This is a genomic window from Microbacterium sp. NPDC055521 (assembly GCF_053619695.1).
This window is the reverse complement of record NZ_JBSHJX010000003.1, coordinates 114350-170986: the sequence shown is the minus strand read 5'-3', so window position 1 is coordinate 170986 and position 56637 is coordinate 114350. Positions and strand designations below refer to the sequence as shown.

At 69.7% G+C, this 56637-nt stretch carries 54 protein-coding genes (2 of these 54 only partly in view); 29 read left to right on the top strand and 25 right to left on the bottom strand.

Features of this window, described 5'->3' with window-relative positions:
- From ACWGSM_RS04340 to mnhG, 8 genes are all read left to right on the top strand, one after another.
- Positions 1 to 652: the 3' portion of a Gfo/Idh/MocA family protein gene (locus tag ACWGSM_RS04340; RefSeq protein WP_452321744.1), read on the top strand. The gene continues 410 nt to the left of window position 1, outside the view; 652 of the gene's 1062 nt are visible here — the last part of the coding sequence; the start codon falls outside the window, past its left edge; its stop codon occupies positions 650 to 652.
- Positions 649 to 1722 carry a Gfo/Idh/MocA family protein gene (locus tag ACWGSM_RS04335; RefSeq protein WP_452321743.1) on the top strand — a complete coding sequence of 358 codons (1074 nt, stop codon included), beginning with the start codon at positions 649 to 651 and terminating at the stop codon, positions 1720 to 1722. The genes ACWGSM_RS04340 and ACWGSM_RS04335 overlap by 4 nt, the downstream gene beginning before the upstream one ends.
- Positions 1723 to 1890: 168 nt before the next feature.
- On the top strand, positions 1891 to 4809 hold the full coding sequence (locus ACWGSM_RS04330) for a Na+/H+ antiporter subunit A (protein ID WP_452321742.1): 2919 nt from the start codon (positions 1891 to 1893) through the stop codon (positions 4807 to 4809).
- Positions 4809 to 5375, top strand: a complete 567-nt coding sequence (locus tag ACWGSM_RS04325; RefSeq protein WP_452321741.1) for a Na(+)/H(+) antiporter subunit C — start codon at positions 4809 to 4811, stop codon at positions 5373 to 5375. The genes ACWGSM_RS04330 and ACWGSM_RS04325 overlap by 1 nt, the downstream gene beginning before the upstream one ends.
- Positions 5372 to 6925, top strand: coding sequence for a Na+/H+ antiporter subunit D (locus tag ACWGSM_RS04320; protein WP_452321740.1), 1554 nt, complete (start codon positions 5372 to 5374; stop codon positions 6923 to 6925). The genes ACWGSM_RS04325 and ACWGSM_RS04320 overlap by 4 nt, the downstream gene beginning before the upstream one ends.
- A complete protein-coding gene (locus ACWGSM_RS04315; protein WP_452321739.1) occupies positions 6925 to 7494 on the top strand; it encodes a Na+/H+ antiporter subunit E in 570 nt (189 codons plus the stop codon). The genes ACWGSM_RS04320 and ACWGSM_RS04315 overlap by 1 nt, the downstream gene beginning before the upstream one ends.
- Entirely contained in the window at positions 7491 to 7760 is a 270-nt protein-coding gene (locus ACWGSM_RS04310; RefSeq protein ID WP_313355514.1) for a monovalent cation/H+ antiporter complex subunit F, read from the top strand. The genes ACWGSM_RS04315 and ACWGSM_RS04310 overlap by 4 nt, the downstream gene beginning before the upstream one ends.
- On the top strand, positions 7757 to 8155 hold the full coding sequence (mnhG, locus tag ACWGSM_RS04305; protein ID WP_452321738.1) for a monovalent cation/H(+) antiporter subunit G: 399 nt from the start codon (positions 7757 to 7759) through the stop codon (positions 8153 to 8155). Before ACWGSM_RS04310 ends, mnhG begins: the two co-directional genes overlap by 4 nt.
- A 208-nt stretch (positions 8156 to 8363) precedes the next feature.
- Here the strand turns inward: mnhG and ACWGSM_RS04300 are convergent, their stop codons facing one another.
- From ACWGSM_RS04300 to argG, 6 genes are all read right to left on the bottom strand, one after another.
- Positions 8364 to 9125 carry an alpha/beta fold hydrolase gene (locus ACWGSM_RS04300; RefSeq protein ID WP_452321737.1) on the bottom strand — a complete coding sequence of 254 codons (762 nt, stop codon included), beginning with the start codon at positions 9123 to 9125 and terminating at the stop codon, positions 8364 to 8366.
- Positions 9126 to 9172: 47 nt separating this feature from the next.
- Entirely contained in the window at positions 9173 to 11815 is a 2643-nt protein-coding gene (locus ACWGSM_RS04295) for a penicillin acylase family protein (RefSeq protein ID WP_452321736.1), read from the bottom strand.
- A gap of 103 nt (positions 11816 to 11918) precedes the next feature.
- Positions 11919 to 14102 carry a YhgE/Pip family protein gene (locus ACWGSM_RS04290; RefSeq protein ID WP_452321735.1) on the bottom strand — a complete coding sequence of 728 codons (2184 nt, stop codon included), beginning with the start codon at positions 14100 to 14102 and terminating at the stop codon, positions 11919 to 11921.
- Positions 14099 to 17023: a YhgE/Pip family protein gene (locus ACWGSM_RS04285; protein ID WP_452321734.1), complete on the bottom strand. Its 2925-nt coding sequence runs from the start codon at positions 17021 to 17023 to the stop codon at positions 14099 to 14101. The genes ACWGSM_RS04290 and ACWGSM_RS04285 overlap by 4 nt, the downstream gene beginning before the upstream one ends.
- Positions 17020 to 17667 (bottom strand): TetR/AcrR family transcriptional regulator, encoded by a 648-nt coding sequence (locus ACWGSM_RS04280; protein ID WP_452321733.1) that lies wholly within the window; start codon positions 17665 to 17667, stop codon positions 17020 to 17022. Before ACWGSM_RS04280 ends, ACWGSM_RS04285 begins: the two co-directional genes overlap by 4 nt.
- Before the next feature lie 195 nt (positions 17668 to 17862).
- Positions 17863 to 19293: an argininosuccinate synthase gene (gene argG / locus ACWGSM_RS04275; RefSeq protein WP_452321732.1), complete on the bottom strand. Its 1431-nt coding sequence runs from the start codon at positions 19291 to 19293 to the stop codon at positions 17863 to 17865.
- Between the two features lie 174 nt (positions 19294 to 19467).
- On the opposite strand from argG, the gene ACWGSM_RS04270 reads away from it, so the two are divergent.
- Entirely contained in the window at positions 19468 to 20175 is a 708-nt protein-coding gene (locus tag ACWGSM_RS04270; RefSeq protein ID WP_452321731.1) for a ZIP family metal transporter, read from the top strand.
- 113 nt (positions 20176 to 20288) lie between these two features.
- Here ACWGSM_RS04270 and ACWGSM_RS04265 read toward each other — a convergent pair whose 3' ends face one another.
- From ACWGSM_RS04265 to ACWGSM_RS04255, 3 genes are read right to left on the bottom strand one after another with little or no spacing between them, the layout of a single operon-like run.
- A complete protein-coding gene (locus tag ACWGSM_RS04265) occupies positions 20289 to 21257 on the bottom strand; it encodes an acetylxylan esterase (RefSeq protein WP_452321730.1) in 969 nt (322 codons plus the stop codon).
- A 5-nt stretch (positions 21258 to 21262) separates the two neighbouring features.
- On the bottom strand, positions 21263 to 22423 hold the full coding sequence (gene manA, locus ACWGSM_RS04260) for a mannose-6-phosphate isomerase, class I (protein ID WP_452321729.1): 1161 nt from the start codon (positions 22421 to 22423) through the stop codon (positions 21263 to 21265).
- A 33-nt stretch (positions 22424 to 22456) separates the two neighbouring features.
- Entirely contained in the window at positions 22457 to 23380 is a 924-nt protein-coding gene (locus ACWGSM_RS04255) for an N-acetylglucosamine kinase (protein ID WP_452321728.1), read from the bottom strand.
- A 155-nt stretch (positions 23381 to 23535) separates the two neighbouring features.
- Here ACWGSM_RS04255 and ACWGSM_RS04250 point away from each other — a divergent pair, with 155 nt between their 5' ends.
- Positions 23536 to 25074 (top strand): FAD-dependent oxidoreductase, encoded by a 1539-nt coding sequence (locus tag ACWGSM_RS04250; protein ID WP_452321727.1) that lies wholly within the window; start codon positions 23536 to 23538, stop codon positions 25072 to 25074.
- 8 nt (positions 25075 to 25082) lie between these two features.
- Here the strand turns inward: ACWGSM_RS04250 and ACWGSM_RS04245 are convergent, their stop codons facing one another.
- The 10 genes from ACWGSM_RS04245 to ACWGSM_RS04200 all read right to left on the bottom strand — a co-directional run bounded on the left by ACWGSM_RS04245 (position 25083) and on the right by ACWGSM_RS04200 (position 33010).
- Positions 25083 to 25706 carry a TetR/AcrR family transcriptional regulator gene (locus ACWGSM_RS04245; protein ID WP_452321726.1) on the bottom strand — a complete coding sequence of 208 codons (624 nt, stop codon included), beginning with the start codon at positions 25704 to 25706 and terminating at the stop codon, positions 25083 to 25085.
- Positions 25707 to 25708: 2 nt separating this feature from the next.
- Positions 25709 to 26266 (bottom strand): hypothetical protein, encoded by a 558-nt coding sequence (locus tag ACWGSM_RS04240; RefSeq protein WP_452321725.1) that lies wholly within the window; start codon positions 26264 to 26266, stop codon positions 25709 to 25711.
- A gap of 63 nt (positions 26267 to 26329) precedes the next feature.
- On the bottom strand, positions 26330 to 27439 hold the full coding sequence (locus ACWGSM_RS04235) for a hypothetical protein (RefSeq protein ID WP_452321724.1): 1110 nt from the start codon (positions 27437 to 27439) through the stop codon (positions 26330 to 26332).
- On the bottom strand, positions 27433 to 28209 hold the full coding sequence (locus ACWGSM_RS04230) for a hypothetical protein (RefSeq protein ID WP_452321723.1): 777 nt from the start codon (positions 28207 to 28209) through the stop codon (positions 27433 to 27435). Before ACWGSM_RS04230 ends, ACWGSM_RS04235 begins: the two co-directional genes overlap by 7 nt.
- Positions 28206 to 29198: a vWA domain-containing protein gene (locus tag ACWGSM_RS04225; RefSeq protein WP_452321722.1), complete on the bottom strand. Its 993-nt coding sequence runs from the start codon at positions 29196 to 29198 to the stop codon at positions 28206 to 28208. The genes ACWGSM_RS04230 and ACWGSM_RS04225 overlap by 4 nt, the downstream gene beginning before the upstream one ends.
- Positions 29195 to 30199, bottom strand: a complete 1005-nt coding sequence (locus ACWGSM_RS04220) for a VWA domain-containing protein (RefSeq protein WP_452321721.1) — start codon at positions 30197 to 30199, stop codon at positions 29195 to 29197. Before ACWGSM_RS04220 ends, ACWGSM_RS04225 begins: the two co-directional genes overlap by 4 nt.
- An 11-nt stretch (positions 30200 to 30210) precedes the next feature.
- Positions 30211 to 30699, bottom strand: a complete 489-nt coding sequence (locus ACWGSM_RS04215) for a hypothetical protein (protein WP_452321720.1) — start codon at positions 30697 to 30699, stop codon at positions 30211 to 30213.
- Positions 30686 to 31576, bottom strand: a complete 891-nt coding sequence (locus tag ACWGSM_RS04210; protein ID WP_452321719.1) for a DUF58 domain-containing protein — start codon at positions 31574 to 31576, stop codon at positions 30686 to 30688. The genes ACWGSM_RS04215 and ACWGSM_RS04210 overlap by 14 nt, the downstream gene beginning before the upstream one ends.
- 5 nt (positions 31577 to 31581) lie before the next feature.
- Positions 31582 to 32607: an AAA family ATPase gene (locus tag ACWGSM_RS04205; RefSeq protein WP_452321718.1), complete on the bottom strand. Its 1026-nt coding sequence runs from the start codon at positions 32605 to 32607 to the stop codon at positions 31582 to 31584.
- Positions 32600 to 33010 (bottom strand): Pr6Pr family membrane protein, encoded by a 411-nt coding sequence (locus ACWGSM_RS04200; protein WP_452321717.1) that lies wholly within the window; start codon positions 33008 to 33010, stop codon positions 32600 to 32602. The genes ACWGSM_RS04205 and ACWGSM_RS04200 overlap by 8 nt, the downstream gene beginning before the upstream one ends.
- A 120-nt stretch (positions 33011 to 33130) precedes the next feature.
- On the opposite strand from ACWGSM_RS04200, the gene ACWGSM_RS04195 reads away from it, so the two are divergent.
- The 7 genes from ACWGSM_RS04195 (at position 33131) to ACWGSM_RS04165 (ending at position 40390) form a co-directional block, all read left to right on the top strand.
- Entirely contained in the window at positions 33131 to 34417 is a 1287-nt protein-coding gene (locus tag ACWGSM_RS04195; RefSeq protein WP_452321716.1) for an adenylosuccinate synthase, read from the top strand.
- Positions 34418 to 34452: 35 nt separating this feature from the next.
- Positions 34453 to 35571, top strand: a complete 1119-nt coding sequence (locus ACWGSM_RS04190) for a lactonase family protein (protein ID WP_452321715.1) — start codon at positions 34453 to 34455, stop codon at positions 35569 to 35571.
- Positions 35572 to 35645: 74 nt separating this feature from the next.
- Positions 35646 to 37055 carry a dihydrolipoyl dehydrogenase family protein gene (locus tag ACWGSM_RS04185; protein WP_452321714.1) on the top strand — a complete coding sequence of 470 codons (1410 nt, stop codon included), beginning with the start codon at positions 35646 to 35648 and terminating at the stop codon, positions 37053 to 37055.
- A 169-nt stretch (positions 37056 to 37224) separates the two neighbouring features.
- Positions 37225 to 38055, top strand: a complete 831-nt coding sequence (locus ACWGSM_RS04180) for an ABC transporter ATP-binding protein (RefSeq protein WP_452321713.1) — start codon at positions 37225 to 37227, stop codon at positions 38053 to 38055.
- Positions 38052 to 38723 carry an ABC transporter permease gene (locus tag ACWGSM_RS04175; RefSeq protein WP_452321712.1) on the top strand — a complete coding sequence of 224 codons (672 nt, stop codon included), beginning with the start codon at positions 38052 to 38054 and terminating at the stop codon, positions 38721 to 38723. The genes ACWGSM_RS04180 and ACWGSM_RS04175 overlap by 4 nt, the downstream gene beginning before the upstream one ends.
- Positions 38720 to 39448, top strand: coding sequence for an ABC transporter permease (locus tag ACWGSM_RS04170; RefSeq protein ID WP_452321711.1), 729 nt, complete (start codon positions 38720 to 38722; stop codon positions 39446 to 39448). The genes ACWGSM_RS04175 and ACWGSM_RS04170 overlap by 4 nt, the downstream gene beginning before the upstream one ends.
- Before the next feature lie 21 nt (positions 39449 to 39469).
- The gene (locus tag ACWGSM_RS04165; RefSeq protein WP_452321710.1) at positions 39470 to 40390 is read left to right on the top strand and encodes an ABC transporter substrate-binding protein; all 921 of its coding nucleotides are present in this window, start codon (positions 39470 to 39472) and stop codon (positions 40388 to 40390) included.
- 66 nt (positions 40391 to 40456) lie between these two features.
- Here the strand turns inward: ACWGSM_RS04165 and ACWGSM_RS04160 are convergent, their stop codons facing one another.
- Entirely contained in the window at positions 40457 to 41752 is a 1296-nt protein-coding gene (locus ACWGSM_RS04160; protein WP_452321709.1) for an AI-2E family transporter, read from the bottom strand.
- Between the two features lie 93 nt (positions 41753 to 41845).
- Between ACWGSM_RS04160 and ACWGSM_RS04155 the strand changes: the two genes are divergently transcribed.
- The 10 genes from ACWGSM_RS04155 (at position 41846) to ACWGSM_RS04110 (ending at position 51058) form a co-directional block, all read left to right on the top strand.
- Positions 41846 to 42175: a hypothetical protein gene (locus ACWGSM_RS04155; protein ID WP_452321708.1), complete on the top strand. Its 330-nt coding sequence runs from the start codon at positions 41846 to 41848 to the stop codon at positions 42173 to 42175.
- Positions 42176 to 42179: 4 nt separating this feature from the next.
- The gene (locus ACWGSM_RS04150; RefSeq protein WP_452321707.1) at positions 42180 to 42476 is read left to right on the top strand and encodes a chorismate mutase; all 297 of its coding nucleotides are present in this window, start codon (positions 42180 to 42182) and stop codon (positions 42474 to 42476) included.
- Between the two features lie 119 nt (positions 42477 to 42595).
- Positions 42596 to 43489, top strand: coding sequence for an SIS domain-containing protein (locus ACWGSM_RS04145; RefSeq protein ID WP_452321706.1), 894 nt, complete (start codon positions 42596 to 42598; stop codon positions 43487 to 43489).
- A 33-nt stretch (positions 43490 to 43522) separates the two neighbouring features.
- The gene (locus ACWGSM_RS04140) at positions 43523 to 44509 is read left to right on the top strand and encodes an ROK family protein (RefSeq protein ID WP_452321705.1); all 987 of its coding nucleotides are present in this window, start codon (positions 43523 to 43525) and stop codon (positions 44507 to 44509) included.
- Positions 44510 to 44511: 2 nt separating this feature from the next.
- Complete coding sequence (locus ACWGSM_RS04135) at positions 44512 to 45732, top strand: 1-phosphofructokinase family hexose kinase (protein WP_452321704.1); 1221 nt, start codon at positions 44512 to 44514, stop codon at positions 45730 to 45732.
- On the top strand, positions 45729 to 46595 hold the full coding sequence (locus tag ACWGSM_RS04130; RefSeq protein WP_452321703.1) for a class II fructose-bisphosphate aldolase: 867 nt from the start codon (positions 45729 to 45731) through the stop codon (positions 46593 to 46595). The genes ACWGSM_RS04135 and ACWGSM_RS04130 overlap by 4 nt, the downstream gene beginning before the upstream one ends.
- Before the next feature lie 30 nt (positions 46596 to 46625).
- Entirely contained in the window at positions 46626 to 47399 is a 774-nt protein-coding gene (locus ACWGSM_RS04125; RefSeq protein ID WP_452321702.1) for a DeoR/GlpR family DNA-binding transcription regulator, read from the top strand.
- 246 nt (positions 47400 to 47645) lie between these two features.
- Complete coding sequence (locus ACWGSM_RS04120) at positions 47646 to 48638, top strand: carbohydrate ABC transporter permease (RefSeq protein WP_452321701.1); 993 nt, start codon at positions 47646 to 47648, stop codon at positions 48636 to 48638.
- Complete coding sequence (locus ACWGSM_RS04115) at positions 48638 to 49594, top strand: carbohydrate ABC transporter permease (protein WP_452321700.1); 957 nt, start codon at positions 48638 to 48640, stop codon at positions 49592 to 49594. The genes ACWGSM_RS04120 and ACWGSM_RS04115 overlap by 1 nt, the downstream gene beginning before the upstream one ends.
- 96 nt (positions 49595 to 49690) lie before the next feature.
- Complete coding sequence (locus tag ACWGSM_RS04110) at positions 49691 to 51058, top strand: extracellular solute-binding protein (protein WP_452321699.1); 1368 nt, start codon at positions 49691 to 49693, stop codon at positions 51056 to 51058.
- A gap of 36 nt (positions 51059 to 51094) precedes the next feature.
- Here the strand turns inward: ACWGSM_RS04110 and ACWGSM_RS04105 are convergent, their stop codons facing one another.
- Positions 51095 to 51577: an Lrp/AsnC family transcriptional regulator gene (locus ACWGSM_RS04105; RefSeq protein WP_452321698.1), complete on the bottom strand. Its 483-nt coding sequence runs from the start codon at positions 51575 to 51577 to the stop codon at positions 51095 to 51097.
- 159 nt (positions 51578 to 51736) lie between these two features.
- Here ACWGSM_RS04105 and ACWGSM_RS04100 point away from each other — a divergent pair, with 159 nt between their 5' ends.
- A complete protein-coding gene (locus ACWGSM_RS04100) occupies positions 51737 to 52960 on the top strand; it encodes an NAD(P)/FAD-dependent oxidoreductase (protein WP_452321697.1) in 1224 nt (407 codons plus the stop codon).
- A gap of 146 nt (positions 52961 to 53106) precedes the next feature.
- On the opposite strand, the gene ACWGSM_RS04095 is transcribed toward ACWGSM_RS04100, so the two are convergent.
- The 4 genes from ACWGSM_RS04095 to ACWGSM_RS04080 all read right to left on the bottom strand — a co-directional run bounded on the left by ACWGSM_RS04095 (position 53107) and on the right by ACWGSM_RS04080 (position 56432).
- On the bottom strand, positions 53107 to 53910 hold the full coding sequence (locus ACWGSM_RS04095; RefSeq protein WP_452321696.1) for a MerR family transcriptional regulator: 804 nt from the start codon (positions 53908 to 53910) through the stop codon (positions 53107 to 53109).
- Between the two features lie 76 nt (positions 53911 to 53986).
- Positions 53987 to 54787: an ABC transporter permease subunit gene (locus ACWGSM_RS04090; protein ID WP_452321695.1), complete on the bottom strand. Its 801-nt coding sequence runs from the start codon at positions 54785 to 54787 to the stop codon at positions 53987 to 53989.
- Complete coding sequence (locus ACWGSM_RS04085; RefSeq protein WP_452321694.1) at positions 54784 to 55734, bottom strand: ABC transporter ATP-binding protein; 951 nt, start codon at positions 55732 to 55734, stop codon at positions 54784 to 54786. The genes ACWGSM_RS04090 and ACWGSM_RS04085 overlap by 4 nt, the downstream gene beginning before the upstream one ends.
- Positions 55731 to 56432, bottom strand: coding sequence for a TetR/AcrR family transcriptional regulator (locus ACWGSM_RS04080; RefSeq protein ID WP_452321693.1), 702 nt, complete (start codon positions 56430 to 56432; stop codon positions 55731 to 55733). Before ACWGSM_RS04080 ends, ACWGSM_RS04085 begins: the two co-directional genes overlap by 4 nt.
- A gap of 69 nt (positions 56433 to 56501) precedes the next feature.
- Between ACWGSM_RS04080 and ACWGSM_RS04075 the strand changes: the two genes are divergently transcribed.
- Positions 56502 to 56637: the 5' portion of a class I SAM-dependent methyltransferase gene (locus ACWGSM_RS04075; RefSeq protein ID WP_452321692.1), read on the top strand. Its footprint extends 983 nt past the window's final position; the window shows 136 of its 1119 coding nt (coding positions 1-136); it begins with the start codon at positions 56502 to 56504; its stop codon lies beyond the right edge, outside the window.

Below are 56637 nucleotides of genomic sequence, written 5' to 3'. Positions count from 1 at the left end.
GGATGCCGGGCGCATTGGCACGGTCGCGGTGGCGCGCTTCTTCCGGGAAGGATCATCGCCCGCAGACGGCACCTGGTTCCAGAACGAGGCGGAATCCGGCGGCGTGATCATGGACCTGATGCTGCACGACCTCGATCAGGCGCGGTGGATCTGCGGCGAGGTCGAGACGGTGTACGCGGTGCAGAATCCGCCGAGCGTCGACGGCATCAGTCCGCCGTTCGTCTCAGCGCACGTGTCGTTGACGCATGTCGGCGGCGCGATCTCGCACATCCACGCCACGTGGGGCGCGATCGGCACGGTGTTCAAGACCGGGTTCTCGCTCGCGGGCGATCGCGGCGTGCTGGAGTACTCGTCGCTGGAGAACACCGGGCTGGTGCTGGAGGCTCAGGGGCACGAGCAGGGCGACCTGACCATCCCCGAGGCGGCTGTGCGGGAGAGTCCGTACCTGACCGAGCTCCGTGACTTCGCCGAGTCGTTCCGCAGCGGGCGCCCCGCGCGGGTGAGCGCGGAGGACGGTGCGATGGCTGTCTATCTCGCTCAGGCGGCGCAGCGCTCACTGAGCACCGGACAGGTGGTGACGATGGCGGAGCTCGCGCAGCAGCGGACCTCCGACCCGGACAGCGCTCATCAGGCGCAGGAGGAGACAGCATGAGCACGGACAGGCCACTGCGCATCGCGATCGCGTCCTTCGCGCACCTGCATGCGACGTCCTACATCGCCGCCCTGCAGGCCAGGCCGGGGATCGAGCTGCTGGCGAGCGATCCGGACGGGGCCCATGCCCCGGATGACCAGCCGCGCGGCGCCGCCCTGGCAGCCGAGCTGGGCGTCGACTACGTCGACGACTACGACGCGCTCTTCTCGTGGGGGCCGGACGCGGTGATCGTCACGAGCGAGAACGCCGGGCACCGCGCTCTTGTCGAGCGGGCGGCGGCAGCAGGGGCGCACGTGCTGTGCGAGAAGCCTCTCGCCACCGAGGTCGACGATGCGCGTGCCATGGTCGACGCATGCGAGCGAGCCGGCGTCATCCTCATGGTCGCCTTCCCCGTCCGCTTCGCCCCGCAGTTCGCCGCGATGCGTGCGCATGTGCAGGCAGGCAGCATCGGCCACCCGTTCGCGATCGTGGGCACCAACAACGGCAAGATCCCCATCGACGCCCGCCGCTGGTTCACCGATCCGGATCTGTCGGGCGGGGGCGCGCTCGTCGACCACGTCGTGCACTGCGCCGATCTCATCGACGCGCTCACCGGCGGGGAACCCGCGGTGACGGTGTACGCGGCGGCGAACCGCATCCTGCATGCCGAGAAGGACGTCGAGGTCGAGACAGCCGGACTCGTGACCATCACCTACCGCAGCGGCCTCATCGCCACGATCGACTGCTCGTGGAGTCAGCCCGATTCCGCTCCGACCTGGGGCGGGCTCACCCTGAAGGTCACCGGCTCGGCGGGCTCGGTAGAGATCGCCCCGTTCGCCGAGCGCGTCGACGGGCAGGGCGCGGACGGTCCCATCCATCTCGGTTACGCAACCGACACAGATGCGGCCCTGCTTCAGGAGTTCCTCGACGCAGTCCGGACGACCGGAAGGGCCAGCGCCGGAGTGGCCCCGACCGTTCGCCCGCAACCGGATGGCGGTGTCGGCATTCGCACGGTGCAGATCGTGGATGCCGCTCGGCGATCCGCGCTGAGCGGCGCGCCTGTGGCCGTCGAGGCGCTTCCCGAGGAGTGAACGACGCGGCATACGAGAGCCGCTCAGGCGAAGCAGTGCGGGTGCCCGTTCGGGCATCCGCACTGCGGGATGTGAGACGAGGTGACCGCAGGGGCGAAACGCGCCCGTAGAATAGAGTCACATCGCCCGCCCGTGCCGGAAGGCCTCGACGAGCTTGAGGAGCCGCTTATGCTGTTGCTCCTCGCCGTGTTCCTGGCCGGGTCTCTTCTTCTTCCCGTTCTGGTGCGCTGGCTCGGAGCACAGGCGTTCATGTTCGGGGCGCTCATCCCCGGCGCGGCTTTCGTGCACGCCCTTGTGCAGACACCGCGGGTGCTGGACGGGCAGGATGCCCCCTTCGAGCTCTACCGATGGATACCGCAGCTCGGACTGAACCTGTCGATGCACATGGACGTGCTCGGCTGGGTGCTCACGCTGATCGTCACCGGGGTGGGCGCGCTCGTGCTGCTGTACTGCCGCTGGTACTTCTACGACGACGGGCGCGAGGTCGGCCAGTTCGCCGGCGTCCTGCTCGGCTTCGCCGGTGCGATGTACGGGCTGGTGCTCACCGATGATGTGGTGATGCTCGTGATGTTCTGGGAGATCACCAGCATCCTGTCGTACCTGCTCATCGGCCACTATCGGCGACGCGCGGCCAGCCGTCGAGCCGCGCTCCAGGCGCTACTGGTGACCACGCTCGGCGGACTCGTCATGTTCGTCGGGGTCATCCTGCTCGCCGTCGACGCCGACACGACCAGCATCCGGGAGCTGCTCGCGCTCGCCCCGACCGGACCTGTCGTCGATGCCGCGATCGTGATGCTGCTCATCGGGGCGATCTCGAAGTCGGCGCTGTTCCCGTTCCACTTCTGGCTGCCCGGCGCCATGGCGGCACCCACACCGGTCAGCGCGTATCTGCATGCCGCCGCGATGGTGAAGGCCGGTATCTACCTCATCGCGCGCTTCGCGCCGATCTTCGCCCTGTCGGCTCCGTGGCGCCCGATCGTCATCACGCTCGGCGTGTTCACGATGCTGCTCGGCGGCATCCAGGCGCTGCGTGAGACCGACCTCAAGCGCATCCTCGCCTTCGGCACCGTCAGCCAGCTCGGCTTCTTCTCGGTCGTGGTCGGCTACGGCACGCCGGCCGCGGCACTGGCGGGCCTCGCTCTCGTCATCGGGCACGCGCTGTTCAAGTCTGCGCTGTTCCTCATCGTCGGCGTGATCGACCGCCAGCTCTCCACGCGCGACATCGACGAGCTGTCGGGCGTCGGCCGCCAGGCGCCGGTGATGGCGACGGCCGCGTTCATCTCGGTGGCCTCGATGATGGGCGTCGCCCCGACGATCGGGTACGTCGGCAAGGAGTCGGCCTTCACCGCCCTGCTCGATGACGCCCTGCGAGGCTCGGCGTGGGGGTGGGTGGCCCTGGTCGGCGTGACCATCGGTGCGATCCTCACCGTCGCCTACGGCTGCCGGTTCCTCTGGGGCGCGTTCTGGCGCAAGAAGGATGCCGACGGCGCCTCCATGCCGGAAACAGCATGGCCCGATCCGCCGGTGGGCTTCCTGTCGGCTCCGATCATGCTGGCCGGTCTCTCGATCGCCGCCGGCATCGGCGCGCCCGCCGTCGATGTCGCCCTGCAGGGATATGCGAAGACGCTGGGCTCCGAGGAGCCGGGGCACCTGGCCCTCTGGCACGGGGTGGAGCCTGCGCTACTGCTCTCGCTCGGCGCGATCGCCCTGGGCATCGGGGCGTTCGTGATCAGCATCCGGACCCGATGGGATCGTCGTCGCCGCCTGCTGCGCTTCACCGCCGCCGACGCGTACTACCTCGTCATGCGCGGCGTCGACCGCCTCTCGGTGCTGACCACGAGCGTCACGCAGCGCGGTTCGCTGCCGCTGTACGTCGGCACGATCTTCGTCGTGCTGCTCGCCGCGGAGGCCACCGCGCTCGTCGCCGCGATGCCCGATCGACTCGCCCTCTCGGCGTGGCACACGCCGGTGCAGATCGTCGTCGCGCCGGTGATGGCCATCGCGGGCATCATCGCCGTGCGCGCCCGCAAGCGCTACACGGGAGTGGTGCTCGTCTCGGTGACGGGGCTCGGCATGGTCGTGCTGTTCGCGACCAGCGGCGCTCCCGACCTCGCGCTCACGCAGATCCTCGTCGAGACCGTCACCATGGTCACCTTCGCCCTGGTGCTGCGTCGGCTGCCTTCGCGCATGGGCGAGCACAACGCGTCGGTGGGGCGGATCCCGCGTGCCGTGCTGGCTGTCGGTGTCGGCGTGGTGATGGCCTTCCTCGCCATCGTCGCCACCCAGGCGCGCATGTTCGACCCGATCTCGATCGACTTCCCCCAGCTGGCCTACGAGCTGGGGCACGGCAAGAACGTCGTCAACGTCGCCCTCGTCGACCTGCGCGGATGGGACACGATGGGCGAGCTGAGCGTGCTCGTGCTGGCCGCGACGGGTGTGGCATCCCTCGTCTTCGTCACCCACCGCGCCGACCTGCTCTCGGCGACGCGCGACTTGCCCGAGACGACCCGCCGCGCGACGGCGCGCCGGCCGATGGTCGAGACCGACGAGGGCCTGCGATTCCAGACCGCCGAGAACCGCGGCGCGCCGCGCGCATGGCTGGTCAGCAGTCAGCAGATGAAGGCCGAGAACCGTTCGATCCTGCTCGAGGTGATCGTGCGGGTGCTGTTCCACACGATCATCCTCGTGTCGATCTACCTGCTGTTCGCCGGCCACAACCTGCCCGGCGGCGGCTTCGCCGGGGGACTGGTCGCGGGAATGGCGCTCGTGATGCGCTACATCGCCGGCGGGCGGTGGGAGCTGGGTGCGGCCGCCCCCACCGACGCCGGACGGCTGCTGGGCGGCGGGCTGATCCTCGCCGTGGGTGCGGCGCTGCTGCCGCTGTTCTTCGGCCTGGCACCGCTGCAGAGTGCGGTGTGGGAGGCCGAGGTGCCGCTGCTCGGTCATATCGAGTTCGTCAGCTCGACGGTCTTCGACATCGGCGTGTACCTCGTCGTCATCGGGCTCGTGCTCGACGTGCTGCGCAGCCTCGGCGCCGAGGTCGACCGGCAGGCCATTGAGACGCGCAGCAAGGAGGCGGCCATCTGATGGACGTCTCCCTCACTCTCATCGTGATCATGGCCGTGCTGTTCGCCGCCGGCGTCTACGCGATGATGGAGCGCAGCCTCACGCGGGTGCTCATCGGCTTCCTCCTGCTCGGCAACGCCACGAACCTGCTGCTGCTGATCGTGATGGGCGTGCCGGGGGCAGCGCCGTTCTATGAGGAGACGGGGGCGGTCAGCGACCCGCTGCCGCAGGCGCTGACGCTGACCGCGATCGTCATCACGTTCGCCGTCTCGGCGTTCCTGCTCGCCCTCATCTACCGCTCGTGGCAGCTCGGGCAGGCAGACACCGTCGAGGACGACCCGGGCGACATCGCCGTGCGCGAGCGCACGGATGCCGAGGAGGACCTCTTCGACGACGAGTCCACTCCCGAAGACGAGGAGGCGACCACGGACTTCGTCGGCGTCACCACCGCTCCCATCACCGTGCTGAACATGCGCGATCACCCCGCCATCGTCGACGACGCGCCGGTGGATGTTCCGGACGCCCGTGGTTCCGGCCCTTCGGCAGGCTCAGGGGCCCAGGGCGATGACGAGGGGAGTCGGACGTGAGCGCACTCGTCCCCCTCATCGTGATGCTGCCGCTGCTCGGTGCGGCTCTCACGCTGATCTTCGGCCGCAATCCCCGGCTGCAGGTCGTCGTCACCACGGCCACCCTGGTGGCGGTCTCGATCATCGCAGCGGTGCTGCTGCTGGCGGTGGATGCCTCGGATCAGCCGTTCGCGGTATCCGTCGGCGGCTGGCCCGTGCCGTTCGGCATCATCCTCTACGTCGACCGCCTGGCGGCGCTGCTCGTGCTGGTCTCGAGCATCGTGCTGCTCGCGGTGCTGCTCTTCTCGATCGGTCAGGGCGCCGCCGACGGCGCCGAGGAGACGCCGATCTCGATCTTCAACCCGACCTACCTCATCCTCGCGGCCGGCATCTTCGATGCGTTCATCGCCGGCGATCTGTTCAACCTCTACGTCGGATTCGAGATCCTGCTCGTGGCGTCGTACGTGCTGATCACACTGGGAAGCACCGAGTCGCGCATCCGCACGGGCGCGGTGTACATCGTCGTCTCGCTCGTGTCGTCGATCCTCTTCCTCGCCGCGATCGCGCTGATCTACGGCGCCGTCGGCACGGTCAACATGGCTCAGGTCGCCGAACGCGTCGCTCAGCTGCCGCAGGAGACGCAGCTGGTGCTGCACCTCATCCTGCTGGTCGCGTTCGGCATCAAGGCCGCCATCTTCCCGGTGTCGTTCTGGCTGCCCGACTCGTATCCCACGGCGCCCGCCCCGGTCACCGCGGTGTTCGCGGGCCTGCTGACCAAGGTCGGCGTGTACGCGCTGATCCGTACCGAGACCCAGCTGTTCGCGAGCAGCGACATCAACACCCTGCTGCTGATCGTCGCGCTCGCCACCATGGTGATCGGAGTGCTCGGCGCCGTGGCACAGGCTGAGCTGAAGCGGATCCTGTCGTTCACCCTGGTCAGTCACGTCGGGTACATGATCTTCGGCCTGGCGATCGCGACGGAGGCTGCGATCGGCGCCACGGTGTACTACATCGTGCACCACATCGTCGTGCAGACCACGCTGTTCCTCGCCGTCGGGCTCATCGAGCGCAAGGCGGGCAGCACGTCGATCCTGCGGGTGAGCGGTCTGATGAAGGCCGCACCGGTGCTGGCGGTGCTGTACTTCGTGCCCGCCATCAACCTCGGCGGTCTGCCGCCATTCTCGGGTTTCATCGGCAAGGTCGCGCTCTTCGAGGCCGCGGCCGCGGTGGGCACGCCGCTGATGATCGTGCTGATCTTCGGCGGCATCCTGACCTCGCTGCTCACCCTCTACGCGCTCATGCGCGCGTGGAACCTCGCGTTCTGGCGCGAGGACGACGGCGGCGCCGAGAGCGACGGCCGCATCGAGTACCTGGGTAACGCGCCGGCGGCCGACGAGCAGGGCGAGACGCGTGAGATCCCCGCGATCATGACATATGCCACCGCGGGCATGGTGTCGGTCACGATCGCGCTGACCGTCTTCGCCGGTCCCCTGTACGCGATCTGCGACCGCATCGGAGCAGGGCTGCTGCAGCCGGTCACGCTCGAGCTGATCGACGAGGGGGCGAGCTGATGAACATCGATTCTCGGCGCCGCATCGTTCGCGACATCCTGCTCCAGCTGCCGTTCATGGTCTGGCTGGTGGTGCTCTGGGTGCTGCTGTGGCAGCAGCTCACGCCGCTGGCTGTCGTCACCGGCATCCTGGTCGCGATCTTCGTGACCCGGGTCTTCCGCCTGCCGACGGTCGAGCTGGTCGGTCGGGTGAACATCTGGCACTCGCTGGTGTTCATCGCCCGCTTCCTCGGCGCGGTGGTGATGGGCGCCATCAGCGTGACCGTCCAGGTGTTCGACTTCCGGCGCCAGCCGGGGGCGGCGATCATCGCGATCCCGTTGAGGTATGCCGACGACATCCTCACCACGCACGTCGCCGTGACGGCCTCGCTCATCCCCGGGTCGCTGGTCGTCGAGAGCGACCGCGACCGACGCATCCTGTACCTGCACGTGATCGGCGTGCGCACCCGCGACGACGTCGACCGGTTCCGCGAGGGGGTGCTGCGCTGGGAGCGCCGCATCGTGCGCGCCGTCGGCACGCCCGAGCAGTACCGGGCGCTCAAGGCCGACGTGAAGAGAGGCACACGATGAACCCGCTGCTCATCGCCATCCTCGTCGTCTTCGGCGTCGCGGCGATCATGGCCGTGATCCGGATCGTGCGGGGGCCGTCCATCCTCGACCGCACGGTGGCATCGGACGTGCTGCTCACCGAGGTGATGTGCGTGCTCGGTGCCGACATGGCGATCAACGGGCACACGCGCAACATCCCCGTGATGCTCATCATCGCCGCCGTCGGCGTCTTCGCATCCATCTCCGTCGCCCGCTACGTGGCCCGAAGGGACAACACGACACCATGACCGTGACATCGTTCCTCGAGATCGCCCTGCCGGCGCCGGTGGCGGAGACCATCGCGCTGATCCTCGTGCTGCTGGGCGCCATCCTCTGCCTGTCGGCCTCGGTCGGTCTGCTGCACTTCCGCGACGTGCCCAGCCGTCTGCACGCAGGAACCAAGCCGCAGGTGCTCGGTCTCGTACTGATCTGCCTGGCCATCGCCGTGGCGCAGCGCACGATCGGCGGCATGCTGCTGGGCCTCGTGATCGTCATCCCGGTGATCCTGCTGCAGTTCGCGACCGCGCCGCTCTCGGCGCACATGGTGGGCCGTCAGGCGTACCGCAACGGCACGATCCAGGTCCACACCCTCGTCGCCGACGACTACGCCGACTCGAAGCAGACCCCACCCGCAGCCGGCTGACCCCACCCGCAGCGCGGCCGGCGGGTCCGGAGGGCTTACGATCCGGGGGCCGACACTCCACATGTCGGGCAGATCCCGGGCATCCGTCCGACATCTGGAGTGTCGGCCCCCGAAGTGTGACGGGGGGGGCGGTGTGCGGGGGGCGGTGTGCGGGGGGCGGTGTGCGGGGGGCCGCCGGACGCCGGGATGCCGGAGGCGGGGCGCCGGGTCAGAGGTCGCGGATGAAGTCCCGGATCGTGGCCGCGGCTCCCGCGGACTCGCTGATCAGCGTGCCGTGGCCGTGGTCGGGGATCTCGGCGAAACGGGCATCCGGCACCATGTCGACGATCTCCAGGCACCAGGTCATCGGGGCGAGCGGATCCCGCTGCCCACGCACGACGAGCACCGGAACGCCGACGCGCGGGTACGCGTTCTCGGGGGTGTGCACGATCGTCGCCTTCATCTTGCGCAGCAGATGAGGCCCGCCGCGCAGGTACTCGCGGGCACCTCGCCACAGCACCTCGGGCCGCTCGTGCAGCAGGTCCCAGAGCAGGTACCCGGCCTGAGCCCGGATGCTGCGCGACGCGCTGTTCACGGTCGGGCCGGCGAGCACGAGCGCCGACACGACGTCGGGGTGTCGCACCGCGATCTCGGCGGCGATCTGGCTGCCCATCGAATGCCCCAGTATCACCGCGTCGTCGACGCGGCGACTGCGCAGGTAGGCGGCGATCAGGTCGGCGTGACGCTCCATGGTGAGGGTGCGCGCAGGCTCGGGCGCCTCACCGAAACCGGGCAGGTCGAGCCCGATGATGCGCCCGTCGAGGTGGGAGGTGAAATCGAGGTAGACGCTGCGGCCCATGCCGATGCCGTGCACCAGCACGACGGGTCGCGGGCCCCTGCCGAAGTCCTCGTGCACGAGCGTCGCTCCGGCATACGCGAACTCGCCGATGTCGGCCGGGGTGCCCTCGGGTGCGAGCAGACGTTCGGGCATCCCTCTACGCTACCCGGCCGGGACCGACCACCACCCGACCGAAACCGCTACCCCGCAGGGGTGAGCACCAGCCGATCGACGGCGGCCTTGGCGACCGCCTTCTTCGTGAACGCCCACGGCTTCTGCACGCCCCGCGCCCAGTCGTCGGTCTGATCGGTGTAGTGGGGGTTGAACGCGTGACCGCTCGCACCGGTCAGGTGGTTCCACGTCGACGCGTCGAGGTCGTCGAGATCGATGACCATGCGCATCGACGGCACGGTGACCGTCGCGTACGACTCGCCCAGGCGCCAGCCGGTGGCGTTCACGACCGAGGCTCCTCCGCCGACCGGGTACGGTCCGCGGTTGAAGAGCATCTCGACCGGGGCGATGCCCGACGTGCCGAGAGTCGCGTGGGTCAGCGAGAGCGCGTGCAGGTCGCCCCAGCGCCAGGCGGTCACGTCCTCGCCCTGCAGCCCGGCCAGCTCGTCGTAGGCCTGGTCGGCCGACAGGGCGAGCATCGATTTCCTGTCGTCGGCCCCGACGCGCTCGTTCTGCCACAGCGGATCGTTCTCGTCTTCGAGCATCTGCCCGACGACGGTGAACAGGCGACCCTGGTCGCTCACCGGCATCGAGACCTCGCGGTCGATGAAGACGTTGCGCACGAGGTTCGACCACAGCGCGTTCGCGTAGGCCGCCGCGGGCGAGTCCGGTGCGTTCTGCGCGTCCCAGGTGCGCAGCAGCTCGAGGGCGGCCTTCGGCCCCTTGCGCTTGACCGCCACCCCGTCCATCGCCGCGACGAGCTGCTTGCCGATCCACATCTCGTCATCCGTCTGGATCTCGCGCATGTCCTGCGCAGTGAGCGGCGCAGCCGCGGCGCGGCGCTCGATCAGATGCGCGATGCGCGCGGCGCGGTACCCGTAGTCCCAGTCCTTCGACAGGAAGTACGTGTAATCGTCGCCGACGATCGCGTTGTTCGCCGTGACGATGTAGCCCTCGGGCGGGTTGTACGACACGGGAAGCTCGTCGAAGGGGATGAAGCCCTGCCAGTCGTAGGTGCTGTCCCAGCCCGGCTGCGGCAGAGTGCCGTCGCCGGCGCCGCGGATCGGCAGGCGTCCGGGCGCCTGGTAGCCGATGTTGCCCTCGAGGTCGGCGTAGATCAGGTTCTGCGCGGGCACGTCGAAGAGGGATGCCGCGCGGCGGAAGCCCGCGAAGTCCCCTGCCGTGTTCATCGCGAACAGGGCACGGGACGTGGTGCCGGGATCGAGAGCCGTCCAGCGCAGGCTCACCGCGGTGTCGCCGGCCGGGATCTCAGGCGCACCCTGAAGCGGAAGAGGGGCGTCCGCGTCACCGACCACGGGGTCGTCGGCGATGGCGGTGAAGTCGTCGGTGAGGCCCGAGATGATCGGGCCGTGCGCGGTGCGACGGATGGTCAGCGGCACGTCGTCGCCGCCGGCCACCTTGATGACGTCCTCCTCGACCTCGAGCGGGGCCAGCGCGCCGTCGCGCCAGTACGAATCACCGTCGAGCTTCTCGACGTACAGGTCGGCGACATCGGTGGTGAGGTTCGTGAACCCCCACGCGATCTTCGCGTTGTGACCGATGACGACACCCGGCATTCCCGAGAACGAGAACCCCCCGACGTCGAACGGGCACGCCTCGCTCACCTTCCGGCACTTCAGCTGCACCTGGTACCAGACCGACGGCAGCGCGGCGCCGAGGTGCGGGTCGTTGGCCAGCAGCGGCATCCCACTCTCGGTCAGATCACCCGACACGACCCACGAGTTCGACCCGATACCCTCGCCCGCACCGCCGAGCAGCATGCTCGCGGCCTCGATGACGCTGTCTGCCTCGCGCCATTCGACGGTGCGCAGGGCATCGGTGATCTCGGCCTCGCCGCCACCGGAGTACGACGCCGGGGCGGCGTCGGTCGCGACCGGGTCGACCGGGGATATCTCGGGCACGATGACGGGATTCTTCGCGAACGGGTAGGCGGGGTAGAGCCTCTGCACCAGATCGCCGGTCTGCTCGGTCGTCTCGCCGGCCTCGGCGAGCTGCGCCGCGAGGAGGGCCCGGTCGGTCTCGTCCTCGATGTTGGTTCGCAGGTCCCAGGCCATCGCCTTCAGCCAGGCGACGGAATCGGCAGGCTCCCAGGGTTCGGGCTCGTAGTCGGGGTTCTGCATGCCCAGAACGGCATACTCGAGCGAGAGCTCGGCACCCGACCGCGACGCCAGGTACGCGTTCACGCCGTCGGCGTACGCCTGGTAGTAGCCACGAGTGGTCTCGTCGAGCGCCTCGACCTCCTGCTCGGCGATCGCCCGCCAGCCCAGGGTGCGCAGGAACTTGTCGGTGCCGACCTGCGACGCGCCGAACATCTCCGCGACCCGGCCCGAGGTCACGTGCCGCCGGAAGTCCATCTCGAAGAAGCGGTCCTGCGCATGCACGAAGCCCTGCGCGAACAGCAGATCCTCTGAGGTCGACGCCGTGATGGTCGGGATGCCGCGGTCGTCGCGCTGCACGGTCACCGACTTGTCCAGCCCCTTCAGCGACAGCTCGCCCGACGTCTGCGGGAACGATCGCTGGATCGTCCAGGTGAGGAAGAACGCGGCGGCGACGGCGATCACGACGAGGGCGGCGACGACGAGGAACGCGATTCTTCCGATGCGGGTGGCGAGGCTGCGCGGTGGTGCCGCAGCGCGGGTATCAGTCGTCATCGGCGGAAGTCCTCAAGGGTAGGTGGGACTGCGTCTCACGTAGTCCGGGTGCGCGTCTCGGGCAAGCGCGCGCCCTGGCATCCTACCCACTAGCCCGACGAGATCACATGAGCTTCGTCGACTCCAGCGCCGCCAGCATCTTCTGATTGCTGTGGATGAACGGACGCCGCAGAACCAGCCCGAGCAGCAGCGTCGGCAGCGCGAACGCCAGCAGCCAGCCGAGCGACACCCAGTAGTCGCCCTGGTAGATGCCCGCGATCGCCGAGCGCATCGCGTTCACCGCGTGGGTGGCCGGCAGGAACGGGCTGATGCTCTGGAACCACTGCGGCAGCACCTGCAGCGGATACGCGCCGCCGGAGCCGGAGATCTGCATGACCAGCAGCAGCACCGCCAGCGCCTTGCCGGCGTTGCCGAAGGTGACGACGAGCGTGTAGATGATCAGCGTGAACACGAGCGACGCGACCCACCCCGCGAGGATGAGCAGGAACGGATGCTGTGGGTGCACCTGCGTGAACAGCACGCTGCCGAGACCGAGCAGCGAACTCTGCAGGAAACCGACGACCGCGAAGATGCCGAACCGCCCGAGGTAGGTCTCGGTGGGGGAGAGGTCGGGGAGGCCGGTGGCGCCGCCGCGCGGCGGGTCGACGCGGATCGCGACCGAGGTCAGCAGCGCACCCACCCACAGGGCGAGCACCGTGTAGAGCGGGGTCATCGCGGCGCCGAAGCTGACGACCGAGTACACCGGCACGCGGGTGAGCTTCACGGGTTCGGCGAGGTGAGCCGCGAGGGCATGGGGGTCGGCGCCGATCAGCTCGGTCAGCGCGGTCAGGTCGCCGGTGTCGATCGCCGTCGTGAGAGCCGCCGTGACCGCGTCGAACCGTCCGGCGGTCTCGGTGAGCGAGTCCGAGATGCCGGAGGTGAGTGCCTCGGCATCCGTCAGCGTCGACCCGGTCGACGACGATCCGGTGAGCGAGCGCGCCGCGGACGACAGATCGTCGCCGATCGAGGCGACACCCGAGCTGATGCCTGCGAGCGTCGAGGCGAGGGCGTCCAGCTTCGGGCCCAGGCTGTCGGTATACGAGCGGCGGGCGTCGTCGACCGCGGCCTTCGCCTGAGCGGTCAGCTGCTCGATCTCGGCGCGAGTACCCTGACTGGCGGTGCCGGCGGTCGTGATCTGCGTCGCGGCCTCGTCCAGTCGCTCCTCGAGCGCCATCTGCCGCGCGATGGCCGCATCGATGGCCGACACCGATGCGTCGAACGCGTCGAGCGCGGTCTCCGGCAGCAGCGGCCGCACGTCGGTGACGAGCCCGTCGCGCAGCGTCTGCAGCTGATCGACCTGCGTCTGCACGCGGTCCGCGAGGGCGGCGATCGTGCGCGCGGCGCTCGCCGACTGCGAGTCCATGGTGGCGAAGACCTGGCCGATGCTGTCCGACACAGACTGATAGCTGTCGGACGTGCTCTGCAGCGCCGCGTCGAGTGACGCCGTGGTCGACGACAGCACGTCGTTCAACGAGGCGGCGGCGTCCTTCCCTCCGCCGAGCGCTCCGCGGGCGTCGCGCAGCGCGTCGCCGGACCCGCTGACCAGGCCGGACGCGCTCTCGACCAGCGGTCTGCTCGACGAGATGAGCGACGTGAACATGTCGGCCGTCGCGGCACCCGCGCGCAGCTGCGCGGCCACCGATTCGACCCGTGCCTGCAGCCTCGACAGCGCCGCCTGGGTGTCGGCGTCGTCGAGGTAGCTCGACAGCGAGGTGATGATGTTCATCCCCGCTTCGCTGAGCGTCTCGGTGAACACCTCGTTGACGCTCTTCGTGACCTCGCCGGCACCCTGCCCGGTGATCTTCGGGGCCAGCGCGTTCTTCTTCTCGTTGAGGTAGTAGTCGATGCGCGTGCGGTCGCCGCCGTTCGCGTAGAACGTCATCATGTCGGCGCTGAAGGTGGTCGGCAGCACGATCGCCGCGTAGTACTCGCCCGACCGAGTGCCGTCGATCGCGTCGTGCTCCGAGGTGATGACCCAGTTCAGGTCGTCGTTGGCGCGCAGCGCTGAGACCACCTGTTCGCCCACGTTGATGCGCAGCGGCATGAGGTCACTCTGATACCCGTCGTCGGTGTTCGCGACCGCGACGGTCAGGTTGCGGGTGTTCTCGAACGGGTTCCAGCTGGCGATCACGTTGAACCAGGTGAACAGCGACGGGATGACGACGAGCCCGAACAGCACGATGAGGGCCATCGCGCTGCTCATCGCGCGTCGGAGGTCGTGCCGCATGACGGCGAGGACGTTGCTCACTGGTCGGCCCCCTTCTCGGTCGGCTGGTCGAATTCATCGGATGCCGGTTCCGGATGCTCGGCAGCCGGCTTCTCGGGACGCGTCGGGTCGTCGGCATCCGGCTGATCGGGACGGGCCGCGTCATCGGCATCCGGCGCCTGCGGGGCGTCGTCGGCGAACAGGTCGTCGAGGGCGATCGTGTCGTCGTCGGGCCCGCTCTCGACGACGGCCTCCTGCTCGGGAGGCGCCTCGGGTCGAGCATCCGGATGCTCGAGCACCGCCGTGCTGGCCGACGAGGTGGCGTCACCGCTCGCAGAGGTCGCCGCCGCCGCCATGGTGGGATCCGCGGAACGCTCCCACCCGGCATCCGCGAGCAGCTCGCGCTGCGAGGAGTTCTCGATCGCGAGGGCGCGGCGCAGCTCGGCATCCGGCATCTCGCCCACCTCGGCGGCCTGCTCGATGCTCTGCCGGATGTACTCGAGCGCGACGACGAAGCTGATCAGCAGCAGGCACCAGAGCGCGCCCAGACCCAGCACGACCGCCTTGGCGCTCGGGATCAGCCATCCGCACAGCCCCAGCACGACCAGGCCTGCGGCGCCGACGAGCAGCGTGAGACGCAGGCGCGTCGCGTGGCGCTCGGCGAAGTGCTGCGCGCGCCGCGCGACGTCGGCGCGGAAGCCGTCGCCGTCGGTCAGCGCACGGATGATCTCGGGCGTGCGACGGCGGCCGGTGATCTGCACGTCTTCGCTGACCATCAGCTCGGTCTCGGCCAGGCGCCGGTTGAACAGGCGGGTGAAGTTGCCCAGCCGTCCGCGCAGGAGCAGCCCGAGCACCCACGCCAGCACGACGAAAACCGCCAGCATGCCCATGAAGCCCCACCAGTGGCCGTCGTAGAAGCCGCTGATGGTCTCGCGCATCGCGTCGATGCCGTAGGTGAACGGCAGGAACGGATACAGCCCGCGGAAGAAGTCGGGCATCATCTCGATCGGGTACAGGCCCGAGGCGCCCGGGATCTGGACGATCACGAGCAGGATGCACAAGCCCTTGCCGACGATGCCGAAGCACACCGACAGGGCGTAGATGATGCTGAGATAGGCGAGTCCGATCAGCACCCCGGTGCCGACGTAGGCGAACGGGTTCGCCGACTGCACGCCGATCACGAGGTTGCCGACCGTCACGAGCACGGCCTGGAACACGACGATCGTGGCGAACAGCAGCCACCGGCCGACGTACGCCCGGCGCACGGTGATGCCCTCGACGCCCTCGGTGTCGACCTCGACCCGGAAGATCACCATCAGCACGAAGGCGCCGATCCAGAGTGAGAGGTTGGTGAACAGCGCCGCCATCGCCGACCCGTACGCGGGCGTCGGGAACATCGTCTTCGTGTTGACCTCGACGGGTGACGCCATGAATCGTGCGATCTCATCGGGCTGCAGGCCGCTGACCTCGCTGAGCCTGCTCCAGATCTCGGCTGATCCGAGCGCGAGCACGTCGGTGCGCACGGTGGCGAGGGAGGTCTCGGCGGTGGCCAGGTTCCCGTCGAACGCGGCGAGGGCGTCGGAGGTGCCGGCGAGCTGGGTCCTCAGCCCCGCGAGCAGACTCTGCGCCTGAGCCACCTGGGTGCGCTGCGCGCCGAGGGCCGCCGAGAACGCGTCGGCGCTCGCCGCGAGCTGCGACATCGCCCGGTTCAGCTGCGGGACGCTCTGCGTGAGGGCGTCGCGGATCGCCGTGGCCGAGGTCGCGGCCTGGCCGACGGCGCCGTTGACGCTGTCGGCCGCGCCGGTGACGGCGGTGATCGTGCTCGACACGTCGGCGGTCAGCTGCGTGAGATCGGTGAGCACCTGCTGATCGGCGGCGTTGCGCTGCTGCAGGGCGTCGATGGCGGCGCTCAGGCGCTGCGCCGCGGCGGAGCCCGACTCGGTGCGGTCGAGCGCCGCCTGCAGCTCGTCGAGTGCGGCGGCGTTCGACTCGATCACCGCCTTCAGGTCGTCTGCGGTGGTGGCGACGGCGGCGTTCGCCTGCTGCAGGCCGGATGCCAGGGTCGCGATCGACCCGTTCATCTTCGCGGCCGCGTCGGCGATGAGGGTGGAGCCCGAGACGTATGCGGATGTGACCCGGTCGGTGACGGTGAGCAGCTCCTGCTGTGCTTCGCCGGCGATCTGCTGCGCCTGGCCGACGGCCGTCTGCACCTCGCCGAGGGTGCGGTCGACCTTGTCGAGAGTGCGGGATGCCCGGTCTATGCCGTCTGCGGCATCCGTCAGGCCGGTCTGCAGATCGCCGAGCCGTTCGCGTGCCGACGCGACCTTGCCGACCGCCTCGTCGAGTGCGCCCGCGGTGGAGTCTCGGGCGTCGGTGAGGCGGTCTTCGGCATCCAGACCGGCGTCCTTCAGCTGCGCGCTGACCGCCTCGGCGACCGTCGAGACGAAGGTGCTGTTGATCTGGTTGTCGAGCGTGGATGCGCCGACGTCGGTGATCTTCGGCGCGATCGCGCTGGCCTTCTCGTTGACGTAGTACTTCAGCTCGGGCCGGGTGAATTCGCCGGTCGTGATGCTGAGGAAGTCGTGGCTGAAGTCGGGCGGGATGATGATCGCCGCGTAGCTGCGCCCGCTGCGCACGGCATCCATCGCCTCGTCCTCATCGACGAAGTCCCAGCCCAGCTGATCGTTCTGCTTCAGTTCGCCGACGAGTTCGCCGCCGATGTCGATGTGGCCGGTGAGGTCGGATGACGCTCCCGCGTCCTGGTTGACGATCGCGACGCTCACCTGCTGCGTGTTCGAGTAGGGATCCCAGAACGCGACGATGTTGAACCAGGCGTAGAGCGACGGGGTGACGATGACCCCGATGATGATGATCCACGCCTTGCTGACCCGCGCCAGCCGTCCGAGATCGCGGCGGTAGACGCTCCACGCGGTGGGTTTCGCGCCGGTGTCGGTATCGCTCACGCGGGGGACTCCGTGATGTCGGGGTGGACGGTGATGTCGGGGTGGAGGGTGATGTCGGGGTGGAGGGTGAGCAGCTGGTCGGCTTCGCGCCACGATAGTCCTGCGATGCTCAGCACCGTGCGGACGGCGAGACTGGCTGCGCCGGTGCGGGAGGCGTCGGTGCGGGCGACGACGGTGCGCGCAACCTCCTCGATGAGGCGCGAAAGTGTGGGCGCCGCCATGTCGGTGCGGAAGCTGCCGTCGTCCTGGCCGCGCTGCACGAGCTGCGTGACGGCCCTGCGCAACGGCGCGAGGGCGGCGGCGGTGTGCTCGACGTGGGCCTCGTCGAGCGCGAGTGCGGCGGCGAACTGCACGTGCGCGGCCTCCTGCCACAGCCGAGCGGCGAGCCGGGCGAGGGCGATGCGGGCGTCGGCGTCGGCGACCGACTCGGCGATCGCGTTGAAGCGCTGTGCTCCGGTGCTGATCAGCTCGCGGATCAGCGCATCACGGTCGTCGAAGTGGCCGTACAGCGTGCGCCGGCTCAGTCCCGCGCTGCGCGCGATGACGTCGACGCTCGCGTACGGGTCGAGTGCGAGGGTGCTGCGCGCGGCGTCGAGGATGCCGGCGCGGTTGGCGCGCGCATCGGAGCGAGGGGGGCGGGACATCCCTCAAGGATAAATATGTTGCACACTCATGTGCAACATAGTTCGGGGGATTCCCAGCGACGCCATACAGAACGGGGGGGCCGACACTCCAGATGTCGGACGTTCCTGCAGGATGTGTCCGACATCTGGAGTGTCGGCCCCCGAAGTGTGCGTCCGGGAGGTGCCTACGGCGGGTGCGCGTCCGGCGGGGGAGGATCAATCGGTGCCGGAGTCGAAGGCTGCGCCCTCGGATGCCAGGTCGATGGCCTCGGCGAACCGCTCGTCGTCGGTCTCGGACGCGGAGATCTCGGCAGCGCCACCCGCGGTCACCTTGCCGACCAGCTCGCCCGTCGCGCCGCCGACCAGTCCGAGGCCCGCGTACTGCTCGAGGCGCGAGCGCGAGTCGGCGATGTCGAGGTTGCGCATGGTGAGCTGACCGATGCGGTCGACCGGGCCGAAGGCCGCATCTCCCACGCGCTCCATCGAGAGCTTCTCGGGGCCGTACGACAGGTTCGGCGAGACGGTGTCGAGGATGGTCCAGTCGTCGCCGCGGCGCAGGCGCAGGGTGACCGTGCCCGAGATGGTGAGGCCCACCCAGCGCTGGATCGACTCGCGCAGCATGAGCGACTGCGGCTCGAGCCAGCGGCCCTCGTACATCAGTCGGCCGAGGCGGCGACCCTGCTCGTGGTAGGTCGCGAGGGTGTCTTCGTTCAGGATGCCGTTGACCAGGCGCTCGTAGGCGATGAACAGCAGGGCCATGCCGGGAGCCTCGTAGATGCCACGCGACTTCGCCTCGATGATGCGGTTCTCGATCTGGTCGCTCATGCCCAGGCCGTGGCGACCGCCGATGGTGTTCGCCTCCGTGACGAGGGCCACCGGGTCGCTGTACTCGGTGCCGTTGATGGCGACCGGGCGCCCGCCCTCGAACGTGACGGTGACGTCTTCCGTGGCGATGTCGACCGAGGGATCCCAGAACTTCACGCCCATGATCGGGTCGACGGTCTCGAGAGACACGTCCAGGTGCTCGAGGGTCTTCGCCTCGTGCGTGGCGCCCCAGATGTTGGCATCCGTCGAATACGCCTTCTCGGCCGAATCGCGGTACGGGAATCCGCGCTCGACGAGCCACTCGCTCATCTCCGCACGTCCCCCGAGCTCGGTCACGAAGTCGGCGTCGAGCCACGGCTTGTAGATGCGCAGGCGCGGGTTGGCCAGCAGGCCATAGCGGTAGAACCGCTCGATGTCGTTGCCCTTGTAGGTCGAGCCGTCACCCCAGATGTCGACACCGTCGTCGCGCATGGCGCGCACGAGCAGCGTGCCGGTGACGGCGCGGCCGAGTGGGGTGGTGTTGAAGTACGTCTTGCCGCCCGAGCGGATGTGGAAGGCGCCGCACTGCAGGGCCACGAAGCCCTCTTCGACGAGTGCGGTCTTGGCATCCACCAGACGCGACTCCTCGGCGCCGTACTCGAGCGCGCGGCCGGGGATCGATGCGATATCGCTCTCGTCGTACTGGCCCAGGTCGCCGGTGTAGGTGAAGGGCACGGCGCCCTTCTCGCGCATCCACGCGACGGCGACGGAGGTGTCGAGACCACCGGAGAAAGCGATGCCGACCTTTTCGCCGACGGGGAGGGACTGGAGCACCTTGGACATGGATTCAAGTCTATCGGCGTGCGGCGTGTCGCCTTTTCCGATGGCAGGGCCGCACGCGGTGCAGGAGAACGCACGAAACACAGGAGGATTCGGCCGAGATCCTCCTGTGTTCCGCGGGAGCTCGTGTGTTTCACGAGGTGGGCGGGTGCCGGTCGCAGAGGTAGCGTGGGCCGCATGGGTCAGGCAGTGCTGTGGGGCGCGGTGGCGGCATCGCCGCTGCTGGTCGGCGCGCTGCTCGCGCTGATGCGCAGGTGGCCCGACCGGCTGCTCGGCATCATCCTCGGCTTCGGGGCCGGTGCGCTGATGGCATCCATCGCCTTCGAGCTGTGGGAGCAGGGCGTCGAGCTCGCCGGCCACCTGCCGCTCATCGCCGGAGTCGCCGCCGGCGCCCTCTGCTACTACGTCGCCGCGCGCATCCTCGATGCGCGACAGGCGAAGCGGAAGGCGGATGCCGGTGGTGGGTCGCTCGCGATCGGAGCGCTGCTCGACGGCATCCCGGAGCAGCTCGTGCTCGGCATCGGACTCGCCTCGGGCGAAGGCATCGGCGTCGCCCTGATCGTCGCCATCATCGTGTCGAACCTGCCCGAGTCGATCGGCTCGGCCTCCGATCTGCTGGCCGGCGGAATGCGGCGCAGCCGCGTGGTGCTGCTGTGGGCGGGCGTCGCCGTGCTCTGCGCGCTCGCCACCGTGGGCGGATTCGCGCTGACATCTGTCGTCGACGACAGCTTTCGCGCCGGGGCCAACGGCTTCGCCGCGGGAGCGCTGCTGGTCATGCTCGTGGACTCGATGATCCCCGAGGCGCAGAAGAAGGCGACGGAGTCGACCGGTCTCGCGACGGTGATCGGGTTCGCGTTCGCCGCGTGGCTCGCGCTCGCCTCCTGAGCCGCGTCCGGGCGATTGCGGGCAGCACTCTCGGGCGGGGAACGGACGCCGGGGCGGATGCTGGCGGGCGATGCCTCCTCCCGAGTGCGGGTCCTCCTCCCGAACGGGGGCGCTCAGCCCAGGCGCTCAGCCAGCCAGGCAGCCTGGCGCTGCCACTGCACGCCCAGCCCGCCCTCGTGCTCGTTGAACGCGTACTCCACCACCTCGGCGCCGCCCCGGTGACGGTTGGCCGCTGCGTACACGGTCGACGGCGGGCACACCGGATCCATCAGCGCCGCCGAGTACAGCGCGGGAGCGTCGGCGCGAGCGGCGAAGTTCACCCCGTCGAAGTACGACAGGGTCGCGAAGGTCTGCGCCACGGCGTCCCGATGCACAGAGAGATAGCGCACGATCTCCTGATAGGGATCGGCGTCGGTCAACCCGACGGCCCGCTCGAAGTGGCACAGGAACGGCACGTCGGGCATCACGCCCACCAGGCCGTCGCTGAGGCCGGCCGCGGCGATCGCGATGCCGCCACCCTGGCTGCCGCCGGTGACCGCGACGCGCTCGGCATCCACCTCGGGCAGGGCGCGCACCGCGTCGATCAGCAGCACCGCATCGGTGAACACGCGACGGTAGTAGTACTGCTCGGGGTCGTCGATGCCGCGCGTCATGAACCCGGGCACCGAGACGCCGGTGCCGTGCGGGTCAGGCGTCGAGCCGCCGGTGCCCCAGCCGCTGCCCTGCCCCCGCGTGTCCATGAAGACCCACGCGTATCCGGATGCCGCCCAGCCGAGGCGCTCGTGCGGCAGGCCGCGCCCGCCGCCGTAGCCGTTGTACTCGATGACCGTGGGCAGGGGTCCGGTCGCGCCCGCGGGCACGACGAACCAGGCGCGCACGCGGTCGCCGCCGAACCCGTTGAACGACAGATCGTACACGTCGACGAGCGTCAGCGGCGTCTCGATCCGAGTGCGCTCGGCGGGTGCGGCCAGCTGGCGCGACGACTCGAGCGTGCGCTGCCAGAACGCATCGAAGTCGGCGGGCTCGGCGACAGCAGGCCGGTAGGTGCGCAGGTCGGCGGGGGAGAGATCGAAGCGGGGCATGTCGGTCAGCCCACCGCGATGAACAGGCGTCCGGCGCCGGTGATCCGCACCGCGGCCGCTCGCGAGACAAGCACCGCGCGGCCGCGCGGCATCGAGATGCGCTCGTCGCCGGATGCCAGCTCGAACTCCCCGTCGGTCGCGAGCGCGATGGCGGCACCGCCGAGCGTGACGTCGCCGTCGGACTCGACCGCGTACAGCTCGAAGCCGGGGTCGCCGGCGGTGCCGCGCCCGGCCGGGCGGAAGACGCGGACGCCGTCGGACACGACCGCGGGCACGAGCCGCGGGTCGCCTCCCTCGCGTGCATCGAGCACGCGGTCGAGCTCGACCGTGTCGATGTGCTTGCCGGTGAGGCCGCCGCGCATGACGTTGTCGCTCGGACCCATCAGCTCGACACCCGAGCCGCGCAGGTACGCGTGGATGTTGCCGGCGGGCAGCCACAGCGCCTCGCCGGCGCGCAGGGTGAGGTGCTGCAGCATGAGCGCTCCGAGGATGCCGGGGTCGGCGGGGTGCGCCTCGGCGATCCGTGCGAGAAGCGCGAAGCGCGCATCCCGAGCTGCGACCGCGGTCACGGCGGCGACCAGCGCGGGCAGGGTCTCGTCTCCCGACAGCAGCCACAGGAACGCGCGACGGATGCCGTCGGCTGCCGCCAGGTGCTGCTGCCAGGTCGACAGGGCCGCTGACGCGACCGGGCCGTCGATCAGGCCGGCCAGCGTCTGCAGGTCGGTCTGCACGTCGGCGACGGGACGGAACCCGCACAGCGCCTCGAATCCGTCGTGCAGAGCGACGATCATCTCGGGCTTGGCGTGCGGGTCGCGGTAGTTGCGGTGCGGGGCGTCGAGCGGGACGCCGAGGGCGTTCTCGCGCTCGAAGCCCTCCCTGGCCTGTGCAGGGCTCGGGTGCGCCTGCAGCGACAGCGGCTCGGCCGCGCACAGCACCTTCAGCAGGAACGGCAGGGTCGCGCCGGTCTCGCGCTCCCACGCATCGAGGGTCGGCCACGGGGCGTCGCCCACGACGGTGCTCGGCGCGGACGGGTGCGCGCCGAGCCACAGCTCGGCCTCTTTGCGCCCGGTCGGGGCGGTGCCGCGCACGTGCGCGACGCCGTCGACCATCCCCCAGGCGTAGTCGCGGGGCGTGTTGTCGATCTCGTGGAACAGGGTGGGCGTCATGATGCGGCTCCGATCGGGTGGTCAGATGAGGTCTCAGCGAGTGCGCTCGGCGAAGCGCTCGTGCAGCGGATGCCCGGGGCCGAGGTCCGCGAGGGCGACGGCGCCGTCGAGACCGGATCCGGCGGGCGGGACGAACCGGGCATCCGGACGCTCGGCGCGCACGGCCTGCTCGAACGCCGAGCGGATGACGTCGGCGCCGAACACGCCGCCGATCGCTCCGACGGCCGCGTCGGCCGGCGCGTCGGTGACTCGCAGCGCCGCGAGCACCGCGGTCGCGAGCTCGGCGGCGGCGTCGCGGCAGATGCGGGTCGCGACCTCGTCTCCGGTTGCCGCGTGCCGGGCGGTCGGGGCGGCGAACGACGCCACGGTGCGCACGCGATCCTCCGCGGACTGCAGCGCGACGTACGCGGTCTCGAGGTCGGGCCAGCGCTCCTGCACGACGGCGGTCAGCGCGGTCGCGGGGCCGCGGCCGTCGTGGGCGCGCATGACGGCATCCAGTGCCGCCCGGCCGATCCAGAAGCCGCTGCCCGCGTCGCCCATGATGTGGCCCCAGCCGTCGACGCGGGTGGAGTGCTCGGGGCCCACGCCGAGCGTCACGACGCCGGTGCCCGCCGCCACCACGGCCCCCTGCTGGTCGCCGAGCGCCCCGAGGAACGAGGTGACCGAGTCGTGGGTGACGACGATGCGCTGCACGTCGGCGAGATCGGGGTGCTGCATCAGGGCATCCGCCTCGGCATCAGCGGAGGTGAGACCCGAGACGCCGAAGGTCACCGTGTGCGGTGCCCGCTGCCCGACCCGCGTGACCTCGGCGACGACGGTCGTCAGCTGCGTCAGCAGCGGCCGGTCGGTGAGCACACCGGGGAACAGCCACTCCTGAGCGGTGCCGTCCGGTGCGACCAGGCGGGTCTTGATGCCCGTCTGGCCGGCGTCGATGGCGAGAAGCGTGTGCTCGGGCAAGTGGACTCCCTGATCGACCGACGGTCGCGCCGCGCGACCAGAAGCCAGCGTAGGACACCCGGCGTGCTGCCGACGGCGCAGATGTCAAGGCCTGTTCACCGGCGTCGTGCTCGCGGTGTACTGGGGACTCACTCGCCCCCAGCGAAGGAGACACCGTGACGTCCCTATGGCTCGACGACCAGCGTGAGCACATTCCCACCGACGCCTTCGAGCCCGACGCGCGCTACGACGCGGTGGTCGCCGGAGCAGGTCTGACCGGACTGACCACCGCCCTGCTGCTCGCACGGGCCGGCCTGTCGGTCGCGGTGCTCGAGGCCCGCTTCGTCGGGGCTGCGGCGACCGGCAACACCACCGCGAAGCTCAGCCTGCTGCAGGGCGGCGTGCTCTCGGGCATCCGCTCGCGGGGATCCGACCGGGTGCTGAAGGCGTACGTCGAGGGCAACCTGGAGGGGCAGGCGTGGATGCTGCGCTATCTCGGCGAGCACGGCGTCGACGTCGACCGCCGCGACGCGTTCACGTATGCGGGCACCGAAGACGGGGTCCGCTCGCTCGAGAAGGAGTACGAGGCGTGCCGGGCGGCCGGACTCGACGTCGAGCGGGTCAGTGAGCTCGAGCTGCCGTTCCGGGTGCACGGTGCGATCCGGCTGCGGGAGCAGGCCCAGTTCGACCCCATGGACGTGCTGCGCGCGCTCGCCGCGGATCTGCGCGAGCGCGGCGGGGTGATCGTCGAGGGCGTGCGCGTGAAGGACGTCGACACCGGCGAGCCGAGCCGCGTGATCACCTCGGTCGGCGACGTGCACGCGGGAACCGTCGTGCTGGCCACGGGGGTGCCGGTGCTCGACCGGGGCCTGTACTTCGCCAAGCTCAAGGCCAATCGCTCGTACGCGCAGGCCTATCGCATGCCCGTTGACAGCCGCATCCCGCAGGGGATGTACCTCTCGATCGACGCGCCGGCGCGATCGCTGCGCACCGCCTCGCAGGGCGGCGAGCAGCTGCTTCTGGTCGGCGGCAACGACCACGACGTGGGCCGCGCGTCCGACACGCAGGCGCTGGTCGATGACCTCGAGCGGTGGACCCACCAGCACTTCCCGGGTGCACAGCGCACCCACGCCTGGGCGGCACAGGACTACCAGTCGCTGAACATGGTGCCGTTCGTGGGCTGGATGCCGCGCACCGGAAAGCACGTCAAGGTCGCGACCGGCTACAACAAGTGGGGCATGACGAACGCCGTCGCGGCGGCACTCAGCATCGCGGCGGAGGTGCTCGACGGCAACATCCCCTGGGCTCAGACGCTGCACCACCGCATCACCACCCCGAAGGATCTCGTGCAGGGTGCGGTCGCGGGTGTCGAGGTGGCGCGGGATGCCGCGTCGGGGTGGATCTCGGCCGAGCGGCATCCGCTGCCCGAGACCCCGCCCGCGGAGGGGGAGGGTGTCGTGGGCAGTGCCGGTATGAAGCCGGTCGCGGTGTCGACGGTCGACGGCGTCACCTGCCGGCTCTCGGCGGTGTGCACGCACCTGGGCGGCATCGTCACCTGGAACAGCGCCGAGCGCTCATGGGATTGCCCGCTGCACGGCTCCCGCTTCGCGGCCGACGGCACGCTGCTCGAGGGGCCCGCGGTCGAGGACCTCACGCCGATCGACGAGCCCGAGCTGCCGGGCGACGAGCACGTGCCGGTGGCAGACCTACCGTAGGGCGGTTGTCAGGCCGGATCGACGCGATCCGCGACGACCCGTCCGCCGCTCGCCGCAAGCTCATCCAGGTGCCGCCCGAGGGTCTCCAGCATCTGCGCCGCTGCCTGCGGATGCCCTCTCCAGAGCCCGTGCATCGCGATCCCGTCGATCAGCGCACGCAGTCGTCGTGCTTCGTACTCGGGGTCGCGCCCGAGCCCGAGCTGCCCCGCGGCGGCGAGGATCTCGATGGCAGCTCCGCACGCCCGGTCGACGGCGGCGCTCAGTGCGATCGCGGCAGGCCGAAGATCATCGTCGGTGAGCGCGAGGACGCCGAGCTGAACCTGCGCGAGCAGTTCTGCGCGTCGATCGGCGTCGAGGGGAAGCAGCTGCGCGAGCAGTGCATCGGCCAGGGCCCGGCCGCTGAGATCGAGCGCGATGATCCTTCTCGTAGCGCGCTGCTCGATGAGTTCGAGGCAGTACACGCGCAGCGCGTGCTGTGTCGGGAACGCGCGTCGCAGCGACGCGACGGCGATGCCCGCCTCGGCGGCGACGCCGCGCACAGAGAGCCCCGAGAGCCCGTCGCGCTCGAGCACGCGCAGGGCCGCGGCGGCGATCTGCTCTGTGCGCTGTTCGACGTCGATTCTTCGCGGCACGGTCAGGATCCCGGCACGGAGCTGGGACGGGCAGCTGACGCCGGCTTCGGCCACACCGTGTAGCTCACCGCCCAGATGAGGTCGATAGCGAGGATGATCCCGAGGACGCGGAAGTAGCCCGAGAGTGCAGCAGTGCGTCCTGCGTCGTCGACGAGAAGGATGATCGCGCCGAGGATCGCGGCTGCGATGCCCATGGCGAAGGCAGTGAGCAGAGCGTCGCGCCAGCATTTCACCGTGTAGCGCGCACCGGTCAGTCGCTCGGGCGGCGGCCCGTCGGCGAATCGGTGTCGGAATCGGGCGTCGGCCCACGCGATCATCCGCTTGCCATACGCGACGGACACGCCGATGTAGATCGCCGCCAGGCCGTGCTGCCAGGAGGCAGTGCCGCCGCCGAGCAGATCGACCGCGACGAGCACGAGCAGGATCACGTCGATCACGGGGGCGAGGACCAGAAGAGCCGCGCCGAGAGGGGGTCGACGCAGCAGGTAGCGCGCGACGAGTCCGGCGAGGATCGCCACCCAGAATGCTACTTCGCAGATCACGATCGCGATCAGGATCACGGCATCTCCTTCATTTGTTAGTACGAGTGTACTCAAACGATGAGATCGGGCAACCGCCGGTCGTCAGAACCCCGGGTAGTCCTGCAGTCGCTGCTCGAACTCGGCGCGGTCGGCCTCGGGCAGCACGCGGCGGGCGAAGACCACGAGCTGGATGCCCTCGAGCGGCTCGCCCGTCTGCTTCGCGATCGCCTCGCGCTGCGTGCGGAACTCGCCGGTCGGGTCGTTGGAGAGGTCGTAGGCGTACGCGTAGAAGCGCATCGGGCCCGGGTAGCTGTCGCCGTAGTACTCCCAGGTGTGCTGGCGGGATGGCTCGGTGGAGCCGTACAGCTTCGCGACCATGTCCGGCGATATGCCGGTGTCGATCTCGTTCAGCGGGTACAGGTCGCTGAGACCGCGCTCGAGAAGCACCTCGCCGATCGTCTGCATGACCTGCCGCTTGCGCGCGTCGTCCTGCACGGGCTGCTCGGTCGTCCACACGGTCGACGTGTAGCGGCGCAGCATCGACTCGCCGCCGTACCCGTTGCGCTCGGGACTGACGTCGACCGTGCCGCTCTGCACCCACGTGAATCCGTGGCGCTCGCTCAGGCGCTGGCGGATGGCGGCCATCAGTGCGTCGCCCTCGGCCTGCACGTCGTCGAGCGACGGCCCGTTCAGGGCCTCGTCGGGCGAGTAGTCCTTCACGCCCGGATACGCCTCCTCGTGCCGCTGCTGATCGGACTTCGTGCCGCCGTACGCCTGCGTCGCCGACGAGTACAGGGCGCCCACCGCGCCGACGGTCGCGACGTTGCAGACCAGGGAGACGGCGAGGGCGATCGCCCCCAGCATCCGACCGCGCCTGGTGAGCAGCGCCGCGACGATCACGCCGATGATCGCCAGCTGCAGCACGAGAAGCGTCACGCCGTAGAGCGCGTCGGTGCCGCCGGCGAGCATGAGCAGCAGCAGGATCACGGCGAAGATCGCCGTCGATGTGATGGCGGCGAGTCCGATCCCGTTGACGCCCGGCTTCCGCACGGCCGCCGGGTCGGTGTACGTGACTCCGGATGCCGCGGGCACGCCGGCCGCGACATCCAGCCCTCCCCGCGCACGGGCGGCCCCCGCGTAGCCGCCGGTCGGGGGAAGGGGCGGAGCGCCCTCCGACCCGCCGACGTATCTGCTGCGCTGACGATCTACCACGGCTTGTCCGTTCCCCCGCCGGAGCCCTCGTCGCCCTGCCCGCCGCCGAGCTGGTCCTCGCGCTCCTGCGCGCCCTGGTTCAGGCGGTCTTCGATGTCGTCGAGCTTGTCCTGTGGCGTCTGCGGCTGCTCCGACTGGTCGGTCTGGTCGGGCTGCTGCGGCTGGTCGGGAGGCTGCTGGCTCTGACGCTGCTTCTCCTGCTGGCGCTGCTGGTTCTCGTCGAGCGTGTCGCTCATGTCGCGGTTCGGCTGCGGCGACTGCTGCTGAGCCTCGCCGCTGCGGCACTCCTCGGGCGTCTCGACGGTGATGTCGAGGGCTTCGCCGTACAGCTCGGCGGCCTTCGCGGCGTCGCCGTCGGCCTGCGCGGCGTCGCCCTGCCGCTCGATCACCAGCGACAGGTTGATCATCACCGGGCACACCTGCAGTCCCTGGGCGAGCGGAAGCGCGCGCTCGAGTTCGGAGCGGGAGGCGGCGAGTTCGTCGGACCCGGCGAGGGCCGTGCCGATGTTGTACGGTGCGGCGAACGGCTCGAACCAGTTGGCGACGTCCTGCCCCCGGGCGGCCGACTCCGACTCGGCGTACGCTCCCGAGACGAACGAGCTGATCGATGTGTGTGCGAAGGCGTACATGCTGAGCAGCTTCACGACGAGCAGCAGCGCGGCGAGCGTGAGCGGCAGGGTCGCGATCGCGACCCTGCGACGGATGCGGCGGCGGCGCCGGTTGACGGCCAGAAGCGCAGCCGCGGCATCGGTCTGCGATGGGGTGCTCATGCGGCGTCTCCCCTCTGCCGCGGTCGGGCCAGGCCGCGCAGTCGCACGACCGATGCGGTCGCGAGCGCGACCTCGACGGCGAGCAGCACGATCAGCGCCAGCGCGGCGATCCAGTACAGCTCGATGACGTTGCCGACCTCGCCCGAGGCGGCGTAGTCGGTGGTGCTCGTCGGCGCCTCGGGCAGCTCGATCCCGGCATCCGCCGTGCGTGCCTGGTACTCGACGCCGAGCTGCTCCGACACCTTTCGCAGGTTGTCGTCGTCGATCACAGACAGCGCCGGCCGGCCCTGATACTCGATGTAGTCGCCGCCCTCGGTGCCCTGGCCGGTGGTCTTCCTCATCGGGCCGCCCTCGGTCGTGCCGTAGCCGAGCACCGCGCCGCCGTCGACGTACTTGGCGCTCGAGGCGAACGACTCCGGCTCGCTCGACGCGGTCTGCTCGCCGTCGCCGAGGTAGAACACCATTCGGCTGCGCTCGGGCGACGCCTTCGCCGCCGCGGAGAGCGTGTCGGCCAGCATCCGGTTCGCGATGCCGATCGACGACCCGCGCGACTGGTCGGTCACCTCGGGTCGCATCACGTCGAGTGACGACATGAGCGCGGTGGCGTCCGTCGTCAGCGGCAGCCGCAGCTGTGCCGCCGCGTCGAAGCTGATCAGCGCGAATCGCGCCCCCGGGTACTCGTCGACGATCGCCTGCACGTCGGTGCGGACGCCGTCGATGCGGGGGCGGTCGCCCGCCCAGTCCTCGGCGACGATGCTCGCCGTCGTGTCGACGACGAGCACGACGTCGGTGTCGGTCGCGAGGGTCTGCGAGGTGCCCCCGGGGATGCCGGGCCGCAGCAGCATGACGAACACGACGACGATCATCCCCAGACGCAGCGCCCAGCGCCCACGATGGGGACCGATCACGAGCGACCGGACGACGAAGAACGCCGGCACCGCGCAGAGCAGGGCGAGCAGGATCGGATGCAGGACGGGCTGGAGGATCATGCGCCCCTTTCCCCGGCATCCCGGACGAAGATCAGCAGCACGACGAAGCCGAGCACGGCGATGAGCATCAGCGCGATCCACAGATCGGGGCTGTCGACCAGGATCACCTGCGCCTGCCCCTTCAGCGTCGTCGCCTCCTGCTTCTGGATCTCGGCGATGATGTCACCCACCGTGGTCGTCGCGCGCAGTGCATACGACTGCCCGCCGGTGAGCGCCGCCGCGTCGGCCAGCTGCGCGCTGACCTGGGCGTCCTTGCCCTGCACCGGGTTGAGTGCGAACACCCGCACCTGCTGCGCCTTCGCGTACTGTGCCGCCTCTTCGATGGTGAGGATCGAGGCGCCGGCCAGCTCATTGTCGGTCGCGAGGATCACCGAGCGGCTGCGCTCGTCGTCCTGATGGTCGAAGCGCATCGTGCACGCGGCGAGGCCGTCGCCGATCAGCGAGGCACCGGGGCCGTTGAGCGTGCCGACCCAGTGCTCGGGGGTCTCGTCGGCGTAGTCGAAGCTGCTGCGCACGCTGCGCAGCTGCTCCTTCACGAACGCGTAGTCGTCGGTGAGGGGGAACACCTGAACGGGCGAGCTGTTGAAGATCGTCAGCCCGATCCGCTCGCCCTCGAAACCTTCGAGCAGCTTCTCGAAGACACTGAGCACCTCGACGTCGACATCCGACATCGAGCCGGACACGTCGAGGCACAGCATGATGTCGCGACTCGCGTTCACGGGCTGCACGGTCTTCGGCGCCATCGGACGGGCGGCGACGACGCCGCCGAGCAGCACGGCGATCGCGCCCAGCGCGACGATGCCCGACAGCAGCGTCATGCGTCGCCGCACGGCGGCGCGGAACGAGGGCAGTGCGCGCAGGCGCTCTGCGCGCGAGACGAGCGCGGCGGGCGCGGTGTCGGAGCGTCGCTTCGACCGGATGCCGACGACCGCGCCGATCACGACGGCGGCGATCAGCACGCCGAGGCCGACGAGCAGCATCCACCAGGTGTTCAGTGTCACGTCGTCACCCCTCAGTGCCAGGTCGTGACGACGGCGCGCGCGGCCTCGGCGCCGTAGACCGGATCGATGGCGGGGCCGCGCTGGAAGATGCTCGGGTAGTAGTGCCTGCGGATCGCGTCGATGAGCACGGGATCGACGCCGCGGGCGATCAGGTCGTCGAGAGAGAGCACCGGGGCCTCGAGACCGGAGTACTCGTTGACGAAGGCGCGCACCGTGCGGCTGAGCTCGAGATTCGCCTGCCGCGGCGGCATATCCCCGGAACGGTATGCATCTTCGATGCGCTGCACATCAGACAGGTACTCGCCGCGCAGCTGATCGAGCACCGCCGCCGTGGGCGGCACGGATGCAGGCTCGCCGGGCAGGGTGATGCTCTGCTTCGGTCTGGTCAGCGCGAGCAGCAGCCAGGCGCCGCCGGCGAGCAGCAGCAGGATGCCGATCGCCAGCACGAGCCAGCCCCAGCCGTACTGGGCGGGTGGGTAGAGCTCATCAGGAGCGGGCATGCGACCTCCTGTTGAGCATCGCGAGCAGCGTCGAGACCGCGGTGCTCTGCGCGCCGAACTCGGCGTGCGTGATCTCGAGGCGCCGCAGCGTCGCATCGCGCGCGGCGGTGCGCGCCGCCTCATCGGCGGCGAGCTCTGCCATCACCTCGGCGTCGCCGTGCACGAAGTCGGGGATCGCCCAGCCGCTGTCGACATCACGCCGGTGGGTGCCACCTCTGCCCGGGCGGATGACGGGATCCGCGTCGCGCACCGTCAGCCAGAGCAAATCGTGCTGCACCGCGAGCCTGCGCAGCAGCCCCTCGGTGTCGGGCGTCAGCGGCGCCTCGTCGGTCACGAGCACGACGATCATGCGCCGTGCGATGTTCCGCGCGGTGTAGCGCAGCAGGGCATCCCGATCCCCCGCCGCCGTGCTCGAGTCGATGGCCGCGCTGATCGTGCGCAGCGCATGCTCGAGCGCGCCCTCGCTGCTGCCGGTCGCCAGTCGTCGCACGCGGGCGCTGTCGCCGTACACGACCGAGAAGTCATCGCCGTGGCGCACGGTGAGGAAGCCGAGGGCACCGGTCAGCAGCACCGCGAGGTCGCGCTTGCCGCGCTCGTCTTCGGCAAGGGCGCGCATGCCGCGTCCGGTGTCGACGAGGAACAGCACGGTGTGCTTGCGGGTGGCCTTCGTGCGCTTGATCAGCGGCTCGCCGTGCCGGGCGGTGGCGCGCCAGTCGATGTCGCGCACCTGATCGCCGAACTCGTAGGGGCGCAGGTCTTCGAAGTCGAGGCTGCGCCCACGCAGCAGCGAGGCGTACGCGCCGTCCAGCGCGTGCATCGACTTCTGCGACGAGCGGATGAAGAGCTTCGCTCTCACCTGGGTGATCAGACTCGACATGAGTGCTACGGCGTCGGCACGGACGCGAAGATCTGGTCGATGATGTCTTCGCTGCGCACGCCCTCGGCATCCGCCTCGAAGGTCAGCAGCACCCGGTGGCGCAGCACGAGGTGGCGCAGCGAGCGGATGTCCTCCGGCAGCACGTGGGTGCGGCCGTTCAGCAGCGCCAGGGCGCGCGACGCCTGCAGGAAGGCGATGCTCGCGCGGGGGCTCGCGCCGTACTTGATGAACCGGGCGCGCTCCTCGCCGATGTACGGCGCGGGATTGCGGGTGACGTAGGCGATCTGCACGATGTAGTTGCGGATCGCCGGGTCGATGTAGACCCGCGAGGCGATGTCCTGCAGGTCGTGCACGTCGTCGAGGCTGATCGCGCCCGCGACGTGACGGTCAGGGTCGAGGGCGCCCGAGTCGATGCGGTTGAGGATCTCGAACTCCTCGGCAGGGCTCGGGTACTCGACGATCGCTTTCAGCAGGAAGCGGTCCATCTGGGCCTCCGGCAGCTCGTAGGTGCCCTCCTGTTCGATCGGGTTCTGGGTGGCGATCACGAGGAACGGGCGGGGCAGCGGATGCACCTCGCCGCCGATCGTGGTCTGCCGCTCCTGCATCGCCTCGAGCATCGCCGACTGGGTCTTCGCGCTCGAGCGGTTGATCTCGTCGAGCAGCACGAAGTGCGCGTGCACGGGACCCAGGATGGTGCGGAAGCTGCCGGTCGCCGCGTCGTAGATCTGGCTGCCGGTGATGTCGCTGGGCAGCAGGTCGGGGGTGCACTGGATGCGCTTGAAGCTGGCTTTCACGGTGTCGGCCAGGGTGCTCGCCGCGGTCGTCTTCGCCAGGCCCGGCACCGACTCGAGCAGGATGTGCCCCCCGGCGATCAGCGCGATGAGCAGGCTGGCCCGCAGGCTTTCCTGTCCGACCATCTTGGTCGCGTAGGAGTCGGAGATGACGGTCAGGATGCGTTGAGCGCGAGCCAGATCGTCGGGCCCTGCGGCGGGAGCCGGGGAGGTCGATCCGGGATTCGGGAACTCAGACATCTCTCACTCCTCGTGCGCGTCGGGCGCTCGTCGACGACCGAGGAACCCCCGGTACAGGGTAACCGCCCAGCCGGTGCACGAGCGGCGGTGTGATCTGCGGATTGAGGAACGGATACGGATACCAGTACGGGTCGCCGGTGCCGGGTGAGGTCGCCAGGTTCGCCCGCACCAGCGTGTACGCCGCCCATGCCAGGGGGGAGGCGGCGATGACCGCCAGAGTCGGCCAGGTCAGGATCCGCCGCTTCGGAGCCACCAGCACGTCCGCCAGCAGGAACAGCGGGAACACGACGTGCAGCACCTCGTTCGACCACGGCACCGTCGAACCCTGCGGCAGCTGGCCGATGATCGCCGCAAAACCCAGCAGGGACACCGCGAGTCTGGCCCACGGCCACCAGGAAGTCATCGCACTCTAGCCACAGGGCAGCCGGAAACACCTCTCCGATAGGATGTAGTCGCCCGATCAGGGCCAGCTCAACGGCCGGTGCAAACCCGGCGAAAGCGTGCAGCACCAGGGGGTACACGCATGCCAGGAATCGTGATCGTCGGCGTCCAGTGGGGCGACGAGGGCAAGGGCAAGGCCACCGACCTGCTCGGCGAGCGCACCGACTGGGTGGTCAAGTTCAACGGCGGCAACAACGCCGGCCACACCGTCGTCATCGGCGACGAGAAGTACGCCCTGCACCTGCTGCCCTCCGGCATCCTGAGCCCCGGCGTCAACGCCGTGATCGGCAACGGCGTCGTCGTCGACCTCGCCGTGCTGTTCCAGGAGCTCGACGCGCTGGAGGCTCGTGGAGTCGACGTGTCGCGCCTGAAGGTCAGCGCCAACGCGCACATCATCACCGCCTATCACCGCACCCTCGACAAGGTCACCGAGCGCTTCCTCGGCAGCCGCCGCATCGGCACGACCGGTCGTGGCATCGGTCCGGCGTACGCCGACAAGATCAACCGCGTGGGCATCCGCGCGCAGGACCTCTTCGACGAGAACATCCTGCGCCAGAAGGTCGAGGGCTCCCTCGATCAGAAGAACCACCTGCTCGTGAAGATGTTCAACCGTCGCTCGATCACGGTCGACGAGATCGTCGAGGACCTGCTGTCGTACACCGAGCGGCTGCGCCCGCTCGTCGCCGACACCGGGCACCTCGTCGACGAGGCCCTGAACCGCGGCGAGGTCGTCGTGTTCGAGGCGGGGCAGGCCACCATGCTCGACGTCGACCACGGCACCTACCCGTTCGTGACCTCGTCGACCGCGACGGCGGCGGGAGCGGCATCCGGATCCGGCGTCGGACCCAACCGACTCGACCGCATCGTCGGCATCGTGAAGGCCTACACGACCCGCGTCGGCTCGGGCCCCTTCCCCACCGAGCTGGACGACGAGATGGGCGAGTGGCTTCGCAAGACCGGGTTCGAGTACGGCACCACCACCGGTCGCGACCGCCGCACCGGCTGGTACGACGCCCCGATCACCCGCTACGCGACGCGCGTGAACGGCATCACCGACATCGTGCTCACCAAGCTCGACGTGCTCACCGGGCTCGAGCAGATCCCGGTGTGCGTGGCCTACGACGTCGACGGCGTCCGCTTCGACGAGGTGCCCGTCAACCAGACCGACTTCCACCACGCCAAGCCGATCTACGAGAACTTCCCCGGCTGGAGCGAGGACATCTCGACCGCGCGCACCTTCGACGACCTGCCGCAGACCGCGCAGGACTACGTGCTCACGCTCGAGCGGATGAGCAACACCCGCATCTCGGTGATCGGCGTGGGCCCCGCTCGTGACCAGGTCATCGTGCGCCACGACCTGATCGACTGACCCCGACTTTCTCGTCGTCGGGGAGAGGATGCAGCATGACGAAGTTCTGGGCCGGTGGCTACGGTGCCGACATGCAGGGCGATGCCGAGGGCATCGGCTTCCTCTCCGTCGATGAGGGCGGCGGCCCGTCGACGCTGCGCCATCGCGGCACGGCGGCGCCGGTGGCATCCGCGTCCTGGCTGGCCGCTCATCCGACGCTCGATGTCGTCTACGCCGCCCTGGAGGGCGCAGGCGCGGTGCAGGCGTTCGCGCGCGCCGGCGAGGCGACGCTGCGCCCGCTCGGTGACCCGCTTCGCGCGGGCGACTCGGTCTGCCATGTCGCCGTCGCGCCCGGCGGACGGATGCTGATCGCCAGCTGCTACGGCGACGGACGGGTCGTGCGCTTCGGGATCGGCGACGACGGCGCACTCGTGCCTGCCGGCGTCGACAAGGCCGCCGCTCTCCGCGCCGCGCTCTTCGGCGACCGGGATGCCGACCCGGCTCTGCGTGACGTTCCGGCCCCCGATCCGCAGCGCGCCCGTGATCCGCACCCGACCCCGGCCGGCGAGGAGCCACGCGCATCGCACGCCCACGCGGCGGTGTTCCTGCCCGACGGGCGCATCGCGACCACCGATCTCGGGTTCGATCTGGTGCGCATCTGGCGCGCATCGGGCCCCGGCCTCGCCCTTGATCACGAGGTCGTGCTCCCGCGCGGCACCGGTCCGCGCCATATGGTGCTGCACCCCAGCGGCCATCTGCACGTGGTCACCGAGTACTCGTGCGAGGTGTTCACCCTGGCATCCGCCCGCGATGGAGTGTGGGGACTCGTCTCGGCGACCACCGCGTCGCCGGTCGCCCAGGTCGGGACCGACTTCCCCGCCGAGCTGGCCGTCTCGCGCGACGGCGAGACCCTCTACACGGCACTGCGAGGCAGCAACACCCTCGCCGCGCTGCGCGTACGCGGGGACGGCGACTCGCTCGAGCCCTTCGCGCTCGCCGACTCGGGTGTCGACTGGCCGCGCCACCACCTGGTCCACGACGGCACCCTGCTCGTGGCGGGACAGCGGTCGGGGACGGTCAGCGTGGTCGACCTGGACGAGCGCTCCGGCGCCCCGCGCGACGTGCGCCACGTCACCGACGCGCCGACGCCGACGGTGATCCTGCGCGCTCGCTGATCCGGAGCACTGCCGATCGCCGGGGCGCATGTCAAGCGGTGGCCTCGAGAGCCGGGCTCGGCAAGACTGACGTCATGAGCGACGAATACGACGTCATCGTGCTGGGCGCTGGCCCCGTCGGCGAGAACGTGGCCGACCGAGTCGTGCAGGGCGGGCTCACCGCCGTCATCGTCGAGAGCGAACTCGTCGGCGGCGAGTGCTCGTACTGGGCGTGCACCCCGTCGAAGGCGCTGCTGCGACCCCTGCAGGCGCTGCGTGCCGCACAGCACGTGCGCGGAGTCACGGGCGGCGACGTCGCACCCGCCGACGTGCTCGCCAGGCGTGACGAGTTCGTCTCGCACTGGTCGGACGACGGGCAGGTGTCGTGGCTTCAGACCGCAGGCATCGACCTGGTGCGCGGGCACGGGCGGCTGACCGGTGAGCGTGAGGTCACGGTCACCACCGAACACGGTGAGCGCGTGCTGCGAGCACGGTACGCGGTCGCGGTGGCCACCGGATCGGATGCCACGATCCCCGACATCCCGGGCCTCGCAGAGGCGGGACCGTGGACCAGCCGTGAGGCGACCGGAGCCGAACTGGTACCCGACTCTCTGGCCGTCATCGGCGGCGGGGTCGTCGGCGTCGAGATGGCGACGGTCTTCGCCGGGCTCGGGGCCACGGTCACGCTGATCGCCAGGCGCGGCCTTCTCGAGCGGATGGAGCCGTTCGCCGGTGAACACGTCGCCGAGGGGCTGCGCGGGATTGGCGTCGATGTGCGGCTGAACACGCAGACCACCGTGGTGCGTCGCGAGGGAGATGCGGTCATCCTGACCCTCGACGACGGGGCCGAGGTCAGGGCAGCCGAGGTGCTCGTCGCCACCGGACGCACCCCGCGCAGCGCCGACATCGGTCTCGAGACGATCGGCCTGCGGTCGGGTCGCTCCATTGAGGTCGACGACACGATGCGGGTGCCGGGCAGCGACTGGCTGTACGCCGTCGGGGACGTCAACGGCCGGGCTCTGCTGACGCATCAGGGCAAGTATCAGGCGCGCGCCGCCGGCGATGTGATCGTCGCCCGCTCTCGGGCAGAAGTGATCGCCGATGACGCGTGGGGTCGTCATGTGGCGACCGCCGACCATGCGGCCGTGCCTCAGGTCGTCTTCAGCGAGCCGGAGGTCGCCTCGGTGGGGTTGACCGCGGATGCCGCCCGCGACGTCGGCCGGGAGATCGCGGTCGTCGACTACGACCTGGGCTCGGTATCGGGCGCGGCTCTGCATGCCGACGGCTACCAGGGACGGGCGCGCATGGTGATCGACACCGAGCGCGAGGTGATCCTCGGGGCGACCTTCGTGGGCGCCGACGTCGCCGAGATGCTGCAGGCTGGGACCATCGCCGTGGTCGCAGAGGTGCCGATAAGCCGGCTCTGGCACGCGGTTCCCGCCTATCCCACGATGAGCGAGATCTGGCTGCGATTGCTCGAGGAGTACGGCAGGCAGTCCGCATGACCGTGCGACGGCGTGCCGGGACACGGCCGGCAATCCGCCTGGGCGACGGCTCCGAACCCGTAGTGGGCGGAGGGAGCGATTCCGCCGCAATGTCGGTGATGTCCCCTACCCTCGAAGGGATGCCAGGAGGTACGTGCATGAGAGCTGTCCCCGCAGGAGCCGCGAGCCGATGATCGAGTTCCGGTCGGTCACCAAGACGTTCCCCGACGGCACGCACGCCGTCGATGATTTCAGCCTGGTCATCCCCTCGCGCAAGACCACCGTCTTCGTCGGCTCGTCCGGCTGCGGCAAGACGACGCTGCTGCGCATGATCAACCGCATGGTCGAGCCCACCTCCGGCGAGGTGGAGATCGACGGGAAGAGCGTGCTGGGAGGCGACCCGGTCGCGCTGCGGCGCAGCATCGGCTACGTCATGCAGAACTCCGGTCTCATGCCGCACTTCACCGTGCTCGACAATGTGGCGACGGTGCTGCGCCTGACGGGCGTCTCGCGTCGCGACGCGCACGTGCGGGCACGCGAGATGCTCACCACGGTCGGTCTCGATCAGTCGCTCGCCGAGCGCTATCCGAGCCAGCTCTCGGGTGGTCAGCAGCAGCGCGTGGGCGTCGCGCGCGGGCTCGCCGCCGACCCGAACATCCTGCTCATGGATGAGCCGTTCGGCGCGGTCGACCCGATCGTGCGCGCCGATCTGCAGCAGGAGCTCGTCCGCCTGCAGAGCGAGCTCGACAAGACCGTCGTGTTCGTCACGCACGACATCGACGAGGCGTTCCTGCTCGGCGATCAGGTCGTGATCCTCGATCGCGGAGCGCGGATCGTGCAGGTCGGCAGCCCCAGCGAGATCATCGAGAACCCTGCGGATGCCTTCGTCGAGGCGTTCATCGGCGCCGAGCGGGGTCGCCGTGCGCTGACCGTGAAGCAGACGCCGAACGGCCAGGTGGTTGTCGACTCGGAGGGGCGCACGCAGGGCCGCCTCGTCGGCACGGGGGAGCCGACCGCATGAACTGGGTGGTGGACAACCTCGGGCTCATCGTCGAGCTCACGGTGGACCACCTGCGTCAGAGTCTCATCCCGATCGCGCTGGGCTTCGTGCTGTCGCTGCCGCTCGGCTGGGTCGCCTGGAGATACCGGCTGGTGCGCGGACCCGTCATCGTGCTCACCGGTCTGCTGTACACGATCCCCTCGCTGGCGCTGCTGATCCTCATGCCCGCAGCCCTCGGGTACTCGGTGATCAGCGAGGAGAACCTGATCGCCGCGCTCACGATCTACGCCGTGGCGATCCTGGTCCGTGCGGTCGCCGACGGGCTCGACTCGGTGGATGCCGGTGTGCTGCAGGCGTCGACCGCCATGGGCTACGCGGCACCGCGGCGCTTCTTCACGGTCGAGCTGCCGCTCGCCGGGCCCGTCATCCTGGCGGGGCTGAGGGTGACAGCGGTCTCGACCATCTCGCTCGCGACGGTCGGCATCCTGATCGGGGTCACCAACCTGGGCTACCTGTTCACGAACGGGCAGCAGCGCAGACTCATCGCGGAGGTGCTCGCCGGTGTCGTGGCGGTGGTGATCATCGCCCTGGTCGTCGACGTGCTGCTCATCCTCGCGGGGCGGATGCTCATGCCCTGGACCCGAGCGGCGACGATCAGTACCCGCCGTGCGAAGGCGGTCAGCGCGTGAACCTGTTCGCCGAGGCGTTCGCCTGGCTGTTCTCCCCCGACCGCCTGGTCGGCACCTACGCCATGCCCACCCTGCTCGCGCAGCACCTGATCTACACGATCGTCTCGGTCGCCGTCGCCGCGGCGATCGCGCTGCCGGCGGGCTGGCTGATCGGCCACACCGGGCGCGGGCGCGAGATCGCGGTCGCCATCTCGGGCGCCGCGCGGGCCATCCCCTCGTTCGGGCTGCTCGTGCTGCTGGTGCTCGTGCTCGGCATCCTGCAGACGCCGCTCGCCGCCGTCATCACGTTCGTGCTGCTCGCGATCCCCTCGCTGCTGGCCGGCGCCTACACCGGACTCGAGGCCATCGACCGCCGGGTCATCGACGCGGCGCGCGCGATGGGCATGACCGAGTGGCAGATCTTCACGAAGGTCGAGCTGCGGCTCGGCCTGCCGCTGCTCGTCGGCGGTCTGCGCTCCGCGCTGCTGCAGGTGATCGCCACCGTCACGATCGCCGCATACGTGAACCTCGGCGGGCTCGGCTGGCCCATCATCCAGGGCATCCCGCTCAGCCGCTTCGACCAGGTGCTCGGCGGCGCGATCCTCGTCGCCGCTCTCGCCCTCATCGTCGACCTGCTGATGGCGCTCGCCCAGCGTGCCGCCGTCCCCACGGGGCTGCGCGCCCCGGCATCCGGAACACCCGCTTCGACGTCGCGCGCTCGCCGCGTGGCATCCGCTCCTGCCTGACCCCCACCGAAAGGTCCGCACATGTCCACCCACAGCAGAACCCGCACCGCGCTCACCGCCGGTGTCGCCCTCGTCGCCGCCCTCTCGCTGGCCGGCTGCGGATCGAACGCGAATCCGCTCGACAAGCCCAGCGCCGACAGCGACGACACCGGCGGCGACACGATCGTCATCGGCTCGCAGGCGTACTACTCGAACGAGATCATCGCCGAGATCTACGCGCAGGGCCTGGAAGACGCCGGCTTCACCGTCGACCGCAAGTTCAACATCGGCCAGCGTGACGCCTACATGCCCGAGGTCGAGTCGGGCAACATCGACGTGTTCCCGGAGTACACCGGCAACCTGCTCGAGTACCTCGACAAGGAGGCCACGGCCACCAGCCCCGACGACGTGTACGCCGCGCTGCAGGACGCGCTCCCCGACGGACTCACCGCGCTGCAGTACGCCGATGCCAGCGACCAGGACACCTACACGGTGCTGAAGTCGTTCGCGGACGAGAACGAGCTCACCTCGATCGGCGACCTGTCGAAGCTCAGCGAACCGGCGACCATCGGCGCCGCTCCCGAGTTCGAGCAGCGCCCCTACGGCCCCGCGGGTGCGAAGGACGCATACGGCATCGACCTCAAGTTCTCGGCCACGGGCCAGGGCACGCTCGACGCGCTGCTGGCCGGCACCGTGCAGGTGGCCGACATCTACTCCGCCGACCCCGCCTTCCAGACCGAGGAGATCGTGGCGCTGGAGGATCCCGAGAACATGATCCTCGCGTCGAACGTCGTGCCGCTCGTCTCGAGCGACATCGCCGACGAGGTGAGCAAGGTCATCGACGCGATCAGCGCCGAGCTGAGTGCCGAGGATCTCGTCTCGATGAACGTGCAGAGCACCGTCGACCAGAAGTCGTCGGCCGACATCGCCCAGGCATGGCTGAAGGACAAGGGTCTGATCTGACCCGGCTTTGGACACCGGCGCGGCCGGGTGGGTTCGCCCGCCCGGCCGCGCCTGCGCTCTCGCGGGTCAGACGCGTTCGTCCTGCCGCGGGATGAAGATCTGGTTCAGGATGATGAGGATGGATGCCGTGGCCGGCACCGCCACCAGCGCACCGAGCAGCCCGAGCAGGGTGCCGCCGACCAGCGCGCCGAGCACGACCAGCAGGCCCGGCACCTCGAGGGTGCGGTTCATGACCTTCGGGGTGAGGACGTACGCCTCGATCTGGATGTAGATCAGGTAGACGACGCCGAAGATCAGGGCGTGCACGGGGTCGGCGAGCAGCGCGACGACCGTGCCGATGGCGAGGAACAGCAGCGGGCCGATCAGCGGGATGAGCGTCACGAGGAACGCGACGACGGCCATCAGCGGCGGGAACGGCAGCCCCAGCAGCAGGTAGAGCACGAGCGCCACCATCGAGTTCGCGAACGCCAGGATGACCATGCCCTGCACGTAGCCGCCGACCGACTCGGTGATCTGGTCGATGATGCTGCGGGCCTGGTGACGCTTGCGGGCTGGGGCGAGGCGCAGCATCGACCTGATGATGCCGGGCAGACCCACCACGAAGTACAGGGTGAGCACGAACACGATGACGAAGGCCGAGACGCCTTCCGCGATCGATGTGCCGACCTTCAGGGCGCCGCCGCCCAGTGCGGTGAGCGTCTTGCCGTCGGTGAGCAGGTTCTGTCCGTCGGCGAGCAGAGAGCCGATCTGGTCGCCGAACTGCTTCTCGAGCAGGAGGTAGAGATCGGTGTGCATGAAGTCGTCGATCACATCGGGTACGGATTTCACGAACGACGCGATCTGCTCTACGACGACGGGCACGATCATCACCAGCACGAGACCCACAGCGATCACCAGAGCGACGATGACGATGGCGACGCTCACGCCGCGGGAGAGCCCGCGCCGTTCGAGCAGCCGTACGGCGGGGTTCAGGCCGAGCGCAGCGAACAGGGCGATGGCGACGTAGATGAGCACCGTCGAAAGGCTGGTGAGCGCGAGCGCGACGAGGAATGCCGACAGACCGCCGAGGGTGAGCAGGAAGCCGAGCCGGAACGGACGGTCCATCCGTGTCCACATCGACCGACGTGGCGTGGGGGCGTCGGCCGGAGAGGGATGCTCTGCCGCCTCGGCGGCTTCGGCCGACGCGGCAGCGGCATCCGCCTCGTCGGCTGCGGCGCCGGCTTCGTCCGCTGCGGCATCGGCCTGGATGGCCGCGCCCATCTCGGCGGTCTCCGCGGCGGCCGCGGCGCGGGTGGCCCTGGCCGCCGCGCGGGAGTCGCCGCGGTCGGATGCCGCGGGCGACGTGGGGTCTTCGGTGCTCATGGCGATCACTCTATGGCCAGCGCCGAAGTGACCCTGCCTTCTCGGCTCGGGCTTGACTATCGTGAGAGAAGCGACCACCCCTTGGAGGATCCCATGTCTGACGAACGCGCACACGACGCATCCGAGCCCGCCGAGGGCGAGTACACCGACGCCGACCACGGCGACGGCACGACGACCGGCGGTCACGCCGCGCACGGAGGAGAGGCCGAGGGCGAGTACACCGACGGCGTCTATTCCGCCGACGGCCGCGAGCAGCATCTGCCGCGACACGGCGAGGGCGAGTACACCGACGCCGATCACTCGAGCGGTCCTGGTGGTCACACCGGCGCCGGTGCTCACGTCGACGAAGAAGAGGGCGAGTACACCGACGGACGCTACCCCGACGACGGCGACGCAGGGCACGCCGACCGTCGGCACAGCTGACGACGTGGGTGACGTTGACGCGCGCGCTGAACTGCTGCGCTTGCGCGCCAGCATCGACAACATCGACGCCGCGCTGATCTTCATGCTCGCCGAGCGCTTCCGGTGCACCCAGCAGGTCGGGCGTCTCAAGGCCGAGCACGACATGCCCGCCTCCGACCCCGGGCGGGAAGAGCAGCAGACCGCCCGCCTGCGCGCGCTGGCCGAAGAGGCGCACCTCGACCCGGAGTTCGCCGAGAAGTGGTTCAACTTCGTCGTCGCCGAAGTCATCCGCCACCACACCGAGGCCGCCGAGGGCCGCTGACCTTCTCGTCCCGAGCACGCCTCCCGGCGCTGCGCGGGAGTTCAGTGCGCCCCGAATCTATGTCAGAATATGATCGATATCTGGTTCTAAACGTCAGAAACAAGCATTCAGGAGTCGTCATGCACACCACCGCCGGCGCACACATGCGCTCAGAGCTCACCTCGCAACCCGAGACCTGGACCCGCGCGGCAGATATGCGCGACGAGCAGGCCCTGCTCCCGGCATCCGGCGCCCGCATCGCCGTCGTCGGCTGCGGCACCTCGTGGTTCATGGCACAGTCGTACGCCGCGCTGCGCGAGAGCGCCGGGCACGGCGAGACCGACGCGTTCACGGCATCCGAGTTCCCCTTCGGTCGCGGCTACGACGCGATCGTCGCCCTCACCCGCTCGGGCACGACCACCGAGGTGCTCGAGCTGACCGAGCGCGTCAAGGGCACCACGCCCGTGATCGCCGTCGTCGGCGACACCGCCTCCCCGCTCGTCGACCTCGCGGACCAGGTGATCGGACTCTCGTTCGCCGACGAGCAGTCGGTCGTGCAGACCCGCTTCGCGACCACGGCGCTGGCCCTGTTCCGCGCGTCGGTCGGCGAGAGCCTCGACGCCGCGATCGCCGACGCGCAGGCCGTGCTCGACGGCACCGACGACGTCGCGCTCGCCGAAGCCGAGCAGTACAGCTTCCTCGGCATGGGCTGGGCGATGGGTCTCGCCCACGAGGCGGCCCTGAAGATGCGCGAGTCGTCGCAGTCGTGGACCGAGTCGTACAGCTCGATGGAGTACCGCCACGGTCCGATCGCCATCGCCGCTCCGGGGCGGATCACGTGGCAGCTCGGCTCGGCGCCCGAGGGCCTGCAGTCCCAGGTCGAGGCGACCGGCGCGCGCTTCGTGCAGCACGCGATCGACCCGATGGCCGACCTCGTGCGTCTGCACCGCGTCGCCCTCGACCGCGCGGTCGCGAAGGGCCTCGACCCCGACCAGCCGCGCAACCTCACCCGCTCGGTGGTCCTCGAGGGCTGACCGCTCACGAGGGACGGATGACGGAAGGCGCGCATGTCCGAGCACAGTGAGAACCCCGAGGCGGTCAGCGACGAGCCCGGTGAACGGCTCGCCCGTGCCGCCTCGATCGGGGCCGGCGTGCCTGTGCTCGCGTTCGACGTGGGCGGCACCGACATCAAGTCGGCGCTGTTCGGCGCCGACGGCACCGCGCGCGGACTGCGCCGCACTCCGACTCCGTCCAGCGCCGACGGCTCTCCCGACGGGCTGATCGAGCGTCTCGCCGAACTCGCCGACGAGCTGCGTGCACAGCATCCGGATGTCGTGCCGCAGGCCGTCGGACTCGTCGTGCCCGGCATCGTCGACGCCGAGAACGGCATCGGTGTGTTCAGCAGCAACCTGGGCTGGCGCGATGCGCCCATGCGCGACCTGATGGCGGCCCGATTCGGGATGCCGGTGGCCTTCGACCACGATGTGCGGGCGGCCAGCTGGGCCGAGCACGTGCTCGGCGGCGCTCGCGACTACGCGAACGCGGTCGTGCTGATCATCGGCACCGGCATCGCCGGTGCGCTGCTCGTCGACGGGCGTCCGTACACCGCGGGTGGCTATGCCGGCGAGATCGGCCACGCACCGATCGGGGAGTGGCCGTGCCCGTGCGGGGCACGCGGATGCCTGGAAGCCATCGCGTCGGCCGGGGCCATCTCGCGCCGCTACACCGATGCGACGGGCGCGGTCGTCGACGGCGCTCGCGAGGTGATCGCCCGCGCCGCAGCCGGAGACGAGATCGCGGCGCGCATCTGGAACGAGGCGCTCGACGCGCTGACGATGTCGATCGCGCAGCTCACCGCCGTGATCGCCCCCGAGGCCGTCGTCATCGGCGGGGGGCTCTCGCACGCCGGCGGCGCGCTGTTCGACGAGCTGCGCGCGCGCCTCGCCGATCGGCTCAGCTTCCACCGCATCCCGGCCCTGGTTCCGGCCGAGCTGTCGGGCGACGCCGGCATCCTCGGGTCGGCGCTGCGCGCACGGCAGGTGGTACCGGCATGATCGTGACCGTCACACCGAATCCGGCCCTCGATCTCACCTGGCACGTCGCGTCGCTCTCCGTCGGCGACACGCACCGAGCGGATGCCGGGCAGGCCCGCGCCGGCGGCAAGGGCCTCAACGTCGCCCGCGTCGCGCACGCGCAGGGCGCGGAGATCCTCGCGGTCACGACCACGGGCGGCACGACCGGCGCGGAGTTCGCCGCAGAGCTCGCGTCGGCGGGGGTTCCGCACGTGCTCGTGCCGGTCGAGGCATCCACCCGCCGCAGCATCGCGCTCGTCGACGAGGCGCGCGGCGACACGACGATCGTCAACGAGCGGGGCGTCGCCCCGTCGGACGCCGAGTGGCAGACGCTGCGCGACGCCGTGGCCCGCGCCCTCGGCGTCGCCGGCGCGCCCGGCGCCGGTGTCGGGGCCTCCGGGGGCGTTGACACATGGGGGGCCGACACTCCAGATGTCGGCCGCATCCCGCGAAAGGGCCCGCCATCTGGCGTGTCGGCCCCCGATCCGGATGCCCTCGGCGACGCCGGTGCGCCCGGCCGCGCGGGGGTGCTGGTGATCTCGGGAAGTCTGCCGCCGGGCATCCCGGACGACGCTCTGCCCGACCTGATCCGGCTGGGCCTCGACGCGGGAGCGATCGTGATCGCCGACACGTCCGGCCCGGCGCTGCTCGCGGCGGCGGATGCCGGGGCATCCGTCCTCAAGCCCAACGAGCACGAGCTGCGTGACGCGACCGGCCTCGATGACCCCATCGACGGCGCCCGCGAGCTGATCCGGCGCGGCGCCCGGCTGGTGCTGCTCTCGCTCGGCGCCGACGGGATGCTGGCGGTCACGCCCTCGGCGTCCGGTGATGTCGACGTGCTGCATGCCCGGCTGGGGAAGACGCTCGCCGGCAACCCCACCGGGGCGGGGGATGCCGCGGTCGCCGCGTGCGCCGTGCTGATGGATGCCGGCATCCACGATTCCGCGCAGATCCTGCGGCGCGCGACCGCCTGGTCTGCCGCTGCCGTACTCATGCCGCTCGCCGGCGAGATCCACCCGTCGTGGCGCGATCTCGAGTCCGCGATGACCCTCGCGGCCCGGCCCGCCGAACCGACTCCCGCCGGCGAGACTTCCGTTCCGGCACGAGACGACCCTCCGCACGCGCCGTCTCATGCTGCAGAAGAAGTCTCGCCAGAGGCCCCCTCGGCATCCGATCCTGCACCCCACCTCAAGGAGACCCGATGACCCTCGCACCCGCACGCGAACTGATGCGGGCCGCCGCATCGGCCGGCACCGGGATCGGCGCGTTCAACGTCATCCACCTCGAGACGGCCGAGGCGCTGGTCTCAGCATCCGAGCGCGCGAACCTGCCGGTCATCCTGCAGATCTCGCAGAACTGCGCCGACTACCACGGCGGCCTCGAGCCGATCGGCTGGGCGACCCTGGCCGTCGCGCGGCGCGCGAGCACCCCGGTCGCCGTGCACCTCGATCACGCCGAGCGGCCCGAGCTCGTCGACGAGGCCATCGAGCTGGGCTTCGGGTCGGTGATGTTCGACGGCGGCAAGCTCGACTACGGGCAGAACGTCGAGATCACGGCCGATGTGGCCGCCCGCGCCCGTGCCCGAGGCGTCTACATCGAGGCGGAGCTGGGCGAGGTCGGCGGCAAGGACGGCGCCCACGCTCCGGGTGTGCGCACCGATCCCGACGAGGCGCGGGCGTTCGTCGAAGCCACCGGGGTCGACTCGCTCGCCGTCGCGGTCGGCTCGTCGCACGCGATGCTCGACCGCTCGGCCTCGCTCGACATCGACCTCATCGGCCGCCTCAAGAGCGCCCTCAGCGGCATCGGCCGCTCGGGAGGCGACATCCCGCTCGTGCTGCACGGCTCGTCGGGCGTCTCAGACGATGTGATCGTACAGGCGGTCCGCGCCGGGATGACGAAGATCAACGTGTCGACCCATCTGAACGGCTTCTTCACGCGCGCGATCCGCGAGACGCTCGCCGCCGACGAGAAGCTCGTCGACTCACGCAAGTACTTCTCTCCCGCCCGTGAGGCGGTCGCCGAGGAGGCGGCGCGGATGCTGCGCCTGTTCGCCCTCGAATCCGCCTGACGGTGGCCCGACTGACAGAATGGGCACGACATGAACCGCGCCGCCAGGCTCACCGCCATCCTCGATCTGCTCGCAGTCCAGGGTGAGGTGAGCGTCGACGACCTCGTCGCGCGCTTCGGCGCATCGGCCGCGACCACACGGCGCGACCTCGACAGCCTCGCCGAACGTCGGCTGCTGACCCGCACGCACGGCGGCGCCGTGGCTCAGTCGGTCGCCTACGAGCTGCCGATCCGGTTCCGCAGCCATCACGCCACCGGTGCGAAGGAGCAGATCGCGGCTGTGGCGGCATCGCTCGTCGAACCCGGGCAGGTCGTCGGACTCTCGGGTGGAACGACCACCAACGCGATCGCCACGGCACTCGCCGCGCGCGGCGACCTCGCCGAGCAGGGCATCACCGTCGTCACCAACGCCGTCAACATCGCCGCCCAGCTGGCCATGCGCCCCGAGTTCAAGGTCGTCGTCACCGGCGGGGTCATCCACCCCCGCAGCTTCGAGCTGGTCGGTCCGTTCGTCGAGCAGCTGCTCGGCGGCATCCGGCTCGACATCGCCTTCATCGGCGTGAATGCTCTCTCGGCCGACGCGGGCGCGAGCACGCACGACGAGGCCGAGGCTGCGGTGAACCGCATGATGGCGCAGCGCGCCGCCAGCGCCGTGATCGTCGCCGACGCCTCGAAGATCGGTCGCGCCGCGTTCGCCCACCTCGGCGGCCCCGACCTCTTCCCGCTCGTGATCACCGACCCCGCAGCGACCGACGCGCAGCGAGCCGCGCTGACGGATGCCGGGTTCGAGGTGCGCGCCGGCTGACCGACGCACGTGCGGTCGAAAGCACCCCCCGGGATCGGCGGTGTGACCGAACGCGGTAATGCGGTCTGATCAGCCCGGAGAAGAATCAGCCAGGGCGCGGCTCCGCTAATCATGCCTCTCTTCCCACCCCGTGGCAAGGCCCGCCCTCGCGAGACCGATCGGGCCTACGGTCGGGACACGCGAAAGGTGCGTCTGCTCTGTGCGCAGCGCCGAATCACGCGACGACGAGCGGGACGGAGGTGGCAGATGAGCATCACGACGACGCCCGAGGCACTCGTGCCGGCGGAGCAGGAAGCCGAGAAGAAGCGGCGATGGTTCCGCCGGGGGCCGAAGCCGGCGCGCGACCACTACAACAAGCGCGAGGCGATCGCCGGGTACCTGTTCATCACGCCGTGGATCATCGGGTTCCTCGTGTTCACCGCCGGCGCGATGATCTACAGCCTGTACATCTCGTTCAGCAACTACAACCTGGCCACCAACAGTGCGCGTCCGGTCGGCCTCGACAACTACGCCGAGCTCTTCGACGACCCGCGGGTGATGGTGTCTCTGGCCAACACGCTGTTCTACGTCGTGATGGCGGTGCCGCTCGAGATCGTCTTCGCGCTCGTGCTGGCCATGCTGCTCAACCGCGTCGGACGCGGTGCGGGCATCTTCCGCACCCTCTACTACCTGCCCAAGATGACGCCCGCCGTCGCTACAGCCGCGGTGTTCTTCCTGCTGCTCAACGGCAACAGCGGGGTGATCAACGAGTTCCTGCGCCTGTTCGGCATCGAGGGGCCGCAATGGCTGGTGGACCCCGCCTGGGTGAAGCCGAGCATCGTGATCATGACACTGTGGACGGTCGCGGGCACCATGGTGATCTTCCTCGCGGCGCTGAAGAACGTGCCGACTGAGCTGTACGAGGTGGCATCGCTCGACGGAGCGGGCAGCGTGCGCAAGTTCTTCTCGATCACCCTGCCGATGATCTCGGGCGCGATGTTCTTCAACGTCATCGTGCTGTCGATCGCCGCGTTCCAGATCTTCGACCAGGCGTATCTGCTGTTCTGGCGGGATCAGAGCAACTCGTCGCCCGAGGCGTCGCTGTTCTACGCGATCTACCTGTTCCAGCAGGCCTTCCGGCAGTTCAACTTCGGGTTCGCCGCGGCCATGGCCTGGCTGCTGTTCGTCATCATCATGGTCATCACCGTGATCCAGGTGAAGTTCGGCAACAGGTTCGTCTACTACGAGGGAGACCGCTGATGGCCACCTCACTGCAGCACACGCCCCGGCGTCAGGATCCCGAGCGCCGGGATGCGTCGACGGCCGTCGCCACCGTTCCGAAGCGCCCGAGATGGCGCCGCGCCCTCAGCCGGCCCCGCAGCCTCGCGGCGCGGATCGTGCTGACCATCATCCTCGTCGGGTTCGCCCTGCTGTTCCTGTATCCCTTCGCGTGGCTCGTGGCGGCGAGCTTCAAGCCCCGGGGCGAGGTGTTCGACAACGCGCTGATCCCGAAGACGTTCATGCCCGGGAACTACGTCGAGGTGTGGAACCAGCTGCCACTGATGAGCTGGCTGTGGAACAGCGTGGCGATCGCCGTGCTGGCGGCGACCGCCGTCGCGGTGTCGAGCTCGATCGTCGCGTTCGGTTTCGCCTACTTCAAATTCCCGGGGCGCGGACTGCTCTTCGGACTCGTGCTTGCGACCATGATGCTGCCCGGTGCGGTGACGATGATCCCGATCTACCTGATCTGGAAGGAGACCGGCCTGCTCGGCACGTGGGTGCCGCTGTGGGGCATGAACCTGTTCGGCTCGGCGTTCTACATCTTCCTGCAACGGCAGTTCTTCCTCGGACTGCCGCGTGAGCTGTTCGAGGCCGCGCGCCTGGACGGCGCGAGCTATTGGGGACTGTTCTGGCGCATCGCGATGCCGCTGTCGGTGCCGTCTTTCGTGATCGTCTTCCTGTTCGAGTTCCAGGCGAGCTGGAACAACCTGTACTCCGCCCTGATCTATCTGAACGCTGGATCGGTCGACGAGTTCACCGCTCCGCTGGGCATCGCCTACGCCATGACGAAGTACAGCCCCACGGCCGGCGGGCATGGCGATTACCAGTACGTCATGGTCGCCTCGCTCATCGTCACCGTGCCCATGCTCGTCCTGTTCGCCTTCGGTCAGCGGTACTTCATCGAGGGCGTCGCCACGCAGGGGCGCAAGGGCTGAACCCGGATGCCGGCGGGCAGGCATCCGGAACACACGACATCCACAACAGAACAGCGGCGGCTATTCGGGACCGCCGCTCGAACGAGAGGAAGAGAGATGCACAAGCGCATTCTGGGAATCGCGGCCATCGTCGCGGCATCCGCTGTCGTGCTGACCGGCTGCGGAGGCGGCAAGGACGCGTCCGACGTGGCGGAAGACGTCGACTGGGGCGCCCAGGCGACGGGCGACCTCAAGGCCTGGGGCTTCGAGAACGCCGACGATGTCGGCCAGTCGCGCCTCGACTACGCCGAGGGGCAGCTGAAGGATGTGAAGGTCGATCTCGACGCCACCGCGTTCGACGCGCAGAAGTTCACCACGCGGCTGGCGGGCGGCAACGTGCCCGACGTCGTGCAGATGGACCGTCGCTACGTCACCACCTACGCCGCTCAGGGGCTGATCCTGCCGCTCGACGAATGCCTGAAGGAACAGGACGTATCGCCGCGCGAGCACTGGTACCCGTTCGTCGTCGACGACGTCACCTACGACGACGAGATCTGGGCGGTGCCGCAGTTCTACCAGCCGCCGGCGATACTCGTGAACAAGAAGGTGCTCGACGAGGCGGGCGTCACGGCCGACCAGATCGACACCTCGAAGCCGGACGTGCTGCTCGACGCGATCGGCAAGATCTATCAGGAGAAGGGCGGCGTGCCCACCCGTCTCGGCTTCGACCCGCAGGCGACCGGGCAGAGCGGACTGTGGATCCTCGGAATGGGCGGACAGCTCAACGACGACGACGGCAAGCCCACCTTGGACGACCCGAAGAACGTCGCAGGTATCGAGATGCTCAAGAAGATCACGGATGCTCAGGGCGGCTTCGCCGCGGTGAAGAGCTTCACCGATTCGTTCGACACCTTCGGCGACAACAACCAGTTCGTCGCCGGCCAGGTCGGCGCACAGGTGAACGCGCAGTGGTATCCGAACGTGCTCTCGCCCTACATGGACGAGCTGCAGCTCGAGGCCGTGCCCTTCCGCGGAGCGGACGGTGAGCCGTTCTCGGTGGCATCCGGAACCGCGTTCGTCGTGCCGGTCGGTGCGAAGAATCCGGCGGCGGCGTGCGCGTGGATGGTCGATCTCACCTCCGATGATGCGTGGGCGGCGGCGGGGAAGGCTCGAGGCGAGACCCGCGAGAAGGACGGCGGTGTGAACACCGGACTGTTCACCGGCTCGCCGGCCGCGGACAAGGCGATCCGTGACGAGTGGGTGACCCCGAGCGGCAACGCCGGGTTCGATCAGGTGATCTCGACGTACTACGACGTGGTCGACTACGGGCAGTCCTTCGGGTCGTCACCCGCCGGGCAGGAGATCCAGAACGAGCTGAACAACGCGATCACCGCGGCGCTGCTCGGTGACAAGTCGCCTGAAGAGGCCCTGAAGGATGCTCAGAAGGCGGCGATGCGGGCATACGAGAACATCGAGCAGGACTGAGTCGTGCGGTCGGGTCGTGCGGGTCGTGCCGTCAGGTCACAGACCCCGCGACCCGGCCGCCTGGGCGAAGATCAGGCTGGTGCTGGTGGACGCCACTTCGGGCTTCAGGCTGATGGTGTCGGAGACGAGTTCGCGCAGCGCACTGGCATCCGGAACCGCGACGTGCACGAGGAAATCGCGGTCGCCCGCGAGGAAGTACACCTGCTGAGTCGCGGGCAGCTCTTCGAGATAGGTCTGGAAGCGGCGCAGGTCGCCGCGGGCGTGGGCGTGCAGGCGGATGGTGATCAGCGCCTCGAGATGCAGCCCCAGCGCAGCGGGCGAGATCTCGGCGTGGAAGCCGACGATCACCCCGTTCGCCTGCAGCGCGCGCACGCGTTTGAGACATGTCGACTCGGCGATTCCCGCGATCGCGGCCAGGTCGGTGTTCGAGATGCGGCCGTTGCGGCTCAGCTCTGACAGCAGGGTGCGGTCGATGGCATCCAGTCCGGAGTGGACGGATGCCGAAGATTCGGGACTCATGCGACCACTTTCTCGCCCTTGAATGAAGAATTTCTCCATTCCCGGATGATTCTACGCAGGATCTTCGGTTGCAGACCCGTGAAGCGGTGGGATCTGCATAATCGCAGGTAGTGGGCGTCGCTGTCGCGCGCCTGCGATCAGCTGTCTCAGGAGGACGCAATGACGCGCACGATCATCGTCGGTGCAGGAATGGTCGGTCTCGCCACGGCATGGCATCTGCAGGAGCGCGGTGTCGAGGTCACGGTCATCGACCGGGTAGGCGTGGCCGCCGGATCGTCGTGGGGCAATGCGGGCTGGCTGACTCCGGGCAAGACCATCCCGCTCGCCGACACCGGGCTGTGGACGTACGGGCCGAAGGCCCTGCTCGACCCTGATGCGGCTCTGCACGTGCCGTTCCGGGTCGACCCCGGGCTGTGGATGTTCCTCGGGCAGTTCGCCGCACATGGCACCAACCGCGCATGGGACCGGACGATGGCCGATCTCACCCCGATCGACCGGATCGCACTGGAGTGCTTCGACGAGCTTCTCGACGGCGGCGTCGAGTCGTGGACCCGCGAGGGCCCGTTCGTGATCGGCTTCAGGCAGGAGGCCGACTCGAAGGGCTTCCTGCACGAGATCGAGGGCGTCGTGCGGCACGGGCAGGACGTGCCGTTCGAGCGTCTCGAGAACCCGCGCGAGCTGGCGCCGGTGCTGTCGGATGCCGTGACGCACGCGTACCGACTCGACGGACAGCGCTTCTTCGAGCCGGCGCCCTTCGTCGAGGCGCTCGGTGCCGCGGTCGTTGAGCGGGGGGCCGAGCTGATCACCGGTTACGAGGTCACCGACGTCTCGTCGACCCGCCGCCCCGTGGTGACCATGTCGAACGGGCAGCGCCTCGAGGCCGATTCGGTCGTGATCGCGACCGGCGCCTGGATGCCCGCGCTGGCCCGCAAGCTCGGGGTGCGCACCCGCGTGCAGGCCGGCCGCGGCTACTCGTTCACGGTCGCTACGTCGATGCCGCAGGAGCACCCGGTGTACTTCCCGTTCCAGCGCATCGCGTGCACCCCGTATCAGGGGCGATTCCGCATCGCCGGCACCATGGAGTTCCGTCGCCCCGACGAGCCCTTCCAGCCGCGGCGGGTGCAGGCGATCATCGCGCAGGCGCGGGAGATGCTTCAGGGGATCGACTTCGACGACCGTGAGGACGAGTGGGTCGGCTCGCGCCCGGTCACCCCCGACGGGCTGCCGCTGGTGGGCGCGACGCAGGCCCCGAACGTGTACGTCGCCGGTGGGCACGGCATGTGGGGCATCGTGCTCGGCCCGGCGACCGGCAAGCTGCTCGCCGAGCAGATCACCACGGGCCGTATCGCCCCCGAGATCAAACCCTTCGACCCGCTGCGCTGACGGGCGGCGCCAGCCGCCCGGCATCCGGGGTCAGTTTGGTACGCCGACCCGGCCGAAACCGTACGTCCGCGGTCGGGGATGCATTCGTCTGGTCAGATGGGTACCCGAACGGCGAAATGCATCCCTGACACCCCGACTCCGCTTGTTCAGGCGCGTGAGACAGGCTGCTGCAGCTCGACGACCCAGGCGGATTCGTCGTCGAGCGGCCAGGACCGCACGTACAGCTCGCGGCACGGACCCGAGGGGGTGAAGCCACGGGCGAGCATCTCGGCGTGCAGTGCGTGCCACGTATCGGGGATGCCGGCCGTCGGCCCGAGGTGGATGCCGCACACCGCTCGCTCCTCGGCAGCGAGTTCGACGAGCTCGAGGCCCTCGACAGGGTCGCCGCGGTACGCGTAGCCGATGGTCAGCAGCATCCCGTCATCGGTCGGACGGTACTGGGCGATCGGCGTCTCGAGCATCCCCTCCGTCTCGGGAAGGCCGTCTTCGACCTCACCGAACATGGGTCCCACATGACGACTGACCTCGTCGGCGGGCACTGTCGCCGTGCGGGCGATGAGGCGGACGGCAGGCAGTGACTTCTCGATGAACTCGGCCGATGACATGCGCTTCTCTCTCTTGATGAGGTGGAGCCTGCGTTCCACATCGACGAGTCTTTCGGTGGCGATGCGGTGCTCGCGTTCCACGGCATCCCGATGGGAGCGCAGCATTCGCGCTATGCGATCCGCGCCGATCTCCTCGTCGAGGACAGCGCCGATCTGCTCCAGTCCGAACCCCAGCTGCCGCAGCGCAACGATCCGGTGCAGCCGGTCGAGCTGCGAGGGATCATACGAGCGGTAGCCGGTGAACTCGTCCACGTGGGCCGGCACGAGCAACCCGGCGGTGTCCCAGTGCCGCAGCATCCGATGGGTCACCTGGCCGATCTGCGCGAACGCTCCGATGGACAACATGCTCTGATTCGACCGCCTCACACCGTGTCAGGGTCAAGTCTCGCCGATGGATGCCGGAATCTCCGCACCCGCGGCCTCACCCGCGCAGGTCGCGGCGCGCCAGCGCGAGGGCGGATGCCGCGGCCAGCGCCACCGCGATTCCCCAGACCAGCACCAGGCCACCTGCGTCGACGCCGTCCCTCAAGGGGGGCTGGTGGTACACCCAGGCGTACGGAGAGAGGGCGTTCAGCCATTCGAAGTCCGTCGACTGCTTAGCCACCGCCTGGAACACGTATCCCAGCACGGCGACGGCTGCGGCGACACCCGTCGCCCATGAACGGCGGCCGGTGAGGGAGCCGGCGAACAGGCCGGCCATCCCGCTGAGAAAAGCCAGCCCGGTGAGGGCGAGCGCCGCCCCGACGATGTGCGGCGGATGGATGCCCAGCTCCGCAGGCTCGTTCAGTGCGAACACGATGGCCCCCGACAGCGCCCCCAGCCACAGCAGCCGCACGAGCACCGCCAGCGCCGCCTCGACCGCGTACTGCGCCCGCCCGATGCCGTGCGCGAGGTCGAGTTCGAGTCGGCCGGATTCTTCGGCGCCCGCGATAGCTGCCGAGCCCCACAGCACGGCGGCGATCGTCAGCAGCAGGAAGCCCATCAGCCCGTAGAAGGTGCTCTGCGCGTAGCCTGCTCCGGTGGCGATCTGGTCGTAGCCCAGCGTCTCGATCAGCTGCGACGGCAGAGCCTTGATGATGTCTTCCAGCTGCCCGCTCGCACCGAAGCTCGGGTACAGCGGCAGGTACAGGAACAGCACCGCCGCGATGCCGAGACTCCATCCGATCACGCCGCGCCACGACTCTCGGATGCTGCGCCGGAACACCGGCAGAACCGTGCTCATCGTGCAACTCCCTGGGCGGAGGCCGGGGGTGTCGGCGAAGAGGATGACGAGTAGAGGCGCAGCACGCTCTCTTCGAGGTCGGGCTCCTCGACGGTCAGGTCGTGCACGGTCGTCTGCGCGAGCGCCTTCACGAACGGGTCGATCGCACCCTCCACCGTCGCGGTGAGGTGCAGCACGTCGCCTTGCGCGGTGACCTCCAGTCCCTGCACGCCCGCGATGCCCGTGAAGCGACGGCGCAGGGCATCCGGATCGTGCCCGCCGACCGCGACCCGCACCCGCCTCACCGAGCCCAGGCGCAGCGACGCGACGTCGCCCTGCGCGACGATCCGGCCCGCGGCGAGCACGGCGACCTCGTCGGCGGTCTGCTGGATCTCGCTGAGCACGTGCGAGCTGAGCAGCACAGTCTGCCCGGCCTCGCGCGCCTCGCGCACCATCGTGAGGAACTCCCGCTGCATGAGCGGGTCGAGCCCGCTGGTCGGCTCATCGAGGATCAGCAGCTCGGGCCGGTGCATGAACGCCTGGACCAACCCGATCTTCTGCTTGTTGCCCTTCGACAGGCTGCGCACGGGGCGCGTCAGGTCGACGCCGAGGCGCTCGGCGAGTTGGGAGGTGTATCCGCGATCAACCGGGCCGGACACCTCGGAGTAGAACGACAGCATCCGCTGCCCCGTCACCCGCCCCTCGAGACGCAGCTCGCCCGGCACGTAGCCGATGCGGCGCCGCAGTCGGGCGCCGCCGTGACGCGGATCCTCGCCGAGCACGCGCACGTCACCCGATGTGGGACGGATGATGTCGACGAGGGTGCGCAGCGTCGTGGTCTTGCCGGCGCCGTTCGGCCCGATCAGGCCGTAGATCGTGCCCCGCCGCACGTGCAGGTCGAGGCCGTGCAGGGCGGTGTTGCGGCCGAAGCGCTTGTGCAGGTCGGCGATGTCGATGACCGAACTCATGATGCTCCTCCTTCGGTGGGATCCCCGGGTGTGGCCACGGGGTCGGACGCGGCGTCGGTCGCGGGAGTGCTGTCGGATGCCAATGCCTGACGCGCCCCGTCGAGAAAGGCCGTGCTCGAGTAGATGCCGTGCGTGAGCAGCTCCAGGGTGGGGAGGGTGCTGCGCATCATGCCGGCCGGGCTCAGCTGGTCCTGACCGAGCACGCGGCCGATCTGCGCGCGCATCACCACGGGCGCGAGGCCCATCATCGCCACGAGCAGCGTGGTCATCTCGGGGTCGCTCATCTCGACGAGCAGTCCCGCGTCGCGCTGCTCGTCGAGCACGCCGCGGGTGACGCGGATGATCTCATCGAAGAGGCGGTCGGCGGCCGGCGAGCTGTCGCCGAGCATGCGGCCGAGGTAGTCGATGTACGGCCCGTAGCGCTCGACGTCGTGCAGCGCGGCGCGGATGCGATCAGCAGTCGGCGCCTCGATCAGCTCGTGCCTGTCGTCGATGAACGCGGCCACGACATAGTCGTCGCATGCGGCGCGCAGCGCGTTCTTGTCACCGAAGTGGTGCACGATCAGGGCTGCGCTGACCCCCGCATCTCGTGCGATCGCGCGCATGCTCGCCGCGTCGAACCCGTCGCGGGCGAAGGCGCGGATCGCAGCCTCGCGAATCCGGGCTCGGGCGGTGAGATCCTCGGAGGCTGAACGCATGTTCAGTACTCTAAACATCTGTTCGGTCGGTGTCAATGCCGCTCGCCGCGGCGGCGATAGTGTGAGCGGGTGACGGGCTTCGACTTCCAGCGACTGCGGCGCTTCCCCGACGTCGAGGCGGCCAACCTGCAGGCCTGGGATGCCACCGACGAGCTGCTCGTGCACCGCGCGATCGAGAGCGGCATCGCGGGCGACGAGATCGCGA

Coding starts and splice junctions, on each gene's coding strand:
- ACWGSM_RS04335 (WP_452321743.1), top strand. CDS start 649: ATGAGCACGGACAGGCCACTGCGCATCGCGATCGCGTCCTTCGCGCAC.
- ACWGSM_RS04330 (WP_452321742.1), top strand. CDS start 1,891: ATGCTGTTGCTCCTCGCCGTGTTCCTGGCCGGGTCTCTTCTTCTTCCC.
- ACWGSM_RS04325 (WP_452321741.1), top strand. CDS start 4,809: ATGGACGTCTCCCTCACTCTCATCGTGATCATGGCCGTGCTGTTCGCC.
- ACWGSM_RS04315 (WP_452321739.1), top strand. CDS start 6,925: ATGAACATCGATTCTCGGCGCCGCATCGTTCGCGACATCCTGCTCCAG.
- ACWGSM_RS04310 (WP_313355514.1), top strand. CDS start 7,491: ATGAACCCGCTGCTCATCGCCATCCTCGTCGTCTTCGGCGTCGCGGCG.
- mnhG (WP_452321738.1), top strand. CDS start 7,757: ATGACCGTGACATCGTTCCTCGAGATCGCCCTGCCGGCGCCGGTGGCG.
- ACWGSM_RS04300 (WP_452321737.1), bottom strand. CDS start 9,125: ATGCCCGAACGTCTGCTCGCACCCGAGGGCACCCCGGCCGACATCGGC.
- ACWGSM_RS04295 (WP_452321736.1), bottom strand. CDS start 11,815: ATGACGACTGATACCCGCGCTGCGGCACCACCGCGCAGCCTCGCCACC.
- ACWGSM_RS04280 (WP_452321733.1), bottom strand. CDS start 17,667: ATGTCCCGCCCCCCTCGCTCCGATGCGCGCGCCAACCGCGCCGGCATC.
- argG (WP_452321732.1), bottom strand. CDS start 19,293: ATGTCCAAGGTGCTCCAGTCCCTCCCCGTCGGCGAAAAGGTCGGCATC.
- ACWGSM_RS04270 (WP_452321731.1), top strand. CDS start 19,468: ATGGGTCAGGCAGTGCTGTGGGGCGCGGTGGCGGCATCGCCGCTGCTG.
- ACWGSM_RS04265 (WP_452321730.1), bottom strand. CDS start 21,257: ATGCCCCGCTTCGATCTCTCCCCCGCCGACCTGCGCACCTACCGGCCT.
- manA (WP_452321729.1), bottom strand. CDS start 22,423: ATGACGCCCACCCTGTTCCACGAGATCGACAACACGCCCCGCGACTAC.
- ACWGSM_RS04230 (WP_452321723.1), bottom strand. CDS start 28,209: ATGAGCACCCCATCGCAGACCGATGCCGCGGCTGCGCTTCTGGCCGTC.
- ACWGSM_RS04225 (WP_452321722.1), bottom strand. CDS start 29,198: ATGATCCTCCAGCCCGTCCTGCATCCGATCCTGCTCGCCCTGCTCTGC.
- ACWGSM_RS04215 (WP_452321720.1), bottom strand. CDS start 30,699: ATGCCCGCTCCTGATGAGCTCTACCCACCCGCCCAGTACGGCTGGGGC.
- ACWGSM_RS04210 (WP_452321719.1), bottom strand. CDS start 31,576: ATGTCGAGTCTGATCACCCAGGTGAGAGCGAAGCTCTTCATCCGCTCG.
- ACWGSM_RS04205 (WP_452321718.1), bottom strand. CDS start 32,607: ATGTCTGAGTTCCCGAATCCCGGATCGACCTCCCCGGCTCCCGCCGCA.
- ACWGSM_RS04200 (WP_452321717.1), bottom strand. CDS start 33,010: ATGACTTCCTGGTGGCCGTGGGCCAGACTCGCGGTGTCCCTGCTGGGT.
- ACWGSM_RS04195 (WP_452321716.1), top strand. CDS start 33,131: ATGCCAGGAATCGTGATCGTCGGCGTCCAGTGGGGCGACGAGGGCAAG.
- ACWGSM_RS04190 (WP_452321715.1), top strand. CDS start 34,453: ATGACGAAGTTCTGGGCCGGTGGCTACGGTGCCGACATGCAGGGCGAT.
- ACWGSM_RS04185 (WP_452321714.1), top strand. CDS start 35,646: ATGAGCGACGAATACGACGTCATCGTGCTGGGCGCTGGCCCCGTCGGC.
- ACWGSM_RS04180 (WP_452321713.1), top strand. CDS start 37,225: ATGATCGAGTTCCGGTCGGTCACCAAGACGTTCCCCGACGGCACGCAC.
- ACWGSM_RS04175 (WP_452321712.1), top strand. CDS start 38,052: ATGAACTGGGTGGTGGACAACCTCGGGCTCATCGTCGAGCTCACGGTG.
- ACWGSM_RS04165 (WP_452321710.1), top strand. CDS start 39,470: ATGTCCACCCACAGCAGAACCCGCACCGCGCTCACCGCCGGTGTCGCC.
- ACWGSM_RS04160 (WP_452321709.1), bottom strand. CDS start 41,752: ATGAGCACCGAAGACCCCACGTCGCCCGCGGCATCCGACCGCGGCGAC.
- ACWGSM_RS04155 (WP_452321708.1), top strand. CDS start 41,846: ATGTCTGACGAACGCGCACACGACGCATCCGAGCCCGCCGAGGGCGAG.
- ACWGSM_RS04145 (WP_452321706.1), top strand. CDS start 42,596: ATGCACACCACCGCCGGCGCACACATGCGCTCAGAGCTCACCTCGCAA.
- ACWGSM_RS04140 (WP_452321705.1), top strand. CDS start 43,523: ATGTCCGAGCACAGTGAGAACCCCGAGGCGGTCAGCGACGAGCCCGGT.
- ACWGSM_RS04130 (WP_452321703.1), top strand. CDS start 45,729: ATGACCCTCGCACCCGCACGCGAACTGATGCGGGCCGCCGCATCGGCC.
- ACWGSM_RS04125 (WP_452321702.1), top strand. CDS start 46,626: ATGAACCGCGCCGCCAGGCTCACCGCCATCCTCGATCTGCTCGCAGTC.
- ACWGSM_RS04120 (WP_452321701.1), top strand. CDS start 47,646: ATGAGCATCACGACGACGCCCGAGGCACTCGTGCCGGCGGAGCAGGAA.
- ACWGSM_RS04115 (WP_452321700.1), top strand. CDS start 48,638: ATGGCCACCTCACTGCAGCACACGCCCCGGCGTCAGGATCCCGAGCGC.
- ACWGSM_RS04110 (WP_452321699.1), top strand. CDS start 49,691: ATGCACAAGCGCATTCTGGGAATCGCGGCCATCGTCGCGGCATCCGCT.
- ACWGSM_RS04105 (WP_452321698.1), bottom strand. CDS start 51,577: ATGAGTCCCGAATCTTCGGCATCCGTCCACTCCGGACTGGATGCCATC.
- ACWGSM_RS04100 (WP_452321697.1), top strand. CDS start 51,737: ATGACGCGCACGATCATCGTCGGTGCAGGAATGGTCGGTCTCGCCACG.
- ACWGSM_RS04095 (WP_452321696.1), bottom strand. CDS start 53,910: ATGTTGTCCATCGGAGCGTTCGCGCAGATCGGCCAGGTGACCCATCGG.
- ACWGSM_RS04090 (WP_452321695.1), bottom strand. CDS start 54,787: ATGAGCACGGTTCTGCCGGTGTTCCGGCGCAGCATCCGAGAGTCGTGG.
- ACWGSM_RS04085 (WP_452321694.1), bottom strand. CDS start 55,734: ATGAGTTCGGTCATCGACATCGCCGACCTGCACAAGCGCTTCGGCCGC.
- ACWGSM_RS04080 (WP_452321693.1), bottom strand. CDS start 56,432: ATGCGTTCAGCCTCCGAGGATCTCACCGCCCGAGCCCGGATTCGCGAG.